Annotated in this window: 48 protein-coding genes and 1 CRISPR repeat array; of the genes, 23 read left to right on the top strand and 25 right to left on the bottom strand. The window is 40.2% G+C overall.

From position 1 onward, the window contains the following. Positions 1–459 precede the first annotated feature (459 nt). Positions 460–1,119, top strand: a complete 660-nt coding sequence (locus H6G83_RS16910) for a riboflavin synthase (protein WP_190474379.1) — start codon at positions 460–462, stop codon at positions 1,117–1,119. Between the two features lie 109 nt (positions 1,120–1,228). On the opposite strand, the gene H6G83_RS16905 is transcribed toward H6G83_RS16910, so the two are convergent. Further along, positions 1,229–2,797, bottom strand: a complete 1,569-nt coding sequence (locus tag H6G83_RS16905) for a peptidoglycan DD-metalloendopeptidase family protein (RefSeq protein ID WP_190474377.1) — start codon at positions 2,795–2,797, stop codon at positions 1,229–1,231. A gap of 83 nt (positions 2,798–2,880) precedes the next feature. After that, positions 2,881–3,702, bottom strand: a complete 822-nt coding sequence (locus H6G83_RS16900) for a biotin--[acetyl-CoA-carboxylase] ligase (RefSeq protein WP_190474375.1) — start codon at positions 3,700–3,702, stop codon at positions 2,881–2,883. 72 nt (positions 3,703–3,774) lie between these two features. Here H6G83_RS16900 and pgeF point away from each other — a divergent pair, with 72 nt between their 5' ends. Beyond that, positions 3,775–4,554, top strand: coding sequence for a peptidoglycan editing factor PgeF (pgeF, locus tag H6G83_RS16895; RefSeq protein WP_190474373.1), 780 nt, complete (start codon positions 3,775–3,777; stop codon positions 4,552–4,554). A gap of 334 nt (positions 4,555–4,888) precedes the next feature. Here the strand turns inward: pgeF and H6G83_RS16890 are convergent, their stop codons facing one another. The 3 genes from H6G83_RS16890 to uvrB all read right to left on the bottom strand — a co-directional run bounded on the left by H6G83_RS16890 (position 4,889) and on the right by uvrB (position 9,093). After that, the gene (locus H6G83_RS16890) at positions 4,889–6,130 is read right to left on the bottom strand and encodes a DUF445 domain-containing protein (protein ID WP_190474371.1); all 1,242 of its coding nucleotides are present in this window, start codon (positions 6,128–6,130) and stop codon (positions 4,889–4,891) included. Between the two features lie 111 nt (positions 6,131–6,241). After that, positions 6,242–6,931, bottom strand: coding sequence for a bifunctional demethylmenaquinone methyltransferase/2-methoxy-6-polyprenyl-1,4-benzoquinol methylase UbiE (gene ubiE / locus H6G83_RS16885; RefSeq protein WP_190474369.1), 690 nt, complete (start codon positions 6,929–6,931; stop codon positions 6,242–6,244). Between the two features lie 164 nt (positions 6,932–7,095). Continuing rightward, positions 7,096–9,093 carry an excinuclease ABC subunit UvrB gene (gene uvrB / locus H6G83_RS16880; protein WP_190474367.1) on the bottom strand — a complete coding sequence of 666 codons (1,998 nt, stop codon included), beginning with the start codon at positions 9,091–9,093 and terminating at the stop codon, positions 7,096–7,098. Positions 9,094–9,392: 299 nt separating this feature from the next. Between uvrB and H6G83_RS16875 the strand changes: the two genes are divergently transcribed. From H6G83_RS16875 to H6G83_RS16860, 4 genes are all read left to right on the top strand, one after another. Next, on the top strand, positions 9,393–9,875 hold the full coding sequence (locus tag H6G83_RS16875) for a hypothetical protein (protein ID WP_190474365.1): 483 nt from the start codon (positions 9,393–9,395) through the stop codon (positions 9,873–9,875). A gap of 451 nt (positions 9,876–10,326) precedes the next feature. Continuing rightward, complete coding sequence (locus tag H6G83_RS16870; RefSeq protein ID WP_190474363.1) at positions 10,327–10,509, top strand: CsbD family protein; 183 nt, start codon at positions 10,327–10,329, stop codon at positions 10,507–10,509. Positions 10,510–10,756: 247 nt separating this feature from the next. After that, positions 10,757–11,200, top strand: coding sequence for a hypothetical protein (locus H6G83_RS16865; protein ID WP_190474361.1), 444 nt, complete (start codon positions 10,757–10,759; stop codon positions 11,198–11,200). A 33-nt stretch (positions 11,201–11,233) separates the two neighbouring features. Next, positions 11,234–11,755: a hypothetical protein gene (locus H6G83_RS16860; protein ID WP_190474359.1), complete on the top strand. Its 522-nt coding sequence runs from the start codon at positions 11,234–11,236 to the stop codon at positions 11,753–11,755. 164 nt (positions 11,756–11,919) lie between these two features. On the opposite strand, the gene rpe is transcribed toward H6G83_RS16860, so the two are convergent. Continuing rightward, entirely contained in the window at positions 11,920–12,627 is a 708-nt protein-coding gene (gene rpe, locus H6G83_RS16855) for a ribulose-phosphate 3-epimerase (RefSeq protein WP_190474357.1), read from the bottom strand. Between the two features lie 265 nt (positions 12,628–12,892). On the opposite strand from rpe, the gene H6G83_RS16850 reads away from it, so the two are divergent. Beyond that, positions 12,893–14,485, top strand: coding sequence for a S8 family serine peptidase (locus H6G83_RS16850; RefSeq protein ID WP_390822172.1), 1,593 nt, complete (start codon positions 12,893–12,895; stop codon positions 14,483–14,485). A gap of 735 nt (positions 14,486–15,220) precedes the next feature. Then, positions 15,221–16,549 carry a serpin family protein gene (locus H6G83_RS16845; protein WP_190474353.1) on the top strand — a complete coding sequence of 443 codons (1,329 nt, stop codon included), beginning with the start codon at positions 15,221–15,223 and terminating at the stop codon, positions 16,547–16,549. Between the two features lie 66 nt (positions 16,550–16,615). Here H6G83_RS16845 and H6G83_RS16840 read toward each other — a convergent pair whose 3' ends face one another. Together H6G83_RS16840 and H6G83_RS16835 are read right to left on the bottom strand one after the other, a co-directional pair. Continuing rightward, positions 16,616–16,906: a type II toxin-antitoxin system RelE/ParE family toxin gene (locus H6G83_RS16840; RefSeq protein ID WP_190474351.1), complete on the bottom strand. Its 291-nt coding sequence runs from the start codon at positions 16,904–16,906 to the stop codon at positions 16,616–16,618. Then, positions 16,894–17,241, bottom strand: coding sequence for a hypothetical protein (locus H6G83_RS16835; protein ID WP_190474348.1), 348 nt, complete (start codon positions 17,239–17,241; stop codon positions 16,894–16,896). The genes H6G83_RS16840 and H6G83_RS16835 overlap by 13 nt, the downstream gene beginning before the upstream one ends. 255 nt (positions 17,242–17,496) lie before the next feature. Between H6G83_RS16835 and H6G83_RS16830 the strand changes: the two genes are divergently transcribed. From H6G83_RS16830 to H6G83_RS16810, 5 genes are all read left to right on the top strand, one after another. Next, positions 17,497–18,780, top strand: coding sequence for an FAD-binding oxidoreductase (locus tag H6G83_RS16830; protein ID WP_190474346.1), 1,284 nt, complete (start codon positions 17,497–17,499; stop codon positions 18,778–18,780). A 37-nt stretch (positions 18,781–18,817) separates the two neighbouring features. After that, entirely contained in the window at positions 18,818–20,167 is a 1,350-nt protein-coding gene (locus H6G83_RS16825; RefSeq protein ID WP_190474344.1) for a (Fe-S)-binding protein, read from the top strand. A 512-nt stretch (positions 20,168–20,679) separates the two neighbouring features. Further along, positions 20,680–21,927 carry a hypothetical protein gene (locus tag H6G83_RS16820; RefSeq protein WP_190474342.1) on the top strand — a complete coding sequence of 416 codons (1,248 nt, stop codon included), beginning with the start codon at positions 20,680–20,682 and terminating at the stop codon, positions 21,925–21,927. 191 nt (positions 21,928–22,118) lie between these two features. Then, complete coding sequence (locus H6G83_RS16815; protein ID WP_190474340.1) at positions 22,119–24,428, top strand: NAD(P)-binding protein; 2,310 nt, start codon at positions 22,119–22,121, stop codon at positions 24,426–24,428. Positions 24,429–24,804: 376 nt separating this feature from the next. Beyond that, the gene (locus H6G83_RS16810; RefSeq protein ID WP_190474338.1) at positions 24,805–30,147 is read left to right on the top strand and encodes an ATP-binding sensor histidine kinase; all 5,343 of its coding nucleotides are present in this window, start codon (positions 24,805–24,807) and stop codon (positions 30,145–30,147) included. Between the two features lie 88 nt (positions 30,148–30,235). Here the strand turns inward: H6G83_RS16810 and H6G83_RS16805 are convergent, their stop codons facing one another. Both H6G83_RS16805 and H6G83_RS16800 read right to left on the bottom strand, forming a co-directional pair. Then, complete coding sequence (locus tag H6G83_RS16805; protein ID WP_190474337.1) at positions 30,236–30,937, bottom strand: Uma2 family endonuclease; 702 nt, start codon at positions 30,935–30,937, stop codon at positions 30,236–30,238. Between the two features lie 64 nt (positions 30,938–31,001). Then, complete coding sequence (locus H6G83_RS16800; protein WP_190474334.1) at positions 31,002–32,639, bottom strand: tetratricopeptide repeat protein; 1,638 nt, start codon at positions 32,637–32,639, stop codon at positions 31,002–31,004. A gap of 551 nt (positions 32,640–33,190) precedes the next feature. Between H6G83_RS16800 and H6G83_RS16795 the strand changes: the two genes are divergently transcribed. Beyond that, entirely contained in the window at positions 33,191–33,673 is a 483-nt protein-coding gene (locus H6G83_RS16795; protein ID WP_190474332.1) for a hypothetical protein, read from the top strand. A 186-nt stretch (positions 33,674–33,859) separates the two neighbouring features. Here the strand turns inward: H6G83_RS16795 and H6G83_RS16790 are convergent, their stop codons facing one another. The 5 genes from H6G83_RS16790 to H6G83_RS16770 form a co-directional block, all read right to left on the bottom strand. Then, the gene (locus tag H6G83_RS16790; protein WP_190474330.1) at positions 33,860–34,426 is read right to left on the bottom strand and encodes a phycobiliprotein lyase; all 567 of its coding nucleotides are present in this window, start codon (positions 34,424–34,426) and stop codon (positions 33,860–33,862) included. Positions 34,427–34,684: 258 nt separating this feature from the next. Beyond that, entirely contained in the window at positions 34,685–35,368 is a 684-nt protein-coding gene (locus H6G83_RS16785; protein ID WP_190474328.1) for a HEAT repeat domain-containing protein, read from the bottom strand. Positions 35,369–35,703: 335 nt separating this feature from the next. Continuing rightward, positions 35,704–36,072 carry a pentapeptide repeat-containing protein gene (locus H6G83_RS16780; RefSeq protein ID WP_190474326.1) on the bottom strand — a complete coding sequence of 123 codons (369 nt, stop codon included), beginning with the start codon at positions 36,070–36,072 and terminating at the stop codon, positions 35,704–35,706. Beyond that, a complete protein-coding gene (locus tag H6G83_RS16775) occupies positions 36,062–36,376 on the bottom strand; it encodes a hypothetical protein (RefSeq protein ID WP_190474323.1) in 315 nt (104 codons plus the stop codon). Before H6G83_RS16775 ends, H6G83_RS16780 begins: the two co-directional genes overlap by 11 nt. A 274-nt stretch (positions 36,377–36,650) precedes the next feature. Further along, a complete protein-coding gene (locus H6G83_RS16770; RefSeq protein ID WP_190474321.1) occupies positions 36,651–37,187 on the bottom strand; it encodes a hypothetical protein in 537 nt (178 codons plus the stop codon). A gap of 46 nt (positions 37,188–37,233) precedes the next feature. Here H6G83_RS16770 and H6G83_RS16765 point away from each other — a divergent pair, with 46 nt between their 5' ends. Together H6G83_RS16765 and H6G83_RS16760 are read left to right on the top strand one after the other, a co-directional pair. Then, positions 37,234–37,374 carry a hypothetical protein gene (locus tag H6G83_RS16765; protein WP_190474319.1) on the top strand — a complete coding sequence of 47 codons (141 nt, stop codon included), beginning with the start codon at positions 37,234–37,236 and terminating at the stop codon, positions 37,372–37,374. A gap of 555 nt (positions 37,375–37,929) precedes the next feature. Beyond that, positions 37,930–38,331, top strand: a complete 402-nt coding sequence (locus H6G83_RS16760; protein ID WP_190474317.1) for a hypothetical protein — start codon at positions 37,930–37,932, stop codon at positions 38,329–38,331. Here the strand turns inward: H6G83_RS16760 and H6G83_RS16755 are convergent. The 6 genes from H6G83_RS16755 to H6G83_RS16730 form a co-directional block, all read right to left on the bottom strand. After that, the gene (locus H6G83_RS16755) at positions 38,321–38,926 is read right to left on the bottom strand and encodes a YdcF family protein (RefSeq protein WP_190474315.1); all 606 of its coding nucleotides are present in this window, start codon (positions 38,924–38,926) and stop codon (positions 38,321–38,323) included. The genes H6G83_RS16760 and H6G83_RS16755 overlap by 11 nt on opposite strands. A gap of 322 nt (positions 38,927–39,248) precedes the next feature. Next, the gene (locus H6G83_RS16750; RefSeq protein ID WP_190474313.1) at positions 39,249–39,950 is read right to left on the bottom strand and encodes an Npun_F0296 family exosortase-dependent surface protein; all 702 of its coding nucleotides are present in this window, start codon (positions 39,948–39,950) and stop codon (positions 39,249–39,251) included. Between the two features lie 252 nt (positions 39,951–40,202). Continuing rightward, complete coding sequence (locus tag H6G83_RS16745; protein WP_190474311.1) at positions 40,203–41,252, bottom strand: VOC family protein; 1,050 nt, start codon at positions 41,250–41,252, stop codon at positions 40,203–40,205. Between the two features lie 39 nt (positions 41,253–41,291). Then, a complete protein-coding gene (locus H6G83_RS16740; protein ID WP_190474309.1) occupies positions 41,292–43,580 on the bottom strand; it encodes a CHASE2 domain-containing protein in 2,289 nt (762 codons plus the stop codon). Between the two features lie 62 nt (positions 43,581–43,642). Then, on the bottom strand, positions 43,643–43,792 hold the full coding sequence (locus tag H6G83_RS16735; protein WP_190474308.1) for a hypothetical protein: 150 nt from the start codon (positions 43,790–43,792) through the stop codon (positions 43,643–43,645). A gap of 3 nt (positions 43,793–43,795) precedes the next feature. Beyond that, positions 43,796–44,068, bottom strand: a complete 273-nt coding sequence (locus tag H6G83_RS16730; protein WP_190474305.1) for a hypothetical protein — start codon at positions 44,066–44,068, stop codon at positions 43,796–43,798. 488 nt (positions 44,069–44,556) lie between these two features. Between H6G83_RS16730 and H6G83_RS16725 the strand changes: the two genes are divergently transcribed. Continuing rightward, positions 44,557–44,724, top strand: coding sequence for a hypothetical protein (locus tag H6G83_RS16725; RefSeq protein ID WP_190474303.1), 168 nt, complete (start codon positions 44,557–44,559; stop codon positions 44,722–44,724). Between the two features lie 206 nt (positions 44,725–44,930). Next, a complete protein-coding gene (locus H6G83_RS16720) occupies positions 44,931–46,760 on the top strand; it encodes a PAS domain-containing sensor histidine kinase (RefSeq protein WP_190474301.1) in 1,830 nt (609 codons plus the stop codon). A gap of 21 nt (positions 46,761–46,781) precedes the next feature. Here H6G83_RS16720 and H6G83_RS35945 read toward each other — a convergent pair whose 3' ends face one another. Both H6G83_RS35945 and H6G83_RS16715 read right to left on the bottom strand, forming a co-directional pair. Next, positions 46,782–46,910, bottom strand: a complete 129-nt coding sequence (locus H6G83_RS35945; RefSeq protein WP_277876358.1) for a hypothetical protein — start codon at positions 46,908–46,910, stop codon at positions 46,782–46,784. Continuing rightward, entirely contained in the window at positions 46,903–47,436 is a 534-nt protein-coding gene (locus tag H6G83_RS16715) for a TetR/AcrR family transcriptional regulator (protein WP_390822136.1), read from the bottom strand. Before H6G83_RS16715 ends, H6G83_RS35945 begins: the two co-directional genes overlap by 8 nt. Here H6G83_RS16715 and H6G83_RS16710 point away from each other — a divergent pair. Further along, a complete protein-coding gene (locus tag H6G83_RS16710; protein WP_313936322.1) occupies positions 47,404–48,219 on the top strand; it encodes an ABC transporter permease in 816 nt (271 codons plus the stop codon). The two genes, H6G83_RS16715 and H6G83_RS16710, sit on opposite strands and share 33 nt — an antisense overlap. 160 nt (positions 48,220–48,379) lie before the next feature. Next, a CRISPR array of direct repeats spans positions 48,380–51,696; the repeat unit is 37 nt; unit sequence GTTTCAGTCCCCGTGAGGGGAATTAGTTGATGGAAAC. 409 nt (positions 51,697–52,105) lie between these two features. Here H6G83_RS16710 and H6G83_RS16705 read toward each other — a convergent pair. Beyond that, positions 52,106–52,495: a DUF2795 domain-containing protein gene (locus H6G83_RS16705; protein WP_190474298.1), complete on the bottom strand. Its 390-nt coding sequence runs from the start codon at positions 52,493–52,495 to the stop codon at positions 52,106–52,108. Between the two features lie 326 nt (positions 52,496–52,821). Here H6G83_RS16705 and H6G83_RS16700 point away from each other — a divergent pair, with 326 nt between their 5' ends. From H6G83_RS16700 to H6G83_RS16685, 4 genes are all read left to right on the top strand, one after another. Continuing rightward, the gene (locus H6G83_RS16700; protein WP_190474297.1) at positions 52,822–53,298 is read left to right on the top strand and encodes a rhodanese-like domain-containing protein; all 477 of its coding nucleotides are present in this window, start codon (positions 52,822–52,824) and stop codon (positions 53,296–53,298) included. A gap of 526 nt (positions 53,299–53,824) precedes the next feature. Next, complete coding sequence (locus H6G83_RS16695) at positions 53,825–54,805, top strand: decaprenyl-phosphate phosphoribosyltransferase (RefSeq protein WP_190474295.1); 981 nt, start codon at positions 53,825–53,827, stop codon at positions 54,803–54,805. Positions 54,806–54,998: 193 nt separating this feature from the next. Continuing rightward, positions 54,999–55,583: a YqeG family HAD IIIA-type phosphatase gene (locus H6G83_RS16690; protein WP_190474293.1), complete on the top strand. Its 585-nt coding sequence runs from the start codon at positions 54,999–55,001 to the stop codon at positions 55,581–55,583. Between the two features lie 93 nt (positions 55,584–55,676). Continuing rightward, complete coding sequence (locus H6G83_RS16685; RefSeq protein WP_190474291.1) at positions 55,677–56,015, top strand: SMR family transporter; 339 nt, start codon at positions 55,677–55,679, stop codon at positions 56,013–56,015. A gap of 432 nt (positions 56,016–56,447) precedes the next feature. Here H6G83_RS16685 and H6G83_RS16680 read toward each other — a convergent pair whose 3' ends face one another. After that, positions 56,448–57,398 (bottom strand): NAD-dependent epimerase/dehydratase family protein, encoded by a 951-nt coding sequence (locus tag H6G83_RS16680; protein ID WP_190474289.1) that lies wholly within the window; start codon positions 57,396–57,398, stop codon positions 56,448–56,450. Between the last annotated feature and the right edge of the window lie 273 nt (positions 57,399–57,671).

Here is a 57,671-nt window from a genome sequence, read left to right as displayed (position 1 = left end):
TAATCAACCACGAAAAAAACCCAATTGCTGCCTCATCCGCAGACGCTGTACCTTGACAACTGAATCTTGTGGGTTCTACTTCGGAGTTCTAGTATTACCTGGAAGTAGGTAAAAGATTCACAGATACTAGACCAACAGCATTAAACTACAAACAAATTTTGCACGACAGTGGCGTAAGTGTGGGCATAGCCGCCCGACACACTGCCTCAGCAATGCAACTACGGTAGGGCATACCGAAAGTTAACGCTTGGGGAGAGAACCACCTCTGGTCTCGATACCGCAAGGGGTCGTGCGCTAAGTGGACTCGATGAACCAAGAATCCCCGCCCTAAAAGTGCGGTGAGTGTCAAAATAGATAAAGTCAGAAAATATACCCAAAATTTTTGTCATTCTTGTGAGAATTACCAGTTGATTTTCGGCCAAATTAAGTAATAAATAGAGTTAGTTTTACAAAATAGCCGTGTTTACAGGATTAATACAAGCTTTAGGAACAATCAAGCCTCTAGGGGGCGATTCTTGGCAAATTACTTGTGTGAGTCAATCATTATCAATTATGCAGGATTTGGCTTACGGTGACAGCGTGGCGGTGGATGGTGTTTGTCTGACGGTAGAAGAAATTTTAAAAGATGGGTTTATTGCTTCAGCTTCCCCGGAAACTCTTCGCCGCACCACTCTAGGCACTGAGCAAGCACAACAAGGATACGTCAATCTAGAAACTTCCTTAAGAGTTGGTGGTAAAGTCGGCGGTCACTTTGTCATGGGTCATGTAGATGGGGTGGGACAATTGCTAGGGTTAGAACAGACAGCCATTTCTTGGGAAATGACCTTCACTGCACCGGAAGCGATCGCACGTTACATTGTCCCCAAGGGTAGCATTACTGTCAATGGCATTAGTTTAACTGTAGCCGCCTACGAGCCAGAATTATCTCAGTTCACCGTCGCAGTAATTCCCCTGACATACGCTGAGACTAATCTTCGCTATCTTGTCCCCGGCGGCTTAGTCAATTTAGAAGGCGATATCTTAGGCAAATACGTCGAGAAATTCCTGCAACCCGGTCATCGACACAGCAACAATACAGATATCACACCTGGCTTTTTGGTAGAACACGGGTATATGTAGGGACAGTTATCAGTTATCAGTTATCAGTTATCAGTTATCAGTTATCAGCTTATTTCTACTGTTCACTGTTCACTGTTCACTGATAACTGATAACTGTTCACTGAAACACCTACTCCCTAACAGCCTGCGCTGTACGTGAATTCCTCAGCGATTGGCTGAGGGCAACTTGTAGCTGTACACCAGGGTCAACTGCCACCCAGCCATTTTGTGTGAGGTGACGGACTTCAAAGTGTAGGTGAGGGCCTGTCGAGTTGCCGGTGCTACCGACTCGCCCAATTACCATTCCTGGTTCTACCCATTGTCCAGGTTGGACTAGTAATTCAGACAAATGGGCGTAAAGGGTTTGTTGCGCCGAACCGTGACTAAGGATAACGGTTAAACCATAACCACCCAACCAATTGGAAGTTGTTACTTGACCTCTGGCTGCTGCTAAAACGGGTGTACCTGTGGGTGCGCCTAAGTCAATACCAGCGTGGAAGCGTTGATTACCTGTGATGGGGTGAACGCGCCAGCCGAACAAGGAGGTAATGGGAGAGGCTACAGCCAAAGGATACATTATGCCTGAACCACTATAGGCGATGGTATTAGTGTAAGGAATTTGTGGTAATACCGATGCCAGGGGAATGTCGTAAGCTACGGTGCTGACACGAGGCGCAACATTATCTTCTGCCATTGGTGGGGGTAGTGTACCACCACTGGGGGCGATGGGGGTGGCGCTGGTGGTTGTGGAGCTAATAAAATTGCTGGGGTTGGGAATAAAGCGATTAGGACGATAGGCAGTTTTGGTGACGCTACCAGTCCCAACTTCCGAATTGCGCCATGTGGTATTGTTATTGCTGCTAGCTACTAGCCGCCTTGTTGGCGTGAGGGTAGGTAACTGAGCCGTTTGGCTTCTTCTGAGCCAAGAGGGGGATGATTTGCCCGTGGAATTGGCTACACGCTGGTTATCTGAGGGTTTGGCGCAGGCGTTACCAATACCTTGCCCTGAAGACAAAACAGTGCGACAACCGCTAGAGCGTTCGGTAATAATTACAGAATTTGGGGCTTCATAAGTACCCGCAGTTTTCTCACTGTAATTGGTCGGGTCAATGTAGGCGTTGTTAAAATCCCTGGTTTTCTCGGCTGCAACACCACTGTTTGCAGGTTTGGCAAAGGCTGGGAGTTTATCTGTTGGGGAAGGTGTTGCTACTTCCGCCTCTTTGGTTGGTGTAACTTGGGGAGTTTGGGTAACTTGGGGTTTGACTTCTGGGTTTTTAGCCGGAGTAACGCGCGAAGTCTCTACCTGTGGTTTGGACTGTCTAACGCTAAAAACAGGTTCAGGAGAATCAGGTTTTGGTTGGGACTGTCTTGTTTGGGCTACTTCTGGCTTACGCAGTCTTTGTCTAAGCGTAGTTCTTCTGGAAGAGAATTTTGGCTCAGTTGGTGATGCTGCCGGTATAACAATATCTTTTTTTACAGTAGTTGTGCCTGCTGTTGGCTGGGCATTTTCAATAGTAGGAACGATGTTATCTATTGATGTTTCGGTTTGAGCAACCACGAAGCCGCCACTTAAGAGGCTAACGCTACTTAACAAACACAAACCCTGTGCTGGTAAAGTATAAGCTAGGCCTTTTGTGGTCTGACCTTGCGGCTGTGTTGGGTGTAATTGGTTACGGGCAGAGTTATTGCGCTGCGTCATTTGTGTCTCAGTTATGTTTAATTATGCTAAACAGATGATGGCAATAGTTTGTCTAGCCCAAAGAGCGGTATTTAAAACAAACTTTATAATATGCCTAAAGACTTACGATAACCCAAACTAATTGTACCGGGTTCTAGAGAAAGTTCTGATGTTTTGATGTCAGTTATGCCATCTGTTTCTAGAGACAGGCGCAAATTCCCTTGTGGTGTAACTCCCACCACAATCCCAGAAAGATCATTGACTTGTACGCGATCGCCCATATTCACCAATAATTCAGAATAGCGAGACAAAAGTATGCTAATTCCTTCCTGAAAAAGGCAAGCCATACCGGACTCTATCCCCAGTAACACCTTACTGGTTAAGGTTTCTAAACATGAGATAGGTTGATCTACTAGGTCAGCTTGCCATGATGCTAAGTTAATTCCTGTCTCCGGTACGGGATTAGCCCAGTTAATACCTACGCCAACCACGGCTTGCGAAATCTTACCTTGATTGATTTTTGTTTCTGTTAAAATCCCGCCTAGTTTTCCCCCCTCCAAAACTAAATCATTCGGCCATTTAATCCCCACATTCACACCAACTTGGCGCAATTGGTCAGCAATACCCCAAGCACTAGCCAAGGTTAATTGATAGCTAGCATTCGCTGCTAATTTGGGTGTAATGGCTACAGACACATATAATCCCCCAACTGGGGAAACCCATTGACGACCCCATTGTCCCCGTCCGGCTGTCTGTTGTGTAGCAATAACTACACAGCCTGCACCTGCGCCTTGGTCGATTAACTCCCAGAGGGTGCGGTTAGTTGAGGCGACACTAGGGAAAATATGCAGAGAAAATGGTAAGTAAGCGTTCTGCCTTCTTTCCAAGACAGATTCTAATTTTTGCTGATTAAATTCCACAGCCATTACCCGAAATCCCGTCGTTCAAGTTAGCATGAATTGGCTGATGAGTGATTTTCTGTTTAGGTTTGGTTCAAGATGCACACTTGGCACTGGCACAATTGGGAAGGACTATCTTATTTAAGTTGTAGTCTCTTGGGAGATTGGCAACACGGCTTTTTTACCCAGCAATTTTGGCCGCGATCGCCCGATGAGTTAACGCAGGTGCTGCATCCAGAAGCATCAGCATATCGCTTGAAACAGGTTCATGGCAATACTGTTCTCACCCCACAAGAGGTTGATAGTCAAACTGATGGCAATACAGAGGATGCTGTTTTAGCCTCAGCCGATGGTTTGGTGAGTCAGCAACCTTTACAAGCTGTATGGGTAGCCAGCGCTGATTGTACACCAGTTTTGATTGGGGATGTGAAAACCGGACAAGTAGCAGCCCTCCATGCGGGTTGGCGCGGTACAGCCAAGAAAATTGTTCCCCATGCGATCGCCCGGATGCAGTCCCACGGTAGTCAGTTAGCAGACTTACGCATCGCCCTGGGGCCAGCGATCGCTGGTGAGGTTTATCAAGTCTCTGTGGAAGTAGCTGCGGAAATAGGGGCTAGTATTATACCACATGATGACGCTCACAACATCATCAATTTATTACACGAGTTACCCCATTCACCTTTACTAGCCGACCCAGTACCGGGAAGAGTTAGAGTTGATGTGAGAAGAGTCAATGTTTTGCAGTTAGAAAACTTAGGTATTAGCCAAGAGCAAATAGCGATCGCTCCCTATTGTACATACCAAACCCCTGAACATTTCTTTTCTTACCGCCGTGAGCAGCAGAAAAAAGTCCAATGGTCAGGAATTGTTAGTCAATAGTCAATAGTCAATAGTCAATAGTCAATAGTCATTAGTCAATAGTCATTAGTCAATAGTCATTAGTCAATAGTCAATAGTCATTAGTCATTAGTCATTAGTCATTAGTTCTTGACAACTATCAACTGACCTGAATTTTCACGTTATGTGGAAAAGCGTTCCGTCAGACCTAACCCCCCAACCCCCTTCCCTACAAGGGAAGGGGGAGAAATCAAAGCCTCTCTCCTTGTAGGAGAGAGGTTTGGAGAGAGGTCTTCCAGATCCCGTGAAAAGTCAGGACAACTGTCAACTGTCAACTGTCAACTGTCAACTGATAACTGATAACTGATAACTGACCCTAACCTACCCGTTGGCTATAAATCAAAAATCCTGTTTGCATTAGTCCGACAACAAAGCCTAAAATTCCACCTAGAGTTACAATTGCCTGTAATTCATTTTTGACAATTCCTTCAATTCCTGCTTCTAAATCAGCCGGAGAAGTTGCTTTTACACGGTCAACAATTACTTGGTCTATTGACAAAATAGGAATTATTTGGGCAACAATAACTTCTAAATCTTTTTCTAAATATCGTTCTAAAATTAGGGCTAATTCTTGGCTGACAACTTCTAAAGAACTCATAACTACGGGTGAAGTACTCAGCCGATTTAACAGTAATTCGGCGATATGTTCCCAGTTAATCGAGTCTGTAAATCCTTGTAGTAAATCACTACCACTAGTTTGGATATAATGACGGACGGTTTCTCTTGTAGTTTTTCGTAGTTGTCTAACTGTGCCGATTGGTAAATTTTGCAATGTTAAATTTTGGAAGATTCTTTTGAAGCGATCGCGCATCTGTAAATCTTGAATTAACTCTTTTAAGCGATTATTTGTGTCTTCCTTTTCATCTAAACAAAAGGTGCGTAGCCTGGTAAGACTATTTCGCAAACCAAATAAATTTGCTACTACCCAATAAGTCCCACTGGTTTTTTCCCGAAAGCTTTCATCAATAATTTGGATTGTGCGATCGGTTAAAAAATCTATAATTGTTTGTCTGAGGACATCTGGAGGTAAAACGACTTCTAATAACCAATCAGCTAGTCTAGTCGCTTGTTCTTCGGTTAGTTGTAATTCTAATAATACTTGGTCAAAAATTTGATTAATTTGTGCTTCTAAGAAATCCTCTTTTCTCGCCAACACCTTTAGCAATCTGGGCAAAGATTCTCCCAACAAATCACGCAAAATTCCGGCAACAATTTTACTACTTTTCTGGTTAGTATCATTTTTGATTTGATCTATAGCCAGTTGTAACAACCAGTAAATTGCACCTTGTACCCGTTCGGTTTCTAATAAACGTCGGGCCAGTTTTTGCAATTCATCTGGTGTCAGTAACGACCCCATGATTGTATCGGAAATATTCTTTGCCAAACGTTCCTGGTTAGCAGGAATCAATCCAGGGGTAAATGGAACTCTTCGTCCGCCAATATAAATTGCTCGGTAGGGACGAAATAGCATTTTGATGGCTACATCATTTGTGAAATAGCCAATAATTCCACCCAGGAGTGGGGGCGATACATACAACCAAAGATGTGACCAATCCACTGTTTTTTCAGTTAGGAATGGGAATTGGGTATTGGGGACTGGGGATTGGGGATTGGGTAATAATTTATTTTATTACCAATGACCAATGACCAATGACCAATGACCAATTACCTATTTAATAATTGTCAATACTCCCATCATACCGTTCGCGATGGGATAGTGTGTGGCTGAGTTAAAACCAACTTGACGGGCTATCTCTACTTGTTCTTTACCGTTGGGGAAGCGGTCTAAGCTGGGACTGATGTAAGCATACTCTTCCTTAACCCCCAAGCGATCGGCTAATGGTACAACTATACTATCTAGATACCACTGCTGAAAGCTGCGAAATTGTTGATTATAAGGTCGATGAAAATCTAAAATTGCCGCTTTTGCACCGGGTTTGAGAACGCGATGCAATTCTTGCAGGCTACGAGGTATATCTGTAACATTTCTTAAGCCGTAGCCCATCGTCGCCGCATCAAATTGATGATCATCAAAAGGTAAATTCAGCACGTCGCCTTCTACCCAGAAAATATTGGGTTGAGGATATTGGGTTTGGGAGCGTTGTTTGGCAGTTTCTAGGAGGTTGGGTGAGAAATCCACAGCGTATACTTGGCCTTTTGCGCCTACACGCCGCGCTAAACGAAAGGCTAAGTCACCGCTTCCGCAACATAAATCTAAGCAAGTATCGCCTGGTTTAGCTTCAGACCATTTAATCGCCATCTCTTTCCAAATGCGGTGTTGTCCTAGACTTAACCAATCATTCAATTGGTCGTAGACGGGGGCGATACGGTCAAAAATGGCACGGATTTCGTTTGTCATTGGTCATTAGTCATTAGTCATTAGTCAGGAGGCAGAAGGCAGGAGGAACAGTTCTTTAATGCGCGAATTTTGCGGAAAGTTTCCAAGACGAATTTTGAATTTTGAATTGTTAATGATTAGCAAACATCTTGTTGGGTGGCGTTGTGCTTCACCCAACCAACGAATTATCGTCCTACTAATTTATCACGCAATTGTTTGATGCGATCGCGCAATTTTGCCGCCTCTTCAAATTCGAGTTTTTTCGCTGCTTCTTTCATCTGTGCTTCTAATTTTTCAATCAAGTTAGGAATCTCTTCCAATGGCAATTCATCGATATGTTCTTCAACTACTTTTAAATCTGTTGCATTCAACCTGCGAGACACTTCCAAAAAAGACAAAATCGCATTACTCGATTTTTTCACAATTGGTTGCGGTGTAATTCCATGCAGGCGATTATATGCCAATTGAATATTTCTTCGTCGTTCTGTTTCTTCAATGGCTTTAATCATGCTGTCTGTTAAATTATCAGCATATAAAATTGCTTGTCCTCTAATGTGACGCGCTGCTCTACCAATGGTTTGAATTAAAGAACGTTCAGCACGTAAGAAGCCTTCTTTATCAGCATCCATAATCGCTACTAAAGAAACTTCTGGTAAGTCTAAACCTTCCCGGAGTAAGTTCACTCCGACCAAGACATCAAAGCTTCCTTGACGCAAATCTTGTAAAATTTCAATGCGCTGAATAGAATTGATTTCTGAATGTAGATAGCGCACTTTTACATTATGTTCTTGCAGATATTCTGTTAAATCCTCTGCCATGCGCTTGGTTAATGTGGTAATCAATACTCTTTCATGCAGGTCAATCCTATCTTTGATTTCTCCTAATAAATCATCAATTTGTCCATCTGTGGGACGTACAAAAATTTCTGGGTCAACTACACCAGTGGGGCGAATTACTTGCTCAATTATGTGTTGTTCAGAAATTTCCAATTCCCAATCACCTGGAGTAGCGGAAACAAAAATACATTGGTTAACTTTCTGCCAAAATTCTTCTGCTTTTAAAGGACGGTTATCCGCAGCACTGGGTAGTCTAAATCCATGCTCAATTAATACTTTCTTCCTAGCTTGGTCGCCGTTATACATCCCCCGAATTTGTGGAACTGTGACGTGAGATTCGTCAATTACTAACAACCAATCTTTAGGAAAATAATCAATTAAACTTTCTGGTGGTTCTCCGGCTTGTCTTCCTGCTAAATGTCGCGAATAGTTTTCTACACCATTGCAATAACCGACTTCCCGCAACATTTCTAAGTCGTATCTTGTGCGTTGGTCGATGCGTTGTGCTTCTAATAATTTGCCAGCTTCTTCTAATTCGGCTTTGCGCTGTTTTAGTTCGGCGGCGATATCTTCACAAGCTATTTCTAAACGTTCTTCTGGGGTGACAAAGTGGCGTGCTGGGTAAATATTGACGGCTTCTAAACTGCTGAGAATTTCCCCGGTTACTGGGTCAATATAACGTATCGCGTCAATTTCATCGCCAAAAAATTCTACGCGAATAATTCGGTCTTCGTAAGCAGGGCCAATTTCTAATACATCACCCCGGACGCGGAAACGTCCCCTTCCCATTTCTATATCGTTACGGCTGTATTGTACAGAAGCCAAATCCCGCAAAATCTCACGCTGATTTACTTCCATGCCAATTTGTAGGGGGATAGCGGCTTTAAGATATTCTGAGGGGATACCCAAACCGTAGATACAGCTAATAGATGCAACAACAATCACATCACGACGCTCGAATAGCGATCGCGTGGCTGAATGTCGTAGCATATCTATCTCATCGTTAATCGAAGCCGTTTTTTCAATATAGGTATCGGTAACGGGAATATAGGCTTCTGGCTGATAGTAGTCGTAATAACTGACGAAATACTCAACGGCGTTTTTGGGGAAGAACTCCCGCAATTCATTACAAAGCTGCGCTGCTAAGGTTTTATTATGCGCCAAAACTAGAGTCGGCTTCCCTACCTTCTCAATGACTGCGGCGATGGAAAACGTTTTACCTGTTCCCGTAGCGCCTAGTAAGGTTTGGTAGCGGTTGCCATCTTGAATACTACCAGTTAACTGTGCGATCGCTTGTGGTTGGTCGCCTGTTGGACTAAACGGTGCTTGCAGGCAAAATTCTGTCATACATCTGTATTAAAAATACCCTATCTCATGGTAGCGATAAATCTCAGTTGACAGGTGACAGGTGACAGGTAACAGGTGACAGGTGACAGTTAACAGGTTAGGTCTACCTCCTGCGTCTTACCTTTTTGTTCAGCAATCTTTTTTTACAAATTTTAAAAATTTAAGTTTACTTATATGTCAATTTTGAAGATACTTATATATATGCAAGGTTCTTTAAGGGTAAACTCACTTATATAGGAAAGTGTCTCTTTTTTCCTTAAGTATTGTAAAGTAAAGTTAATATCTAGAGGTAGTTAATCATGACCATTAGCAGTACCGGCAAAACGGTCAGTCCTCGACAAAAACGCGCCAAGCTCAAAGGAGAATCAACTGTGGAAGTAGACAATAATCAGAGTCAAAGCTTGAATAAAGATCAAGCCGAGTCAAATGGCGGACTGTCAGTAGAAAAATCCGAGCAAAAAGAAATTGCTGGAACACTGGCTGTTTCTGGAGTGCGTCCTATTGCCGGTAGTGACTTGCAAGTAGCTGAAACAATTTCAGTTGCAGGAATACGTCCCATTAGCACTAGTAATTTGCAAATAGTTGAGACAATGAACGTGATGGGTATCAGACCCATTGCCGCTAATACAATCGATGTAGTTGATAGCATCAATCTTTCTGGAATACGTCCTATTGCTTCTAGTGCATTGGTGATTTCCAGCAGTTACTCCGTTATGGGTAATCGTCCAGTAGCATCAAACACTATTGATGATTCTGATAGTCTGATGGGTTTTATAGATTAAAGCGGAAAATAATTTCATTAATTTTTATCACAATAAAACCCAGTTACTTGATTTAACTGGGTTTTTACGTTTTTTTCTGATACCAATTCTCCATGAAGTTGCGCCGAATAAACAATGTAGAGACGTTGCATGCAACGTCTCTACAGCGCTACATCAAGAAACGGTATGAGTTGTCAGTTGATTGTAATGGGTATTGTTAAAGTTGCAGGCTAAAAAGCTAGTTCACACAAAAGGACTAAACCCTGATTTCTCCCCAAATGTTTACAAAAATTGAAGATATATGCCTCAATGCCTGATATTTAGTAATTTTTCCCTCTTTATACATAGATAACTAATATCTCTTGTGGCAGAAGGCTATAACAAAAACTTTAAGTTACTTTGTAAATGTAATAACAAATTCAAGGTTATTGCATAACTTTGAAATTAAATTATATAAGTTTAGGAGAGCAAAATGAGCTTAGAAGATAGAGCAAAAGCTACTGCTAAAAATATCGAAGGTAAAGCACAAGAAGCTTTGGGTAATGTAACTGGTGATCCTGAAGATAAAACTGAAGGTAAAGCCAAACAAGCTGAAGGCGAAGTACGCCACGGTGTTGAAGATGTTAAAGACAAGGTGAAAAAGAATATTGACTAATTCTCATCCAGTCATAGTCTCAGGTGATTGTTGAGTGTGAGAATTAACTTCTTAATTACCTGATAGTAAAGGTTCTAGTTTGGGAGATGGAGGTTTATTTGCAAGGTTATTGTAGAGATATGATTACTCATATCTCTACATTTCTTAAGTTTATTTCTGCAAATTAATTGACTTAATAATCAAAATTAAAACTCTATCTACTAAATAAAGAAGCAGTTATTAAATTTATCGTCATGGGAGGTAGACAATGGTTTGGATTCAGCAGGGTCGAAAAATCTTGACTACTGTTGTCTTGGTTTTATTGTTGATGATCACTACCGCTTGTAGTGGTGGTGGAAATGTGGCTCAACTAGACCGTACTAGCGCCCCATCAGATATTGGTAGAGATGCAGCTTATTCTCAATTAGAAAGAGGTAATTCCCCATCTGGGCAAACCTTCGGTAACTGGGTTGTACAAACCTCTCAAGGATTAATTAAGGATGCTTACGTCCGCGATAACAACAAATTAGGTGTTGTCATTTCGCCCCAAGTACGCCCCAATGAAGTAAAACCTTTAGTAAAATCTTTAGCCCAAGGTTTCCACAAAAATTTTCCTAATCAGGATTTAACTGTTCTCGTATATGGCCCCGATAAAAAATTAATTTTGACCGCTAAATACGATGTTCAGTCTAACCAAATTCAGTACACCTAATAACTGAATTGGCATTAATAAGGAGAGACAAAAGTGACAAGTAGCGAAGAATATAGACGGCAAGTTATGAGAGATTTGGCAGAGGGAAATGTCGAATCTTTAGATGCACCAACAGGTGAACCTGCGGCTGAATACGAAACTTTTGACGATTTCGCACAACGCACAACTACAGATCAGCGTCGTCAATTGTTCGGTCGTTCTTTGAGTCCAGAACGCATTCCTAGCAGCCAAATGGAACCGGAATTGCAAAAAGCGATCGCCCAAATCAAGCCCAACGAACGCGATGATGTCGCCCGCGCCTTTTTCAAACACCTCAAGGAACGGGGATTGGATGAACGCCACCTAGAACAACAACTAGGTCTTAGCACCCACCATGCAGGCCGGATGAATGCTGATGATGTCAGCAAACTTGCATCCTTCGCCTATCACAACCACCCCGACATTTTCCGCGAAGTCCTAGCCGAACAACCAGGAATTATTAAATTCCTCAGCAACCCCGTAGTTGCAGGTATTATCGGGATTGCAGCCGCTAAATGGTTAGGTGGACGTAAGTAGGTTTAATGTTTAACTACCCATCATAAAAAAAGCGATCGCTATTAGCGATCGCTTTTTTATTAACTGTTGATACATTGCTGAATCAAGTAGTAACTATTGTGGGGTAGGCATCTTGCCTGCCCCATTGTATATGAGGACGGGCAAGATGCCCATCCTACAACAAACTAAACCTTAGCTAATTCTGGTGTAGGACGCTTACTGTTGCGAATATTGGTAATTGCTTCGGCATAATCCTTAGCATTAAATACCGCAGAACCAGCCACAATTGCATTAGCGCCTGCTTCTAGAACTTGCCAAGTATTATTAGCCTTGAGTCCGCCATCTACCTCAATCCAAGGATCTAAACCGCGTTCATCACACATTTGACGCAGCTTGCGGATTTTTGGTAATACACCAGGAATAAAGCTTTGACCACCAAAACCGGGGTTAACACTCATGATTAGCACTAGGTCAGCTAATTCTAGTACGTATTCAATCAACTCTAAAGGAGTACCAGGATTGAGAACTACTCCCGCTTTTTTACCTAATTCTTTGATTTGTCCCAGAGTGCGGTGCAGGTGTGGCGAAGCATTATGTTCAGCGTGAACAGAAATAATATCAGCGCCTGCTTTAGCAAAGTCTTCTACATACTTCTCTGGTTCCACAATCATCAAGTGGACATCCAGAGGTTTTGTTGTCACTGGACGAATCGCCTCCACTACCAGAGGGCCTATCGTTATATTAGGTACAAAACGACCGTCCATTACATCAACATGAATCCAATCGGCTCCAGCCGCGTCCACGGCGCGAATTTCCTCGCCTAAGCGGCTAAAATCGGCTGATAGGATAGATGGAGCAATTACTATGGGTTTTTCAGATCGGTTTTGGGTCATGGCTAGTGGGTTTTTAAGCGTCCTCGTCTGTAAGCATTGTAACAAAATACTGTAACAAAATATTGAGAATTTTAGAAATTGGGGATCGGGGATCGGGGACTGGGGACTGGGGACTGGGGGAAGATGAGGAAGTGGGGGAGCAGAGGAGCAGAGGAGCAGAGGAGCAGAGGAGCAGAGGAGCAGAGGAGAAAAACTATTGACTATTGACTATTGACTATTGACTATTGACTATTGACTGTTGACTAATGACTATTGACCAATGACTATGAAAAAATTAACTTGGATAATTTGCGGATTTAGTGCTTCTTGTTTGACTGTGCCTGTGTTGGCTGTGGTTTTACCAAGTTCTTTAGGAACTAATGGTATTGATGCTTTGAAGTTACACCAGTCTCCTTATAATTTGCTCGGTCGTAAGATTGCTATCGGTCAGGTAGAAATCGGTCGCCCTGGGATGTTTGGTTGGGATAAGGCTGTGTCGAAAAATCGTGCTGTGTCACTGGCGGCTGTCTTTTTACGCAACGCCCCTGCTAAGTCTAATAATGGTGTTGACCCCCATGCTTATAATGTTGCTGGTGTGATGGTGAGTAGGGACAAAGCTTTAAGAGGGGTTGCGCCGGAAGCGAAGTTATATTCTTCGGCGGTGGGTTCTACAAAAAGTATGGGTCAACCAGAGGAGTGTTTATCAGCCCAGCACATAGCTGTACAAAATGGTGGTGATGTGCGGGCGATTAACTTTAGTTTTGGTGAACCCCTCAACCGTGACCCTCGACCAGAGGCGATTTTAGATGGGAATGCTTTACTGACTTTGTGTGTTGATTGGTCGAGTCGCGTCCACGATGTTTTGTATGCGATCGCAGGCAATCAAGGTAAAGGGGGTATACCCATACCTACAGACAATTATAACGCCATCAACGTGGCTTTTTCATCCCGACGAGGCGGCATTTTTAATAAAGTAGACGTTTCTAATCTGGCTGGTGTGAACCAGGGTGTAAGCGGTCGCTTGGCTGGTAGAGAATTTAATATTGATGGTCGTCGTTCGGTGGGTATAGTCGCGCCTGGTAGTAATATCGCCATGCTCAATCCCGATGGCAAATTAAACAAGGTGACAGGGACAAGTTTTGCTGCGCCTCACCTGACAGCTACCGTCGCGTTATTACAAGAGTTTGGCGATAGACAGCTACGCACAAAACAACCGAACTGGAGCATAGATAGTCGCCGTCAGCAAGTGATGAAAGCTGTACTACTCAATTCAGCAGATAAAGTTCAAGATAGTGGTGATGGGTTAAAGCTGGGCATGACTCGCACCCTGATTGATAAACAAAATCAAGACTGGTTAAGTTCTGATGCTTACCAAAACCCAAAGATTCCCTTAGATGCCCAAATGGGAACAGGTCATTTGAATGCGTTCCGCGCCTATCAGCAGTTTAGCGCAGGTGAATGGCAGCCAAACGCACCAATTCCGGCGATAGGTTGGGATTATCGACAAGTTGATGTAGGTAAATCTGTTGATTATGAGTTAGCCAAACCGTTAAAGCAAAATAGTTTTGTCGCGATTACTTTAAGTTGGAATAGATTGGTTGAGTTAAATGATACTAATAAGAATCAACAATTTGATGTAGGTGAAAATTTCCGCGATCGCGGTTTAAATAACCTCGACCTTTATTTAGTAAAAGCTGATGCTAAAAGCACAGAACCCGGTGTTATTTGTTCTTCAATTAGTGAAATCGATAGTGTAGAACATCTTTTTTGTCCAGTTCCTGCTAACGGTAATTACAAAATCCGTGTTCAATTCAAAAAACAGGTCAACGAAGCAACTCAGCCCTATGCTTTAGCTTGGTGGACTGTTCCTACTAATTAAGTGGAGAGGATACTGATATATGTATCCCACCAAAAACCTCATACATTAGTAAATGTAGGGTGCGTCAGCCCCAATAATGTCTTACACATTCAAGGATTTTCTACATCTGACGCACCCTACCCCTGTTCCTACTAATTAAGTGGCGAGGATACTGATATATGTAGCTGACTTTTCACGGGATCTGGAAGACCTCTCTCCAAACCTCTCTCCTACAAGGAGAGAGGCTTTGATTTCTCCCCCTTCCCTTGTAGGGAAGGGGGCTGGGGGGTTAGGTCTGACGGAGCGCTTTTCCACATAACGTGAAAAGTCAGATATATGTAGGGTGGGCAGTGCATCGGCAAAACCCTTAAACTCTAGCCGCAAATCAGTATTAGATTTATGATTAAATTAGTATTTAGTAGTTTAAAATACAATATCCAACTCTATAGTAGTTGTCAGATGTATTAGTACATAAATAAATATTAAAATCTGTATAATAAGCAGCTTTTGTCTCTGTTACCTATCCCTTCATCTAAAATAAACATCCATAATTAACCGATAAAAAATAAATCCGTAATGCCATATTTATAAAAATTTGGCAATAGTTACATTTACTTCTCTCATAAAGTTCATTGTTACCAAAATTGTAACCGTCGATTGTTTCGCTTGTATTAATGCAATAGTAAATAATCAATACAACATTAACGATGTCAAGTTCGATAGATAGTTAAAAACTTTGGCGTGAGAGGTAGTAAAATGAATCGTCAGAAATTCAGTGGTGTGAAAAACAGTTTCTTGCAAAGACGTTATGGTGTTAGCCTGGGAAGACGTTATGTTTTAGCCGCAGCTAGTGTTGTTTTGTTTAGTGTATTAGGCTGTTCCCAAGTTGATACCAAGACAAGAGCAGTAGCTGAGACTGGAATACCTAAACCGGAGCCTTCCTTGCAAAAAAAAACAGTAATTCCTAATACTAAAGTTGTCAATGCGAATAATAAGTTTGGCTTTAAACTGTTCTCGGAAGTGGCGAAACGAGAAAGTAACGCCAAGAATATTTCTGTTTCACCGACGAGTGTAGCGATCGCCCTAGCTATGACTTACAATGGCGCTAGCGGCTTGACTCAGAAAGCAATGGCTAAAACCCTAGAGTTACAGGGTATCACTCTACCAGAACTTAACTCTGCTTACACGGAGTTAAACCAGTTGCTACAAAACCCTGAACAAAATGTCCAATTAACTATTGCTAACTCTCTTTGGGTAAATCAAGATATTAGCTTGCGTCCTGATTTCTTGCAGAGAACCCGCGATTTTTATCAAGCTAAGGTGGCAAATTTAGATTTTCAAAATCCCAGCGCTCCAAGTACAATTAACAATTGGGTGAAAGAAAATACTAAAGGTAAAATTAACAATATTGTTGACAAAATTGAACCAGATCAAGCTCTATTTTTGATTAATGCCATATATTTTAAAGGTCAATGGAGCGAAAAATTTGATAAATCCCAGACGCAACCACAGACTTTTTACACTGCATCAGGACAACAGAAACAACACCCAATGATGTCGCAAAAGGGTGAGTATAGATATTATGAAAATCCACAATTTCAGGCTGTAAGTTTACCTTACGGACAAAATAAAAAGGTAAGTTTATATGTATTTTTACCCAAGCAAAATTCTAACCTCAAAGCCTTCTATCAAAACTTGAATGCTGAAAACTGGGAAAAATGGATGTCTCAATTTGATAGTCGTGAGGGTTCTATTCGTTTGCCACGTTTTCAAACAGATTACGATATCACACTTAATGATACACTGAAAGCTTTAGGCATGGGAGAAGCTTTCACTAATAAAGCTAATTTTTCAGGTATGGCAGATCAATTAGCTATTAGTCAGGTGAGACATAAAACTGTTATCGAGGTGAATGAAGAAGGTACAGAAGCTAGTGCAGCCACATCTGTAGGGATGGTTCCTACATCTTTGAGACAGCCACAAGAACCGTTTGAAATGATTGTTAATCGTCCCTTCTTCTACGCAATTCGTGATAATCAAAGTAAGAATATCTTGTTTATGGGCGCGATTTCTGAACCGGGATAAATGTGATATAGTCAGATGCCAATTGGCTTATTTTAAAATTTAAACACCAGCGTTTAAAAATTAATATTAACGAGGTCGATTTTCTCGCCCGTGATAGACACGTAAAATAACAACATCATCCTCAAGAATAACGTAGTGAATTATAAAACCGTACTTACCAAAAGAAACTAAAAGTTTTCGTAGTCCTGCTATTTCATCTACAATTGCACCTCGACGGGGGTTCTGCTGTAAACTCTCCCCTGAAGAGACAATTGCTGGTACTGCGCGGGAAGCTGCATCAGGATTATTAAGTTTGATAAAATCATAATGACGATTTAAGTCATCAACTGCACTCAGAGTCCAAACTATCTCGGACATGGACGTTCTTCCTCAGTTCCCAAACTGTCTGCCCATTCGCGCACAGAGCTATGCGCTATTCCTGAACCTGTGCTACGGTAGACTTCGAGAGCAGATAGACTCTGTTGAAGCATTTGGGCTTCAGTAAGAGGTTGAAAATTTAATGCTGTGTCTATTTCACCTACCTCAAATGATTCTTCTGTCGTTTGAGTAGCTTGATTTACAAGTAACTGCTCAAAATCTGCTAAATCTCCAGATGAAGTAGTCAGCCATGTTAACAGGAGGGTTTTTACCTGTTCTCCTGGTAATGTTTCCAGATGTTCTAAAAGTTGCTGTCTAAGATTGCTTGCTGTCATAAACTTTTAATTTCCATAATAGCTCTAGATTAAGTAAAAAATCTCTGATTTAACTCTTATCTAATTTTAGCTAAAACACCGTCATTTCCCAATTTTAGTAGCTTTCGTTAGCGCATCACCAAAAATATTGACAATCAAGAATTATGTTCATCTATTTATTTAAAAAATATGGTTAGTTAGGTGAATGCTTGTCAATTTTGTGTCATCATCACAGAAAATGAGATGTAGGAACTCAAAAATAAACTGATAACAGCGATGTCTAACGACAAGCCGACAAGCGTCTACGCCACTACTATTGCATCTATCGTTGGTGAAGAAAATACCGTTTCCGTTGAAAACAATCTTAAATTCACTCCAGCAATAGCTGCGGGGAAACTCCCCAGTTGTATCGTTTATCCTCAAACTCAAGCACAACTAGCCGCAGTTATCGCCACAGCACACCAAAATAACTGGCGTGTTTTACCCTGTGGAAGTGGGAGTAAACTTGGTTGGGGTGGTTTAACCAAAGATATTGATGTGGTTGTGAGTACAGAACGCATCAACCGACTAATTGAACACGCTGTTGGTGATTTGACTGTCACCGTCGAAGCTGGGATGAAGTTTTCCCATCTCCAGAATATTTTGGCACAAGCGCGACAATTTCTCGCCCTTGACCCCTCCACAGCAGAAGCAACCATTGGCGGTATCGTGGCTACGGCTGATACCAATTCCCTACGACAACGTTATGGTAGTGTACGCGACCAACTTTTAGGTATTACCTTTATACGTGCTGATGGTCAAATTGCTAAAGCTGGGGGACGGGTAGTAAAAAATGTGGCTGGTTACGACTTGATGAAGTTATTTACTGGCGCATACGGTACATTAGGAATTATTAGCCAAGTAACTTTTCGGGTGTATCCTATTCAGGAAGCATCGGGGACGGTGGTATTGACTGGTGCAGCAGAGGATATATCCCAAGCGGCTACAACTTTGCGGGGTTCGGCATTAACACCGACGCAAGCTGATTTAATTTCTACTGGATTGGTATCTAGTTTAGAATTGGGTCAGGGAATAGGGTTAATTGCCCGTTTTCAAAGTATTGGTGAAAGTGTGAAGGAACAATCCAATCGTTTGTTAGAAGTAGGAGAGAAATTAGGTTTAGCGGGGGTAGTATTTTCTGGTACAGATGAAAGTCATCTATGGGAGAGATTGCAACAACAAATACATCCTCCTAGCACAGAATCTACAATTACCTGCAAAATAGGATTGTTACCTAGTGCGGCTGTAGAGGTATTGTGTCAAGTACAAGTGGGTTTGATTCATATTGGTAGCGGTTTGGGTGTGTTACAAGTAGAGGATGGAAAGCAGGTTTTGCGAGTGCGATCGCATTGTCAATCTCACAACGGTTTTTTAACAGTTCTCCAAGCACCTGTACCAGTTAAACAACAAATCGATGTCTGGGGATATACTGGTAATGCTTTGCCGTTGATGCGTCGGATTAAAGAACAGTTTGATAGTAAAAATATTTTAAGTCCGGGTAAATTTGTGGGTGGAATTTAAGCAACTCACTAGATATATACAGGGAAGCAGAATAAATATGCAAATTTCCGAAGATTCTACTAATAATACTGCTAGTATAAAAAATTTACAGGGGTTTGATGCTAACCATCCACCCGATCCAAAGTTGATTGATAGTTGTGTACATTGTGGCTTTTGTCTTTCTACTTGTCCTAGTTATCGCGTGATAGGGAAAGAAATGGACTCACCTAGAGGACGCATCTATTTAATGGATGCTTTAAATGAGGGCGAAATTGCTCTTAATACAGCTACAGTCCAACATTTTGATTCTTGTTTGGGATGTCTAGCTTGTGTGACAACTTGTCCTTCTGGTGTGCAGTATGACAAGTTAATTTCTGCTACTCGTCATCAAGTAGAACGTAATTATCCCCGCAGTTTGTCTGATAAATTAGTTCGTCAATTAATATTTTCTTTATTTCCCAACCCAGATATTTTACGGATTTTCTTAATACCCTTATTCTTTTATCAAAAATTGGGTATTTCTCAAGCCATTCGCGCTACAGGATTGCTGAAAATAATATCGCCTCGCTTGGCAGCAATGGAATCAATTCTGCCAAAAATTACTCTAAAAACTTTTCAAGATAATCTCCCTACAATTATTTCCGCACAAGGCGAGAAACGCTATCGAGTCGGGGTAATTTTGGGATGTGTGCAGAGGTTATTTTTCTCTCCAGTTAATGAAGCGACGGTGCGAGTATTAACTGCAAATGGCTGTGAAGTTGTAATTCCCAAATCGCAAGGATGTTGTGCGGCGCTTCCCGAACACCAAGGACAAACAGAACAAGCCAAAGCTTTAGCTAGGCAGATGATTGATAGCTTTGCTGATACTAATGTTGATTATGTCATTATCAATGCGGCTGGTTGTGGTCATACTTTAAAAGAATATGGTCACATATTAGCAGATGACCCAGAATATCGGGAGAAAGCGAAAAATTTTGCTGCTAAAGTCAGAGACGCTCAAGAGTTTTTAGCAACTGTAGGGTTAACAGCCAAACTTTCACCTTTGACAGATAAACCTTTGAATTTAGTTTATCAAGATGCTTGTCATTTATTACATGGACAAAAAATTAGTTTGCAACCTCGTCAATTATTGCAGCAAATTCCAGGGGTGAAGCTGAAAGAACCCTTAGATGCAGCTTTATGTTGTGGTAGTGCTGGTGTTTATAATATGTTGCAACCGGATGTGGCTGATGAATTAGGTCAGCAAAAAGTGACGAATTTATTAAATACTGGTGCGGAATTAATTGCTTCTGCTAATCCTGGTTGTGCTTTGCAAATTACAAAACATTTGCAATTGCAAGGTAAGGAAATTTCAGTCATGCACCCGATGGAGTTGTTAGATTATTCTATTCGCGGTGTGAAGTTATAGGCTAGGGAGTGTTTTCGCAAGTCTTTAGATCCCCCCAACCCCCCTTAAAAAGGGGGGCTAAGAAACTCTCAAAGTCCCCCTTAAAAAGGGCAGGGCTGTTTCATTCACTCAGAACAGGATTTTGTCAAGAGTATCAGGCATAAATTTTAGGGACTAGTTAAAATAATCTCACCCTACCAGAAAATTTCCAATTAATGTTAGCTTTTATACTCAAAAATTAAGCTACATCTAGTTTGATGTTTTTGCTGACAGTTATAGTTGATACAAGATTTAAATGCTATCATGGAGCCGAATTGATGGGCAACACCATGATTACTCATAGCTTAACTTTGTCACATTAGAGCTAATAACACCTTTATAGAAATATTTTTCTAAAATTTTTCAATTTAGCAGGACAAAATAAAACTCCTTTGACACAATAGTATAGAAACTATGAAGTATCTAATATTTGGGTATTTCTGTGTATATTTTTCAGTATTTTTACTGTTACAAAATTGATTACATTCAATCCCATGAACATCAATAATCCTTTGCAGACGATGCAAACAAGCTTCCATACAGCTTTAGGTGCTATCAGTGAATTTACTACTTTTGTGCAAGAACCCCAAAAACTTCCCAATTACCTGACCCAAATTCAACAAAAGCCGGAGGAATTGTTCCAAGATTTAGCAAATAAAGGCAAAAGTATAGAACAAGACGCAGCAAGTTTTTTCCAAAAATACTTTTGTGGGGATAGAAATAAATCACCATACGCCAAATATATAGAACGAGCGGATGGACAAGCATTTAATCAACCCTATAAAATCAAAGGAACAAAAATGTATGGCTTTGTCGTTGAAGGTTCAATGGCAAAGTTACAACAGGTGTGTGATAAATATCTCAACGCTCCCAGTAACGGAGAGATTGAATATCGCCCAGCGATGAACTATCTCATCCTGACATTCAACAAAATAGATTCCTTAAGTTCTATATATCCACCAGACTTTAACAAAGGAACTGTATTTGAAGAAGAAGCTATTTTTTGGATGTTAACAGTGGTAGGAAAAAGAGTCGGCCCTTTATTTATAGCCGAACGCCTAGCTTGGTTTATGCCTTACCTGTACGTGAATAATTCTCCCATCCTGGTTTCTGGTAGGGAAGTCTATGGTTTCTTTAAGCAGCTTGGCACATTTCAGATTCCTGACTTAAATCAACAACCAGATTTATTCACAGTAGACACCTTAGTATTTAAAGACTTTGCTCCTACATCCCGATCTATAGATGCTCGGCTGTTGGAAGTTAAACGTATCAGTACAGGAGATCAACATCAAGCAATCAAAACATGGGACAGTTTTGAAGAAGCAGTAAGAGCGATCGCTAACTTACTCTTTGAAAATAACGAAATTATCATTCCTGGCTTACAATTACCCTTCAATCTCCTCGAATATCAACTAGCCAAAATTGTCCCCCTCGTTACTCTCAAACAAATCCGCGATGTAGAAGATAGCAAAAAAGCCTGCTATCAAGCACTCATCGAATCGCCAATGCAACTCCAAAATTTCTACGGTGGAAAACTCTTTGGTTTCAAAGGCTTTGGCGATCAATTCCAATTAAAAATCAATAATTTCGCTAGCCAACCAATTGTCCAAGACTTAGGACTACATACAGGTTATTCCCCAGGTAGCGAATCAGTAGATATTCCCGTAAAGCTTGGTTTTGTCCTGCATTTCGACTTCACCCTCAAAGATGGCAAAATCGTTTGGCAAGCATCACAGAAATAGATATTTAGTTTTGTTAGGCGTAGCGGGACATTGAGCCAGTACTGAGTAAGAGATAATCACCATCTCAACTGAAAGTGGATATACGGGAAAAACCGCTTTTATCTTTGACAATAAAACTCATCTCATTGCAACCGCCTGCTGCTACCTACCACTTACCTCCTTTCACTCATACCAAGCAAAGAAAAACAACCATGTCTGAAACTTTTAAACCAAAAAAAATAGCTATATTAGGCGGTGGGATGGCATCCTTAACCACTGCATATGAATTGACAAGTCAACCAGGATGGGAAAGCCTTTACGAAATTACTATTTATCAAACCGGTTGGCGTTTAGGTGGTAAATGTGCAACTGGACGCAATCTTAAACCCCAAACACCTAATTGCGAACCAGACTACCGCATCGAAGAACACGGACTACACATTTTTTTTGGATTCTATGAAAATGCCTTTCGTCTACTTAAGGAATGTTACGACGAACTTGGTGGTAACGGGCCTTTTCAAACTATAGAAGATGCCTTCAAACCCCACAGTCTTATTGTCTTAGAAGAGTACATTAATCGAAATTGGATAACTGTACCATTTAACTTTCCTACTAATTCTCTAGTTCCCTGGAAAGGAGGCGGTATTTCTTCTCTTTGGGAACACATTCGCACCACTCTCAAAGTCATTATCCAGACTTACACGGAAATTAATAATTACGACAAGTCCTATTCATCTTTAAGTTCAGCAGCATCTCTTGCTAAACAAATAGAGTTAGGCAAAGAGATAACGGAATTTTTATTAGATAGCAGTCTCTTGCACTTTCCTAGCCAATTGATTGAGTTATTTCTCCAAGCACCTAGCTTTTGGGGAGGATGGTTCAAAGATATCAACCAATATGTTGGCAATATCCTTCAAGACCTAGACTTAACCTCTGAAAAAGTATTCTTAAATCTTGCCCATAACCTAGCTCAATCACTACCTAATAATACCAAAACTCATAGACGCGAACATCATCAGTTAATTCTTAAGCTAATAGACCGTTTTCAAAAACACTTGAATTGTCAAATAGAATCCAAAATCGCACAAAATCCTAACATCTTTTGGCGGTTAACACTCATCGACTTGGCGTTAGCCAACATCCGGGGCTTATTTGCAGATGAGGTAATTAATTTTCGTTCCTTAAATAGTTTAGATGAATATAACTACATAGACTGGCTCCGAAAACATGGAGCTAAGGAATCAAGTGTTAAATCAGCATTTATTCGCGTCTTATACGATTTAGTCTATGCTTTTCCCGAAGGTAACATCAATAAACCACAACTAGCAGCAGGAGTAGCTATCCGTATCCTCACCACCATTTTGTTTAGATATAATGGTGCGATCATGTGGAAGATGCAATCAGGAATGGCAGATGTAGTCATCACCCCACTATATGAAGTACTCAAACGTCGCGGTGTGAAATTCAAGTTTTTCCATACTGTTAAACAGTTGCACTTGGATAAAGATCAGCAATCAATCACAAGTATCACTTTGGCTCGCCAAGTTAACTTAAAAAACCCAGAGCAAGAGTATCAACCACTCATCACAGTTAAAGACATTCGTTGCTGGCCTAATGAACCTCTTTATGATCAAATTGTCGATGAAGAATCTCAAAAGCTTCAGGAGAAACAAATTAACCTTGAGTCACATTGGACACCTTGGCCTAATGTAGATCAAATTACTCTCACCAAAGGTAATGATTTTGATATTGTGTTGTTGGGAATTTCTATAGCCGCCTTACCTTTTATTTGTAGTGAATTGCTTCACGCCAAAAAAAATCCAGCTCATCAAAAATGGATAAATATGTTGAGTCAAGTGAAGACAGTCACCACTCAAGGTGGACAAATATGGCTCAAGCCTGCCTTATCCCAATTGGGATGGCAGAAATCTAGTCCTGTACTAGGAGCTTATGTTGAACCGCTTGATGTCTATGCAGATATGAGTGAAGTATTACCGAGGGAAAATTGGCCTTGTGAGCATTATCCTTATAATCTAGCCTATTTCACAGGTGTAATCGCAGATCCAGGGATTCCTCCCCAGACAGAATATGATTTTCCCGCTCAAGCTCAAAAAGAAGTAGAGCAACAAGCAATTAATTTCCTTAACAATCACATCGGACATCTTTGGCCTGATGCTACTCATCCCAAAAATCCTAGAGGTTTGAATTGGGATTTACTAGTAGACATTCAAAACCGTCAAGGTGTAGAACGCTTTAAAGCTCAATATTGGCGAATTAACATCGACCCATCAGAACGATACGTATTATCTGTACCAGGAAGTACCAAATTTCGACTCAAAACTGATGAATCTGGTTTTGATAATCTTTACCTCATCGGTGACTGGATTAACAACGGTTACAATTCCGGTTGTGTGGAAGCCACAGTAATGTCTGCAATGCAAGCTACCCGTGCTATTTTAAAAAATTGTTTCGATATAAAATATACCACAGAAATTATTGGTGAAAGGGATTCTTGGTTCTGAGAGTTTATTTAAATTAATGAATGGGGTGTATTTTGGCGGACTCAACAATATTCAGCGTTGTTTAGCTTATAGTTGTCTATCTCACTTAGAGACTGTTGGAAAAGTATTTGATTGTGATTTTAGGCAGTTCTTATCCCCCCTAGCCCCCCTTAAAAAGGGGGGAAACGGAATCAAAGTCCCCTTTTTAAAGGGTATTTAGGAGGATTTGAAATGTTTTGTTACCGACGAGAAGGCTTTTTAGACATCCTTTCCCTGTAATAAAACATTTTTAAAGTGATTAAATAAATTAATCACTTTAAAAATGTGTTTAGTATTAAATAAATTATAGAATAATTATTGTAAATATTCCTACCTACTTCAATTACTAAAAGAAAAAATGATTACTTTGCCTAATTACAAAATTATAGAAATAATTGCCACAGGAGTAAAAAGTAGTGTTTATCGAGCTAGGAGTTTTAAAGATGATAGAATAGTAGTCATTAAAGTTTTAAATGCAGAATATCCTGATTTAAAAGATATAGCAATCTTAAAACATGAGTATGAGCTAATTAAAAATTTAAATATCCCAGGGGTAATTAAAGCTCATAGTTTAGAAAAATATAATAATAGTTTAGCTATTGTTTTAGAAAATTTTGAAGGTAAAACTTTACACGAAATCATTAAAGAAAAAAAAATTGAGTTACTTGATTTCTGCAAACTTGGTATTCAAATTACTCAGGCACTAGGCGAATTGCACCAAAATTGTATTATTCATAAAGATATTAAACCAGAGAATATTATCGTAAATTTAGAGAAATTTCAAGTTAAAATAATCGATTTTTCTATTTCATCATTGCTATTTCAAGAAAAAGCGAGACTCAGTAATCCTAATGTTCTAGAAGGCACTTTAGCCTATATGTCTCCAGAGCAGACAGGAAGAATGAACAGGTCAATTGATTACCGTACAGACTTCTATTCATTGGGTGTAACTTTTTATGAAATGCTCACAGGTCAACTACCATTTATAGTAACTGACCCAATGGAATTAGTTCATTGCCATATTGCTAAACAACCTATAACAGTAAGCCAGTTAATTCCAGAAGTACCTAAAGTAGTTTCTGATATAATCATGAAATTACTCAGCAAAACTGCTGAAGAAAGATATCAAAGTGCTTTTGGTATTAAAGCTGATTTAGAAAGATGTCTTACTGAGTTAACAGAATATAATGCGATCGTTCAATTTCCCATAGCTCAACAAGATCAGTCTAGCAAATTACAAATTTCTGAAAAATTATATGGACGAAAGGCAGAAATAAATACTTTGATGAGTGCTTTTAAAAATGTCACTCAAGGTAGTAAGGAATTAGTATTAGTTGCAGGTTATTCAGGTATTGGTAAATCAGCATTAGTTAATGAAATCCATAAACCTGTGATCAGAAATAGAGGCTATTTCATTGTAGGTAAATTTGAACAATTTCAGCGCAATATTCCTTATGCTTCACTAATTCAAGCATTTCAAGAACTAATACGACAATTGCTGACAGAAAGCGAAGAACAATTAAACATTTGGCGAGAGAAGCTTTTGGAGGCTTTAGTTCCCAACGCTCAAATTATTATTGATGTCATTCCTGAATTAGAACTAATTATTGGTAAACAACCAGAAGTACCGCAATTAGCTTCTGCCAAGGCACAAAACCGCTTTAATTTAGTTATGAAAAAATTTATTAATGTGTTTGCTCGAAAAGAGCATCCATTAGTATTATTTTTAGATGATTTACAATGGGCTGATCAAGCTTCATTAAAATTAATAAAATTGTTAGCTGTAGATAGTGACATTCAATATTTATTCTTCATTGGAGCTTATCGAGATAATGAAGTTGATAGCAGTCATCATTTAATTTTAGTTTTGCAGGAAATTGAAAAGAATAATGTTCCTATCAAAATCATTCACTGCCAAAATCTTAAAGTAACTGATGTTTGTCAGTTAATTAGTGATACTCTAAAATCTAATTTAGAAGAAACTAAAGAATTAGCTAAACTAATTTATAGTAAAACTGCTGGTAATCCATTTTTTATCAATCAATTACTTAAATTTATTCATCAAGAAAATATACTTGTATTTAATTTTATTGATGGTCAATGGCAATGGGATATTCAGCGCATTCAGTCGCTAGGTATTACTGATAATGTTGTTGACTTAATGATAGGTAAGATTCAAAAATTTCCAGATAATACACAAAATATTTTAAAAATAGCTGCTTCTATTGGGAATAGGTTTAATTTAAATACACTCTCTTATATTAATGGAAAATCTCAAAATGATACAGCATTAGACATTTGGGACGCACTACAATCTGGCTTGATCATCCCTTTAAATGATAGCTACAAACTACCACAGCTATTAGATAAGGTTGATATTTTTGTCATTGATTATAAATTTCTTCACGATCGCGTGCAACAAGCAGCATATTCGTTAATTGGTGATGAGCATAAAAAAGGGATTCACTTAAATATTGGCAGGTTGCTATTAAAGAATATAGATGAGAGTTTACTAGAAGAAAAAATATTTGATATTGTTTATCATTTAAACATTAGTGCCGAACTCATTACTGATTCAGCAGAAAGGTACAAATTAGCTAAACTAAACCTAATTGCTGGACGTAAAGCTAAAGATTCTACAGCTTACGAATCTGCTGTAAGCTTTCTGAAGCAAGGTTTAAGTTTACTAGCTGTTGACTCTTGGCAAAATCATTATGAATTAACTCTTGACCTTCATGTAGAAACTGTAGAATTAGAATACTTAAATACAAACTTTGAGCAAGCAGAGCCATTATTTACTCGTGTTATAAGTAATAGTAGAAACATTCTTGATACCGTTAAGGTATATGAGAGAAAAATTCAGTTTTATGTTGCTCAAAATCGAATGCGAGAAGCATTGGATTTAGATTTGCAGGTACTAGGAATGCTAGGAGTTTCTTTGTCTCAAACTCCACCAGCAGAGTTAAGAATTGAAGAATTAATCAATCTTCCAGAAATGATTGATCCTCACAAGCTGGCCGCAATGAGGATGCTGATGACAGCTATGCCTCCTGCTTATTTAGCAGATCCTGCGCTTTTACCATTAATTGCTTTTACGATGGTTGATTTATGCTTGCAATATGGCAATTCATCTTTTGCAGCTTACGCCTATGGTTTTTATGGGTTAATTTTGTGCGGCATTCTCAAAGATATTGAATCAGGATACAGATTTGGTAAATTATCACTGCAAATTTTAGATCAATTTAATGCTAGAGAAATAAAATCTAAAGTTTATGGTTTATTTAATATTTTTGTAAGACATTGGAAGGAGCATATTCAAACAACTATAGAACCTTTACAAGAGGGTGTTCAGAGTGGTTTAGATACAGGAGATATTGAATATGTAGGTTATAATGGCATATTAGTTTGTTGGCATCAATTCTGGGTTGGAGAAAATTTAGTAATTGTTGAACAGGTATTAGCTCAGTATATTAAATTAGCACAGAAGATACAGCAAGAACACTTCACTGTTTGTTTACTAATTTTAAAACAAGTATTAGTTGAACTAGTTGAGGGACAGGAAAATGGAATTTATTTAGATGGTGCTAGTTTTAATGAGTCAGTAATGCAGAGAATGGCAGGGAACATTACAGCTATATTTTATGTTTTTATTGCCAAGAGCATTTTAAGTTATTTCTTTAAGGATTATAGTCAGGCTGTAAAAAACGCTCAATTAGCACAGCAGTATGAAGTTGCTGTTGGGGGAACTGTTTATTTAAGTGAATATAAGTTTTACTACTCTTTAGGACTACTAGGTTTCTGTAGAAACACATCTTCTGACGTAGATATAAAAGCTGCTTTAGAAAAAGTAGAAGAAAATCAGCAGCAATTAAAAGAATGGACAAGTCATGCACCTGTAAATTATCAACATAAATATGAACTAGTTGAAGCAGAAAAAGCACGATTACTAGGAGAAGTATTAATATCAATGGAGTACTATGAGCGTGCAATTAAAGGCGCTCATAACTCTGGATACATCCATGAAGAAGCACTAGCTTATGAATGTGCAGCAGAGTTTTATGACAGCTTAGGAATAAATGAATTTGCTTCTTTATACATGACAAAGGCACACTATGGTTATCGTCATTGGGGAGCAAAGGCTAAAGTTAAAAATTTAGAATTGAAATATCCCGAATTAATTGCTAAGGTATCCACTCAAAATAAAGTAGGCTTTACAAGTACTAATATTACTGCTTCTAACGCTAATGAAAAATCAATTAGGCTAGATTTAATCACCGTTATTAAAGCATCACAGGCTTTATCAGAAATAACTTCTTTGGATAAATTGCTAGAAATGTTAATGAAAATTGTCATTGAAAATGCAGGTGCCCAAACTGGTATTCTCCTTTTGAACAAAGCAGGGAAGTTATTTATTGAGGCGAAAGCGAATGTAGATGAAAAGGATGTAATTGTTGGTCAATCGATCCAATTAAAAGATAGTCAGCAAGTGCCGTTATCTGTAATTAATTTTGTCACAAGAACAAAGCAAGATGTGATTTTAGCTGATGCAAGTAATGAAGGAACTTTTACTCTAGATCCGTATATTGTTGAGAAGCGGACTAAATCTATCATGTGTACTTCCATTGTTAAACAAGGTAAATTAATTGGTTTACTTTATTTAGAAAATAACTTAACATTAGGAGCATTTACCGCAGATAGAATACAAATTTTAAAAATTCTGTCTTCACAAGCTGCTATTTCTATAGAAAATGCCCAACTATACGCTGATTTAGAAGACAAGATAGAGGAAAGAACAAGAGAATTAAACGAAAATAATATGCGTTTAAAGCAAACATTAAATGAATTAAAACTAACTCAATCTCAGCTTATTCAAACGGAAAAAATGTCTGGTTTAGGGCAAATGGTTGCTGGTATTGCTCATGAAATTAATAATCCTATAAATTTTGTTCATGGCAATTTAAATCACATTAATGATTACGCAAATGGTTTGCTTGGATTAATTGATATCTATCAAAATATTTATCCCGAATTAGCGCCAGAAATTGAGGATTTTTTAGAAAATATTGATATTAGCTTTATCAAAGAAGATATGCCTAGAATTTTATCTTCTATGAGAAGTGGTACACAGCGTATTCGGGAAATTGTGTTGACTTTACGTAACTTTTCTCGGTTAGATGAGGCTGATATGAAGCCTGTTAACATTCACGACGGAATTGAAAGTACTTTACTAATTCTGCAAAGCCGTCTTCAATTTAAACTAGGTAAGCCAGCAATCGAAATTATCAAAAATTACGATGAATTGCCACAAGTCGAATGTTATGCTAGGCAATTAAATCAAGTGTTTATGAATATCTTGAATAATGCTATTGATTCTTTAGAAAGGAGAAATCAAGAAGGAAATTTAGAGGATATTAATACTAATCCTAGTATCATCACTATTCGTACCCAAGTAGTCAATTCTGAATTAATCGCTATTTCCATCAAGGATAATGGATTAGGAATGAATGATAGTGTTAGACAAAGAATATTTGACCCTTTCTTTACGACTAAACCTGTAGGACAAGGAACTGGTTTAGGATTATCAATCAGTTATCAAATTGTAGTAGATAAACATCAAGGTAGTATAGAGTGCATTTCTGCACTCGGACAAGGTGCAGAGTTTATTATTCAAATTCCTTGTCGGCAAAAGCGGCTAATTTAGAGAATTAGGATCAATGTCATCTATAATATTGTGTAGGTAAATCAGAGGTGTTATCAGAACCTACATGAAAACTGCTCTATAAGAGTTTTCATATGGTTTTTGCGATCGCTTCTACAAATAGTTGATGTTCGGCTGAAGTTAAACCTTGCTGTAACACTGTCAAAACCTGCTGCATATTTCCTGCTACTAATGCCGCCACATCTAACCACAAACCAGGAAAAACTTGACTTTTAATGATGCCTGCCTCATCTGTTGTCAGTGTTTGATATTCATCATCCTGCAAACTAAACCAACTCACGGTTTTTTCGTAAACCTGCCAAACAAAATATTCGGGAATGCCGTTGCGACGGTAGGCTCGTTTTTTATCATACAGGTCTTTAGCCGCACTACTGGCAGCAACTTCTACCACTAATTCTGGTGCGCCTTCGACGTAACCCTCGGCACTCAGACGAGATGAACCGCCACAGGCAGCATCAATTAATAAAATGGCATCGGGTTGGGGTTCATTATCTAAATCTAACCGTAAAGTTGGGTTATCGCCGAGTCTAGTGCCGGGTGTGGCTACTTTATAAGACCATAACCAGCCGATTAAATTAGCATGAGGTTCGGCATGGGGTTCAAAGCGTAAGGGAGATGCCACGTAAACTGTTCCTTCGATTAATTCAGCTTTTTTGAGATTGGGCATAGCGTTGTAGCGCCGTTCAAATTCGGCACGAGTCAGGCGATCGCCACTTTCCAACGGGGGCAGGGAGTTGCTATCATTACCGTATTCTGGAAAAACTTTAACCATAACCGCAGGCATTTGAAGGAAGTAGATTCATTTTATCTCAGGTTATTGATGACATTAATATGATTCAAAAATTTAAAGTATCAATTGATGCTTCTATTTCTAATTCTAAAATTCTTTCTCGCGTATCTTTGAGCGCTTCTAATTTACCTTCTTTGCGATATATATCTGCTGCTTTTTGAAAGTCGCCAATTGCTGCTTGTTTATCTTTGATTCCTACAAGCACATTTCCCCGATTATAATAAGCATCAGCGTAATTGGAATTAATTTGTATTGCTTGAGTATAATCTTCTATGGCTCCTGCTTCATCCCCTAAATCATAACGCACGTTACCACGGTTATAATAAGCATCAGCCGCATTGGGATTAATCTGTATTGCTTGGGTGTAATCTTCAATTGCGCCTACATAATCACCAATATCGGCTCTTGCATTACCTCGATTTTTGTAGGCGTTGGCATCGTTGGGATTAATCTTTATTGCTTGAGTAAATCCTGTCTGGGTTCCTAATAAATAACGAGAAATTCCCCGATTTTTATATATATCTGCATATTGAGGATTAATTTTAATCGCCTGGGTATAATCTTCAATTGCTCCTTGATTATCTCCTAAATGAGAACGTGCTTCTGCGCGATTTCTATAAGCCATAGCAGCATGGGGATTAATTTTTATTGCTTGAGTATAATCTGCAATTGCCGCTTCATAAGCGGCAATTTGAGATAAAGCTAAACCCCGTTTATGGTATGATTTAGCATCGTGAGGATTCATATTTATTGCTTGAGAATAATCTGCGATCGCCGCCTCATAATCACCCAATTGATAATATGCTAAACCCCGTTTATAATAAAGTTCCGCATCACTCGAATTTAGCTGTAAGGCTTGAGTGTAATTTTTAACAGATGTAGTATACTCTCCTTGAGCAAAACAAGCATCACCAATTTTTGTATAATCTAAATTTACCTCTTCTTCTCTTTTATAAGGTAGAATCTCTTTCGTATGAGTAAAAGCTGTTTTAGTAGAGTTATTTGTATTTATCTTATTGAAGAATTGTGGCTGAGATTCGTACTGATATATAGGTGGTGCTTGCCTAAAAGCATAATGCGCTGAAGTTTGTAATTGTTCCAAATAGCCCCATAAACCGCCACCATAAAGTAATTGTTCTATCCCAAATGATATTTTACCAGTCTTTAATTTAATCATTTGAGTTGGTAAAAATCCAGCTAATAATAAGTGATATGCTGATTGTGCTTCGTTAACATCTTCTTGAATAAAAATGCAAACTACGACTGCATTTTTTTCCACTTCTTCAGCACTAATTGACCATTTCACCCTATCAATACTGCCGTGACGCGATTTAACTTCAATACCAATAGCAGGGTTAGCAGTTAACGTAAAATCTATCTTGCCATCGCCACCAAGTCGTTTCTCATAATCGACTTCTGTAATTAAATCAGCTAAACGTTCTTTAACAACTTCCTCCCCTAATTTCCCCTTGAGGTAGCTAATAAAAACATCCCGGACTGGCGAAACCCGCTTGTATTTCTCAGCCATCTGCCAGCAAAAGTCCCGCAGAGTCTTTAATCTTTCGCCAGAGATAATCGTTAACTCACTATATTGACCTTCTATTTCGCAATGGAGCAGACAACCAGATGATAACCTCTTAATAAAATCAGACTGTAGCGATCGCAGTAGCGTAATCCAGTCCATTTATAGTTGTGCGAATTGATTGATGAGATTACCTTATTTTATACCGATTTGTCTTGTCTATTCACCAAATTTAATAAAAAATAGATAAAATAAATTAATCTAAGAAGTTATTTATAAAATAAATATTAAGTAGGGGAGGCAAAAAGCAGTGTGGATATTCCTCCTGCTTTATTGCCGTTGTGTTACGGCTATGTCAGGATTTGAGCATTGGCGAAATTAAGAATTAGCCGTAACGCACCAGCAAATACGGTGCGTTAAGCGCTGCTTTAACGCAGCCGACAATTTAAGGTTTACTTTATAAATCATCTCTAACTCTTGGGCGCACCCTACCCCAAGTGCCAGTTGAGTAAGTCCTGATAAAAAAATTATGTTTGAGAAAGTAGAGTAATATGAAATCTATCAGGTGAAGATATGACTTTTTTTGAAGTTGTCGTCTTTATGTCTGCTAATGCACCCTATACTTTGAATTTGAATAATACTAAGTTTTCCTGCTTAAAGCTTCCGAAAAAAACATCAAATTAATAGTCAGTAATATTAGGAGTTTTGCTAAAATGACATCTTTGTCTTCCACTTTCAGCCAGCACTTAGATATTGCTTCTACTCAATTAGAAACTATCCTGTCGCAACCACTTGATGAATTTCTTGATTCCCCAAAGTTAAAACAAGAATTAGATAGTTTGGATATCAATTTACTCAAGGAAACCTTACCAACAGCCGGAGCAGTTTTAGCTAAAGAACTACCACCTTTTTACAATTGGTTGAAAAATGAGTTAGCAGTGAAGCGGGTTCCTGATAGTCCAGACCATACAACAAAATGGGTAATTGGTTTTGTGAATAATCAAAAAAGTTTAACTAATTTGGTTGAGTTACACCGTCCAGTTCCTCGTGCAGCTTTAGAAGCTTCTGTACCTCGCTTAGTAGAAACATTTGCAGAAGTGAAAGACCAGCACATTAGGGAAGAATGGCAAAAAGCTGTTGCAGCTTTATGTTTAGTTCTAGTTGTCGCAGCTCGTGAACAAGATAGGCTAATCTAAAAGATTCAGGACTGGCGCAAATGGCACATTAGGAGGGTGCGTCAGATGTGGAAAACCTGTTCATTTTTACGTAAGTTCTAAGATTGTCAAAACGGCGAAAGAGCATGAACTTAAGCTGATCGCCATTAGTGATGCGTAGGAAGGGGAATAAGGACTGCTGTTAATTTCCTCTTCCCCTTGTGTTTCCTAACTCGACGCAGAATTAGCCGCCTCCGCAGCTTTCGCCGCCGCCGGACTACCGCCCATACGAATTTCTGAGGTAAAGGAAGCCATACTAAAGCCGCCGAACCGCTTTAGAACACTGACACGCATCCGTAAATTGGGGCTAGCAAACCATAAGCGTTCTTCAGACCACATGGTTTCATACTCGGTGGTGAGAGTCAAAGCGCCATCGTCACCCATCTTATAACGTCCAGCCACCGGGGCTTTCTCTGCATAACCCATCTCCCGCAGTAATCTACCTTCCTGGGGATTATCTGCATCTGGTACAGTAACTAACACTGTAGAACCTGTGTGTTTTTCTTCATCCCATTCCATTGTGCCGTTCCAACTAACTCTCGCACCACAGGAAGCAGCACTAGCAGGTACTTCGTACAATTCGCACAGTTTAATCACCTCTGGGTGATCTGCTGGTAGTGTTTCAATTACCAGATCAGACTTGCCATCTTCAGATTGCTTAAAGGCCAAATGATGACTAGTACGATGAGAAAACCACTTACCTGCACTCAATTCAAAAAATTCTTCAATATTCATGAAATTACCTGAGCCTAAATTCTAAAAATCCCACTTATTATTATTAAAAGCTAGCACGGGACTTGACACAGAACTTTTCTTGAAGGGAACTGCAAACAATAAATTATCCGAACTTGATATTAGTAGGGTGCATCAGTATGAGATAATCTAGCTATACCCAGAAATTATTTATGCTGACGCACCTAGATTTTGGATATTTTTTATCTGCAAGTCCCTTAGATGAGAACATCCAACCTCTAATCCCTAGCTTCAGCGCCTCTATTCAGCTTGAGTCCCTACTTCCTCCAGTTTTTTGACACCAATCCTGGCTGCTTCCGCAACATTAGGATGATTGTCTTTCTCTAAATATTTCAACGCTGAGAGACTCTTAGCCGTGGGAAGATTACTTAACGACTCTGCCAGCCGTTGTCTAACTAACCAATCCTCTGATTGAGCAAAACGCAGGATACTATCAACAGACTCGATCGCGCCAATTTCGCCCAAAGCAGAGATGGCTGCTTGTTGTATGACTTCTTCCTTGCTGTCTAATGCTTGCAGCAAAACTTGGCGGGCGCGTGGATCTTTGAGATTGCCAAGGGAAACGGCAGCGCTAAAGCGGACTAGCCAATCGGTATCTTCATAAAATGCTCGTGATAGTACCTCTAAGGCTCTATTATCGCCCAAATAACCTAAAGCACCAGCAGCATCAGCGCGAATCCCATAGTCTGGATCATTTCGCAAAATTTCTGTCAAAATCTCATAACATTCATCTGTCTGCTTGATACCCAGCGCAAATATTGCCATCGATCGCAGCTGCAAAGACTCGTCTTCCAGCACCTTTTTAATTAAAGGTACAGCATCCTCAGCAGGTATATTCCGTAAATTGGCGAGAGCTACCATGCGATCGCGCAAATTTGGACTTTCTAACTGAGCAGAAATTTCTTGCAATTGTGAAACAGTCATGTGTTAGCACATTATTAAGCTATCTTTACTTTACTTTACCTGATGTCTCATGTGCCTTTGTAAGGAGTTCAAGAATTAGGGTAGAGGGTTTACCGTCTAAGTAGAGGTTATAGTTAACAGGTTATAGGTAACAGGCTATTGACAATAAATTAATGGTTTGAAACCAGCGCAGGCGAGTTTTGTCTGTGTAGATGCGGTTTCTAACCGCCCATTTCACGTTAAGTTGACACCAATGACAGCTGTGCGCCCCTACAGATAATCTATGTGTTGCAAATGCACCCGACAATTTAAGGTTTACTTTATAAATAATTTCTGATATATTTAATTACCTATTATTAAAACTTCTGCATATTTCTACTTACAGGGTCAAAACCTCTAGCAAATCTAGTGCTTTCGTCATAATAAGCACCTGTTAAATCTGCTCCATATAACTTAGCAAAGTTAAGTTTGGCTCCCCGTAAATTTGCTTCGTTGAGCTTCACACCAGACAAGTTAGCTCTAGTTAAATTAGCATTGGCTAAGTTGGCTCTACTCAAGTCTGCTCCCCACAGTTTAGCTCTGGCTAGGTTAGCACCGCTTAAGTCTGCTCCCCATAAATTTATCCCCGGTAAATAGGCTCCAATTAATTTGGCTCTAATTAGGTTGGCGGCGGGAAAATATCTTTCTCCTGCGGCGTAACGTCGTTTGATAGTCTCAGCATCCATGAGTTGCATTCGCCTTGTTGAGTAAGAAAGAAGTTATCTGTTCCCATTCTCGATTTAACTCACCGCTAAACTCTGGCTGACTGCTGCGCTGATACCAATAATGAGCGTTATTCAAGTCGCCTTCTTTGCGATGTAAGTAAGCATGAACCCAAGCGCTATCCACGTCTTTGGCATTCTGGACGATTTCATGGGCTTGGTTCCAGTCTCCTTGTTTGTCATACCACAAGGCTTGCAGAGCTTTGGGTAGGGTTGGAGGACATGAGCGCTGTCTTTCCATCAAGCGGAGAAATTCTTCTGTATTCATAATCGCTAATTGAGCAATTATTAGGCTTCTATCTCCAAGATACTCCGCAGGTTGAGGATTGGGGGATGTTTTTTCAACGCAGAGGGACGCGGAGATGAGGGAGATGAGGGAGATGAGGGAGATGAGGGAGATGAGGGAGAATAATATTGTTTTATGACTAGACTTCTTAGTAATCCTTCTTCCCCATCTCCCCCACTCCCTTTTCCCCTCCTGGGAGGGGTTAGGGGTGGGTTACTCCCCCAGTCCCCAGTCCCCAGTCCCCAGTCCCCAGTCCCTAAATCTTACCTTTGGGAATGATTTCAAACTCGAAGTTACCGACGAGGCGTTCGTCCACATATACATTTATTGTATGTTTGCCTGGTGGGTCTCCGGGGGCGATCGTCCAAAAGTTCTCAATTACACCATTTTTCGGTAACTGGGTGCGCTTGGTGACTGCTTCTGTACCGTCGGCTGATAATGTGAGGTTTTCACCGTCATCTGTAGCCCAGGTTTGTGGGGGTTTGGGGAGGCGCAGAACTTCTCGCCATGTTACTTCGCCTTTAACACCTTGCAGTTGAATCCGCCAACCGTATTTGTTCCCCTCTACAAGTGGTACTTTGATTGTGGGGGTGAAGTTCAATTTTCCTTGAGCGTCACGGGTTGCTACTCCAAACTCAGCTTTACTAATATTTAGCGGTTGAGTTTTGTTTGGCTGAGACTGAGAGCTTGACTGAGCAAGTTTTATAGCATTATTGGCTAAGGCTGAGGTATGAATAAACCCAGTCATTAGCAAAGAAGAAGTGATTACTACTGTCGCAGCCCGAATTGTCATGCTTCTCAATTTTTCGGTCAGTTACTAGTACATATTCAACTACTTTTTGTGCATCTCCGGTAGGGGTGGTGCGGGAATTTTGGCGGTGACAGATTTATCAGGTTTGTTTGAGTTGATTTTAACGGCTGTGCTTAAAAGGATAACTCTAATTGTGGCGATCGCTACTCTATTCACTTTGGCTTTATGATCATTATTCGCTAGTGGTATTTTCTTGATTCTTAGAAAAACCTGCGATCGCCAAAATCAGCTACTTATTTTTCATGCTTCAGGACTTACGCAACTTGCACTTGGGTTAGGGTACGTCAGATGTAGAAAATCCTTGAATATCTACGACATTCTTGGGGCTGACGCACCCTACAGTTAGTTTGATTATCACACTTGCGTAAGTCCTATGTTTATTTGTATTTTTACAGTCAATCTAAATTGAGAAATACCTGATAAAACATAAGATTATAACATTTGCTAATTATTAACAGGACTTACGCACCAAGGTTATCTGTTGAGACAGGGTGTAGGGGGGTAAGGGTGTAAGGGTGTAAGGGTTTTAAAGATTTACACCCCTATACCCCTACACCCTTGCCCAAACCCTTGATTTTTCGTTTTTCTGCGTAAGTCCTAATTAAGATTCTGTTTAATTCCTTAACAAGGCAAATTTACCAAAATCTGAAGATTAAAACTATAATGATTGGGGATAGCTGCAAGGTATGAATTTAAGTTAAATTTATTGTTGTGTGATGTAATTATGAAAACATTTTTCATTTTAGTCTTAGCTGGAGTTGCGGCGATAAATTACGTCCCGTTAAAAGCGATCGCTCAAGACAGAACTTCACCCAAGAATCTGCAAGAAGCTACCAGCGAACGCCATGAGGCTGCGGCTTTGACAACGCAACCTGCAACAATAAATGGTCAATGGAATAGCGTCACAGGTCAATCTCAAAACCTCCAAGGCAATTCTATTCCTCTGGAGCAAAAAAAAGGCTGTGAAAGCCTCAGCCCATTTGATATAATCAACAATCCCAACGCTCTTTTTAAGGAATGTGTTAATCCCACAGATAACCGTTCACCGCAAAATGTGGAACCGATAGAGTATTTCAAAGTCCCTGGACTAGATTCTGGTGTGAAGGTCAACGTTACTAAATTTTAAATACAAGGTACACAAAATAAAAATAAGTTTCTCGCCCTAAAAATTCCATCTGACTTGAAAAACTGCGGTAGCGAGTGGTAGGTGTAGGCGAAGGATAGGCATCCATACCTAAATTTCTTGCCATTAACACGGCTCGTTTTAGATGCAATGGATCACTCACAATCAGGAATTTAGTTAATTTTTGATTAGTACCTACCACTGCTAACGCATTTTGAAGATTTTCGGACGTTGTGCGAGACTGAGTTTCTATAAGAATATCGCTGGCTTTGACTCCTCTAGCTATAGCGTAACGTTGACCAACAACCGCCTCAGCAGGTTCGTTAATTTCTCCTACTCCCCCAGTAAAAATAATTTTTTTGACATTACCATTTTTATATAAATTAATCGCGTGATTGATTCGTTCTCGAAATACAGGTGATGGTTTTTCCCCCCAGACGGCTGCACCTAGAACAATGGCCGCATCCGCTTTGTAATTGTAGCTATTATTGCCATACAAATAAATACTTATTGCTGTCGATGAGATAGTAAATAACACAGCCGATATGATAGTTACTGATATCCACAATTTCCATTGTTTAGCAATTTTATTGTTCATAAATATAGTAAATTTCAGGTAAATGAGGTACGTTCTAATCATCATGGCAATAGTTATATAGCAATCTTAAATCATTCGTGACTAACAAGATACCCGACTTCTTTAAGAAGTCGGGTATCTGAAGCTCACTAATTTTCACAAATCAAATAGGATTGCTATAGCATTAGCCACATGGGTTAGTACATGGATGAATTGTAAAATATTTACAGCAGCTTTTGATTCTGTCCTCTGCTATATATCAAAATAAAAACCCAGTATCTTGACTGGGTTAGACATATGAAAACGACATTTTAATTGTTTAATATTGTCTAAATAGATGATTTTATGCCATCTTCGATTTGCGCTTAATAAACGACCCTGCACTAACAGCACCAAAGGCTAGTAAACCCAACAGAGAAGTTGGTTCAGGAACAATAGCATTAGCTAATCTATAGGTGTGGTTATCGGTTTCAAACGCACGACCAGTTGATCGTAAAACTATCTTGTCAAAAGTTTCTCCTGAATCTGCCAATAGGTTTACGAACACATTATCTGCATTGCTAGTCCAGCTACCAGTAGCTTGTGCGCCGGGAACATCTGTACCGCTAAATGTTTTTAGTAAAGTACCTTTACTATAGACATCGACAAAGTTATATGCGTCTATTGATCCCCAATAGAAACCAAAGTAATCAATAGCCTTAGCAAAGGTCAGAGTCACAGAACCAGTTGCACCTGGAATATTATCCCCTGCTGGAGAAATCGTTAGATATTTACTAGTATCACCAAAGGGTGTAGCATACTCATTTGCTTGACTACCTTGAACAATTCCATTGGTTGCAGAATAGGTGACAAATCCGTTGGGATCAATTGCTTGGCCTGAATTAAAGTCAACAACTAGAGATCCTGGAATAGTAGATTTTGAACCTTCTCCTGTTACAGGTACACTACCGCCTTTTGTTAAGGTGACAGCGCCTGCTGGACTAGCACTCATGAAAATGACGACTGTTCCGGCTAAGGCTAATGATAGTTTCTGTAAAATAGACATTGATTTACTTTTGAACTCTGATCACTCATAGCGTGGCACGTCAATTAGTGATTGAGATTTCATAACTTAAATTTTTTACTAAAATTTCTTAATTTACGTAGATGAATTTAAAGTTAGAGAAAAGTTAGATAAGATAATGCTTACAATAGTTTTTTTGTAAAAATCTAAGTGATTATATGTAAGTATTAATATGGATAAAATATTTTTATAAAACGCGATCGCACCTAATAAAAATCTGCCGTAGCCTAATTCCTACTCCACCAAATTCCAAAAGTAACCATCTGGTGCGACGAAAGAGAAACTTTTTTCCCGAAACTCATTTTCCACAATGCTAGTAAACTTTTGTGCTGGACTGGACTTGATGCGATCGCAATATGTTTCCAATCCTCGCACGCGGTAGGTGTAGAGAGACATCCCTAAGCAACCTGGCCCTGAAGCTTCAAAGCGCGACTCTAACTCAATCGCATCGGGAAAGCGGATAATATAAAGTCTGCCACTACGCGCCGCCATCAAGTCAGTCTTAGAAGAACGAGGATCATCAAAAGCGGTGACGATAAACTTTTCCCCTGGTTTGAGGTCAAACAAATCTCGACCAGCTGGTGAAGATTCGTAGCTAGTTTCCACATCATCACGGACACGCAACAAACCTAAAACTTCTTCATAGAATTTCAGGCTTTCTTTGCTATCATCCTGAACAATCATGCCAATATGGGTAAACTGGCTAGTCTTAAAAGTGCTGGCTTGATTAATCTCGCCGTAATGCGGTAAGGTATAACCGAATCTTTGAAATAACACCTGTCGAGTCAAGGGTTGCAACAGTAACATCTCGCGCACACCCACAGCCTCATCGACGAAAGGACGGCTTTTTCTTTCTTTGTTGTAGATGACTTCCCAATAAGGATAACTATATCTCACCGCCCAGCCTGAAGCTTTGGCATCCTCAGCGTGATTTAAAATAGTTAATACATCAGCAGTTAAGGTAGTTGCCCAACGATTACCCTTAACTTTCATTGATGTTAACCCCAAACCGGGATTTGTGGGGGTTTGCCATACCATCAACCGAATTAAACCGTGGTCTGCGTTTTGGTGATACAGGCGAATGGAGCGCAAAGCCGAGTCTACCCCATACAATTGATATGCGGCGGTTGGGGGTAATTGACCGACTTGACCGACACGATAGCCAAATTGCTCCCAATATTGAATTGCAAAAATGGGATCGGGAACGCCAATACAGACTTCATATATACCTGCGATCGCCAAAGGCGGGGCGTAGCCCATCGCTGTTTCTTGTCCCTGATTCATGCTAAAATCAAACTAATATTGCCTAGACTAGTTTACACTCTAGGAAATAGATGATGTCTGTATCAAGTTAGATATCCGATGCAAATCTTGTAAGACAGCCGTCGCTGATTGATAGCGATCGCTAAAATGATACCGCACCATCTTATCCAAAATCACAGCCAATTCTTCGCTAACTCTAGCGTTGCTGCGCCATATCACATTTCCCGTTTCCGGGTCTGGTGTCAGTTCTTGTGGTAGTATCCCTGTCAGTGCTTGAATACCCATCATCCCCACAGCATAAATATCACTAGCCAAGCGGGGATGTCCAGCAAATTGTTCTGGTGGTGCATAGCCTCGCGTCCCGATAGCCACTGTCGCCAATTCTGTTTTCTCATCACTTGGCGGCTGCATCAACTTGACTGCACCAAAATCAATTAATACTAGCCGATTATCTTCCGCCGACCTAATAATATTAGTAGGCTTGACATCGCGATGAATCACTCGATGTTCGTGTACAAATGCTAAAACTTCTAAAACCCCTTTTAGCATTTCTACCACAAAACCTTCACTCTGTAAACCTGTTACAGGTGGTAATTCCTCATTTAAAGTATGTCCGGCAATGTATTCTTCTATTAAATAAAACTCTTCCTCAACTTCAAAATAAGCCAGCAGTGCGGGAATTTGCCGATGTTTACCCAAAGACTCTAAAATTTCCGCTTCTGTAGTAAACAACCGCCGCGCCACTTGCAAAAACCTTGTATCCCGGCGTGCAGGCATTAATTTTTTTACCACACAAGTAGGACTTCCAGGTCTGTGAGTATCCTGTGCTAAATAAGTTTGCCCAAATCCCCCCGCACCCAACACACTGGAGATATAATAACGACCACCCAATAACAAATCACCAGTACGTTTTTCTGCCGTAGTTATAGCAGAATTATTGTGAGAATGTTGGTCATAAATTGCTGTAGTATCTCTTGTTCCCGTAGTTTCTTGCAAGAGGATATTTAACTGTTCAATTACCTCCTGTTGTTTCTCAACTTGCAACATAATTACCTGAGTTTGTTGCTGAGTGCGATAAGTTGTGTAAGTCATCACAGTCGCACCACTAAGAATTAAACTTAAAGCTGGGGGAATCAAAGGTATCCATCCAGCTTGTAAGAAAAAACCAGCACAAATTAACCATAAACCAACTAAGACCGTACCCCCAACTACAATCAATAGCAAAGGATGTCTTACTCGCCATCCCAAAACACCACCTACCAATGACCAACCCCAAAGCCAAACTAACTCAACCGAGTTAGGCCAGTACCAAATTAGGGGTCGTCCATCTAAAACTGTACTGAGTAGCTGACTAGCTATTTGTGCGTGGATGAAAACAGCAGGTGTTCTAGTTGGTTGTTCTGATGCTGGACTGTAGGGTGTGTATAAGCCGGGATGAATACTAGTAGCAGTTGTACCAATAATTACCAAACGGTCTTTGACCAAGTTAGGATTAACTTGATTGTTGAGAACTTGTGTCAGGGTAACTGTTGTTGCTAAATGATCGGGATGGCGGTAATTGAGTAATATTTGATAACCGTTTGCGTCCACACCTTGATAGCTACCAGAATCAGATGTGAGAATGGGAAAGGCTTTTTTACCAAGATAAAACTTATCTTTGGCGAAATCTGGATGAATACCCATTTGTTCTAAATAGGCGATCGCAGCTAAAGCCGCAAATGAGAATTGTGTATGACATTTACTATCATTAGGTTGAGAAAATAGTAAAGCACGGCGAACAATTTGGTCTTCTTCCACATCCGAAACTAAATCGTTATAGCCGATGTTCGCTTCAGGAAAATTTGGCGGTGGAGGTATTTCTGACCTACCCATACTGCTAGATAAGCAAGCCACAATAATGTTGTAGGGATTTTTTATTCCCGATGCTAAATTTTTCTGCTCTGGTCGATAAATATTCAGCGCAATAACACGCGCTTGATAGGATTTTAATTTGATTAAAACTTGATTGATGGTATTATCTGATAAATTTCCACCCTGTTTTGCTAAATCCTCTTCAGTAATTGTGACTACTAATAACCGTGGATCGGGTGATTCTGCTGGATGCGATGAGCCTCGCTTTGTGAATGGCGATGGCGTTCCGCCCAGCGTAGCTGATCGCATCATTTGGTCATAAGCCTTTAACTCCCAAGCCTGCAACCACTTAAGTTCTCTCACCCCCCACACCAAAGCCGTGACACCCAAACTAGTAGCCACAATTATCTGCCACCAGTGCTGATTAAAACCAGTGTCACGATAACTCTTGTCCTTAATGAACGCAGCTTGCAGTTTGTTTAATATTCCATTAGTCATTAGTCATTAGTCATTAGTCCATAGTCAACAGTCCATAGTCAACAGTCCATAGTCCATAGTCATTAGTTTTTCCCCACTCCCTCATCTCCCTCATCTCCCCCCTCTCCCTCATCTCCCCCCACTCCCTCATCTCCCCCATCTTCCCCCACTCCCTCATCTCCCTCATCTCCCCCCACTCCCTCATCTCCCCCCACTCCCTCATCTCCCCTCACTCTCTACTCTCCCTGAACCTCTTCAACCTTACTAGCAGCAGTTAAAGGAATTGAACTAGAAGATGCGGAGAATAAATCTAACTTGGGTTCTTCAAGTGATGCGTCAATAGTTGTATCGGTGAAATAATAGCCAAAAATTTTGTCATAATTGGAAGCAACAGCCAAGAAAGCCCCGCCTAATATATAAATAGGTAATGGCAAGGAAAACTCTTTTAACCAATCAAATAATTCTGCTATAGCAAATAAAAGCAAAAAACAAACAAGCCAGACCCTCATTCTTATATCTCCTGTGCAAACCCCTATTAATAGGGTAAACAGCTTGCATAATAATTGATGTTATATTTAACCACAATTATTGAAAATTACTAGGTTGACAGTTATCAGTTATCAGTTATCAGTTATCAGTTACCAGTTTTTTTCCTCATCTCCCTCATCTCCCCCATCTTCCCATTCCCCTCCTCTTAGGGGCTATTCATTACCCACATCTTTCTTTACAATCTTAAAACCCTTGCTTAGTAAGCATCTTGTCAACTCAGTTTTTCATGGGGCTTGACAAATTCGCACCTTGTCTTCTCGCTAAAACCATGTTTTTATTGAGAATCAACAACGAACAAATCAGGGTTAGAAAAAACGTGAGTGAATACTCTCACAAATGTTGAGATAGATCCGGGTAATGGATAGGCTACTAGGGGGCTGGGGGGTCTCACAAGTGTAGGTTTTTAATATAGCAGTGAGTTGTAGGGGCGGGTTGATAAATACCTTTGATGATTAATGATGATCTTGGTAAACCCGCCCCTACTAACGAGAAAATCATTGTTTCATCCACACGCCAGTTCGCTCAAGTCGGGGAACCCGCCCACGCGACTGGCTCCCCTACACCCCTACACCCTACACCCTTACACCCCAAACCAAGGTTTTTGGAACACCAATAAAAAACCTACACCTGTCAGGGCTGGGGGGTTAGGTCTGGCGGCGAGCTTTTCCACATGAGGTGAAAAGTCAGATCTAATCTCTAGGCTCTAACTTTGTTAATTACGAGTTACGGATTACGCATTACTAATTACCAATTGGTATCATTACAGTTTGGCAACAGGAAGCATCTGCAACAAACGGTATGGGTGAGGTTTGTAAAACTCTAATGGCTACCTTATTAAGAAAGTTGCAAACGCGGTGGAGAGAAGTGATTTCTGCACCGAGTATAGATGAATTTAATGTCGGTTCCCAAAATCGCTCTCAACAACAGGAGTGGTGGGTAATTAGGCAACGTTTTTTATGGCAGAGGTTACATCTATGGCTATGGCTAGTGCTAGGCTGTCTACTGTCATTTACATTCAAAGATATCTACCACCTGTTTTTCTCTCTGCAAGAACCGAAGATACTACCCCAGGTAATCAGAACTCAAGGGCTGGTGATCAATGCGGCAATGTTGTTGAGCCTGCTAGTTTGTATTGCATTGCATCAAACAAGATTTGGTCATCGTCATCCAGGTGTAATATTTTTAGGCTCATCTTGGTCGCTGAGTTTAGCAGTACAATTATTTGCCACTCTCAAAGGTTTTGCCCTACCCGATACCGCAGGCTGGTCGTTACTATTTTTGAGCCAAGCTACATTAATGCCTATGCGCTGGAGTCTTCATTTAATATGCCAGCTAGGAATTTTAGCTTACTATTTTGGTGTAAACACAGCTCTCAGGCTTAGTACCCCAATACCTCAAAATCCAGAAATATACAATGTCACATTTATTCTTTACATCTTTTGGTTTTGTATTATATGTGACCTTGGTGTTTACCTATACGATCGCCTGCAACGCTCAGAGTTTTACGCTCGCAAAGAACTAGAATCATCTAATGATAAGTTAAGGCTAGCCGAAGCTAAATACCGTAGCATCTTTGAAAATGCCATTGAAGGTATCTTCCAAAGTAGCCCCGATGGACGTTACATTACAGCTAACCCCGCATTAGCACGGATATATGGTTACGCTTCTCCCGAAGAAGTGACAGCTTTTACAGATATTGAACATAAATTATATGTTGACCCTAAGCGCCGAGCCGAGTTTGTCCGCTTGATGGAAGAGTCTGGACTAGTACCGGAATTTGAGTCACAGATTTATCGTCAAGATGGTAGCGTTGTTTGGATTTCTGAGAAAGCCTACGCTGTCTGTGACGAACAAGGCAAAGTGCTTTACTACGAAGGTTTAGTTGAAGATATCACCCAACGCAAACAAGCCCAGGAAGCACTAAGGATATTTTTCCACGCCGTGTCCCACGATTTACGCAACCCTGTGTTGGGGACTGTGATGGTGTTGAGGAATTTATTGAATGGGGTGGGGAGTAGGGGAGTGGGGGGAGATGGGGAGAAGATGGCCTCAGTCCCCAGTTCCCAGTCCCCAATCCCTGTTCCTCGCTTTATTCTAGAAATGATGCTTCAAAGTAGCGATCGCCAGTTAAATCTGATTAACTCTTTACTAGAAGCCCATATTGGGGAAGTGCAAGGTTTGCGTTTACAATGTCAGCCTGTACAGTTACGGGGAATTGTGGAAGCGGCGATCGCTGATTTGCAACCAATGTTGGTAGATAATCAAGTCACGCTGATAAATTTTGTCACAGCAGATTTACCGTTAGTCAATGCTGATTCTACGCAACTATGGCGTGTATTTTCTAACTTAATTGTCAATGCTATTAAACATAACGCCCCAGGTTTACATATAACTATCAACGCTGTCCCCCAAGAGGATATGATTTACTGCACCGTTGAAGATAATGGTATCGGAATTAGTCAACAACAAGGCGATCGCTTATTCGACCTTTACTTCCAAGGTGGTAGTATTCGCAATTCATTAAGTTTAGGGCTGGGTTTATATCTATGTAAGCAAATTATCACCGCTCACGGTGGTGAAATCGGTGTCCAGAGTGATTTAAACAAAGGAGCAACATTTTGGTTTACTTTGCCAATAGTCAATAGTCAATAGTCAATAGTCAATAGTCAATAGTCAATAGTCAATAGTTTTCCCCTCATCTCCCTCATCTCCCTCATCTCCCCCATCTCCCTCATCTCCCTCATCTCCCTCATCTCCCTCATCTCCCTCATCTCCCCCCACTCCCTCATCTGTTTTAAGCAAGAGACTGACTCATGACTACGTTGATTAAAGTGTTTAACAAGCGATCGCGTGATAGAAACATAACTTCGTTTCCATACAAAATTTCTTGTACAATTACGTAGGAATTCAGGGAACCAAAAAATATATGAGCCATTGCTTCTGGATCGGCTATGCTCAATTCTGGATGGCATTCAAAATACTTAACCAGTATTTGCCGACCACGCTGCACAACGGTTTGTGTATAAAGTTTAGCTAGTTCAGGAAAACTTTGTGATTCAGTGATAATTAAGCGCAACAGCCCTACATAATCGGGATTTTCTGCCACTTTCGTTAAGTAAAATTCGCCAACTTGACGCAACAAAATCGCTGGTTCACCTGGCAAATTTTCCAGATTGAAAACACTCTCAAAACAAGCAATTGTCAACCTTTCTATCAACGCTTTAAATAAACCTTCTTTATCCCGAAAGTGGCTGTATATCGTTTGCTTTGATACTCCAGCTTCTGCACTCACACGATCCATACTTGTTCTAGCATAACCTTCCTGCAAAAATACCCTTCAAAAAACTCAGCAGAAATTCAAGTATTTATCGATGCTGTGAATGCTAACACAGCCGGAATTGCCGGAAATTACATGAACCAGATTATTCAACAGTATAATCTGCAATTAGCTCAAGGTAAAGTAAATCTTCCTGTTTCACCGGAGGTTGTATTTCTTTACAATCCTGGGTTAATAAGTAGTTGGTTTTTTGTCCCCGGAGTGATGGGTTTAGTTTTAACATTAATTGGCACATTAGTATCAGCAGTTACTGTTGTGCGAGAAAAAGATACAGGTACTTTAGAACAATTATTAATGACTCCGGCTGCTAACTGGCAAATATTACTATCAAAAATTGTCCCCTTAGCATTTTTATTGATAGGAGATGTTTTCTTGGCTATTATATTAGCAACAGTAGTATTTAACATCCCATTTCGAGGTAGTTTTCTGCTATTTTTTGCTTTATCTAGTATGTATTTATTTGTGGGTATTAGCTTGGGAATTATGCTAGCAACTGTCAGCAGTTCCCAACAACAGGTAGTTTTAACATCTTTCTTTATCAATTTACCAATGGTACAAACTTCTGGAGCGATCGCACCAATTGAATCTATGCCTCCTTTGTTTCAATTCTTATCTCTATTTAATCCCCTGTGCCATTATGTTGCGATCGTTCGGGGTATTTTGCTCAAAGGCGTTGGTTTAGATGTTCTTTGGATGAATGCTTTAGCTTTAGTCGCCTTTGCTGTTGTTTTATTAACTATTAGTATTAATAAATTTCGTAATCAGTTAAGTTAAAATTTCCGACTCCCCAATACTCAACGCCTTTGGTGTCACAACCATCACTCTTATTGACAAAATAACAGCTTGGAAAACCGATTATTTCGTAGGGTGGGGAGTGCATCGCCATCTGCTTATTGAGAAGGTGCAGGATATAAAATCAACTAATTCCTCAAACTTTTCAGTCCCCGCGAGGGGAATTGGTTGATGGAAATAGATGTGTATCCAAACGCTACAACAATTGACCCAGAGTTTCAGTCCCCGTGAGGGGAATTGGTTGATGGAAACACGATGATGATGACTATGTTTCAGTCCCCATGAGGGGAATTGGTTAATGGAAACCTTAGAGGAAAAGGTAATGGTTGCTGCAATGCGGTGTTTCAGCCCCCGTGAGGGGAATTGGTTGATGGAAACTAGTTAGAGAATATGGTGAATATGTAGATATTGAATGTTTCAGTCCCCGTGAGGGGAATTAGTTGGTGGAAACTTGGTGCAGGGAAGCGACGGCAGAATTTACAAAGCTTCGTTTCAGTCCCCGTGAGGGGAATTAGTTGGTGGAAACGAAAAAATTCTCAATAAGCAGATCCAAGTCTATGTGAGTTTCAGTCCCCTTGAGGGGAATTAGTTGGTGGAAACTGGCACTTATCTTTGTACGCAAGCAGAGTATCAAGTTTCAGTCCCCGTGAGGGGAATTAGTTGGTGGAAACAACAGAGTTAATCAGCGAAATAAGTCTTACAAGTATGTTTCAGTCCCCGTGAGGGGAATTAGTTGGTGGAAACTCTCCAACAAATTGCCATCAACTCAATGAACGACTTGTTTCAGTCCCCGTGAGGGGAATTAGTTGGTGGAAACTTGCACTTTATAGCGGATAGGCTGAAAATATAGCGGTTTCGGTCCCCGTGAGGGGAATTAGTTGGTGGAAACTAATCCTTAAAACCAATGGTGCAAAATTTTGCCTGCTGTTTCAGTCCCCGTGAGGGGAATTAGTTGGTGGAAACCAGCTTTTATTGGCTGGGTTTCTGTGACGGGATCTGGTTTCAGTCCCCGTGAGGGGAATTAGTTGATGGAAACGTTGTATTATGCAGAGTTTTCTGCTCAATGCTTGCAGTTTCAGTCCCCGTGAGGGGAATTAGTTGATGGAAACTTGAGTTCATTTGGCAGTTTGCTCAGGATGAAATGTTTCAGTCCCCGTGAGGGGAATTAGTTGATGGAAACTTCTTCGTCAGAGCCAAGTCTAGCTAAAGCTTCAAGTTGTTTCAGTCCCCGTGAGGGGAATTAGTTGATGGAAACTACAGGATAGAAATGTACTTCTTGCCGTAAACTCTAACCTGTTTCAGTCCCCGTGAGGGGAATTAGTTGATGGAAACAAGGGTGGGGCAAGAAAAGAACATTGGTATGATTGCGTTTCAGTCCCCGTGAGGGGAATTAGTTGATGGAAACTACGATTATTTCTCTATTACATCGTATTAAGAAAAGGTTTCAGTCCCCGTGAGGGGAATTAGTTGATGGAAACTTCTGTCTCGTTCCAAGTCGTAGATCGCTTTCTGGATGGTTTCAGTCCCCGTGAGGGGAATTAGTTGATGGAAACTCCAGTGGGTAGCTTGTTAATCGCTCGGAGTTTCATGTTTCAGTCCCCGTGAGGGGAATTAGTTGATGGAAACTGAAAATCTGATTAATGAACTTCAGGATTGGTTGTTTCAGTCCCCGTGAGGGGAATTAGTTGATGGAAACTCAATCCGCTCAAGCTTTGCCCATAGTGTTGGCCACGTTTCAGTCCCCGTGAGGGGAATTAGTTGATGGAAACTCGTTAAGATGTTTAGAGAAGCGGAAAAGCTGAATGTTTCAGTCCCCGTGAGGGGAATTAGTTGATGGAAACTCCTGGTTGTCCAGGTACTTGTACTACTACAGTAGTAGTGTTTCAGTCCCCGTGAGGGGAATTAGTTGATGGAAACTCGATGGGAATATTTTTAGGAATATTAGTTAGTATTATGTTTCAGTCCCCGTGAGGGGAATTAGTTGATGGAAACCTGAGGATGGAAGAGACAGCGATCGCTTGTAAATCCGGCCGTTTCAGTCCCCGTGAGGGGAATTAGTTGATGGAAACCCTGCATATCCTTAGCGAACAGTACGACTACGATGGTACTCTGTTTCAGTCCCCGTGAGGGGAATTAGTTGATGGAAACGCAAAACGCTCATGGTCAAAATTGGTATGTAGCTGTTTCAGTCCCCGTGAGGGGAATTAGTTGATGGAAACTTTCCAGCCTCAAACAGATACAGAGGCGAAATACTGGTTTCAGTCCCCGTGAGGGGAATTAGTTGATGGAAACGAAAAATCCGTCTGACGTTTGACGTTTACTTTTTTGTTTCAGTCCCCGTGAGGGGAATTAGTTGATGGAAACTCATCAACAGGCTTTCGCTTTGCTATTTGTTCCCTTGTTTCAGTCCCCGTGAGGGGAATTAGTTGATGGAAACAATCAGAGCTTGAGCGACTAAAGGAAGGACTAGAAAGTTTCAGTCCCCGTGAGGGGAATTAGTTGATGGAAACCGACATTAACAGCGTCCTCGCCAAACAACTTGGCATGTTTCAGTCCCCGTGAGGGGAATTAGTTGATGGAAACCTCCTTATCGCCGCTACTAAACTCATCCTTAGCCAGTTTCAGTCCCCGTGAGGGGAATTAGTTGATGGAAACAAAGATGTATCTAATTTGATTATCAAATCCAAAAATGGTTTCAGTCCCCGTGAGGGGAATTAGTTGATGGAAACCTGCATGGGAGTGCAGCCCATCACTATCGGTGGAGGTTTCAGTCCCCGTGAGGGGAATTAGTTGATGGAAACCTGATAATGGGATAGATATTGTCAAAGATGAATGCAAGTTTCAGTCCCCGTGAGGGGAATTAGTTGATGGAAACTTCAAAGCCGTGAAAAAGCAATTGGCAGGAAAAGAATTGTTTCAGTCCCCGTGAGGGGAATTAGTTGATGGAAACCAAATTGATCCAACCTTGCAACGCAAGTTGGATCAGTTTCAGTCCCCGTGAGGGGAATTAGTTGATGGAAACTTATGAGTGCGATCCTCTTTAATTCCTGATTTAATGTTTCAGTCCCCGTGAGGGGAATTAGTTGATGGAAACTTATTCTGAAGCAGAAGTAGCTTTATTTATGTACTTAGGTTTCAGTCCCCGTGAGGGGAATTAGTTGATGGAAACTAATTGAGTAGTCATAATAAAATTCACGTTATTTTGTTTCAGTCCCCGTGAGGGGAATTAGTTGATGGAAACTCTGCAGCATCTGAGCGCGCAGGAATTGTAACTGCTCGTTTCAGTCCCCGTGAGGGGAATTAGTTGATGGAAACTGTCATCGTTGCTGCTGTCGTTGTGAACTTCTTCGTTTCAGTCCCCGTGAGGGGAATTAGTTGATGGAAACTCTATAATCAGCTATGGCGACCAGAAGAATGCGGCAGTTTCAGTCCCCGTGAGGGGAATTAGTTGATGGAAACTGCTCAGTGCTGAAACATAACTAGAGCAAGCTTCCTGGGAAGCGATTTGGCGGGTGGAAAATAAAGGTCATTTTCAGCCGCTCTTATTGCCAGTAATTTGCAACTTCCCTGACTTGTGAAACGCTGTAATTATTATGTTGTCAAGGTTCTGGCGATTTTGGCGTATCCCCAGGGTTTTTGACCCTGCTTTGACCTGCCAAACATCAAGCTAACACCTTAATCATAAAATAAGTGTTTACTATTGTCTAGTAGTTTGGTAAGTTCAATTTATCACACCGAGCCATTTGTTAAACTCAGTGCTGAGAACTGGCGCAGGCTGATGGAGTCTGAGGCGAACAGTAGACTCGACCTAGTTCTAGTTTAAGCGATCGCTCCTCTCAATGCTCCACAAGCGATCGCCTCATCACTATTAACCAGCGCTTGCGTTGATAGCCTTGTTTACCTCATCTAATGTTTGATACTCTTTCGAGGGTAAACATCTTAAGGCTCTTAAGACTTGCTCATCAACACCTTTTTCTTCAGCATACATCACCAACTCTTTTTTGCTCAGGGGATAACTGAGTTGTTTCAAATTCTTTTGTAACTGCGCTGGATTAATTTTAGGTCTATTCACTTCATCAATGCAATTACTGACATCAACTAAAGATTCATACTCTCTTGAAGGCAACAATTTTAAAAATCTCAGGACTTGTTCATCAACGCCTTTTTCCTCAGCATACTTAATCAATGATTTCTTACTGAGTGGATACATAAGACTTTTTAAATTGTTTTTCAGTTTATTTAAACTTATATTTAACATAATTCCTCCTCATGAACCGGGCTATACATAGACTAAAAAACACTTAAATCAAATTTGGGTTGTAAATTTCGTATTAATTAAAGAAACGTAGAAAAAATTGGTTTTTTACTTAAAAATGGAAAATTTAACCATATTTAATTCATCTCAAGCCTTTATCTAGATAAGTTTTGTTGGCAACATGATAGCCTCTTACACTTAATTTTTGCGTAAGACTTAAGATATTACGCTTATAGCTTGAGGCATACATAACATATAAGTCATGCAACTTAAGGATGATTTTTTAAATTAATAGCAAAAAGATAATAAGAGTTTTGGAGAAAGAGCAAATGGTGCTAAATTTAATTAAATACTTGATTAGTCAGAAATTTGGCAATATTAATCAAATTACAACAGCAGAATTTGCTGATTGGCTGTTAGATGGAACAAAACCACAGCCGTTAATATTAGATGCAAGAAGTCAAGTAGAATATAATATCAGCCATATCAAAGCAGCAGTACCTATTGACCCCATTGCACCAGATTTCACAGCATTATTATCAAGTAATAACAATAAGCCTATAGTAGTATATTGTTCAGTTGGCTATCGTAGTGCCAAGATAACCCAGCAACTACAAAATCAAGGATTTTCCCAAGTTTTTAATTTGAGTGGTGGTATTTTCCAATGGGCAAATGAAGAGCGACCCATTTTTAAAGATGATACATCCCCAGCAAGCTTTGTGCATCCATATGATGCAATGTGGGGAAACCTGCTAAAAGCTAAATACCGTTGGCGTAGCGATCGCTCATCTTTATCAGATATATAACCATATTCGGAAGACCGTCATTAGTCAACAGTCCATAGTTATTCTCCTCATCGCCCCCACTCAGCTATACAGTTAGGTAGCGCGGTTCCAACTTATGTAATGAACAGGACTTACGCAACTGACACTTGGGGTAAGGTGCGTCAGATGTGGAAAATCCTTGAATCTGTACGACATTATTGTGGCTGACGCACCCTACAGTTAGTTTGATTATGACAATATTGTTACAAGTATTTACTTGCTTTGATACATCCCTTTTATTTAAGCTTCGGTAAAAACTATTAAAGATTGGGTAAATTAGTTGATTTTTTCAGTAAAAATAATTCAAAAATAGTAATATAGGATTCTTACTTGATTTTTGAAACATACGTAGGGTGGGCAATGCCCACCAAAAAGATGATGTGGTGGGCATTGCCCACCCTACAGGTACGGAAATTTGTTCAAAATTCAAATAGGACTACTATATCTTGTTAGTAAAAAAATACGTAGTTAAATTAACTGCATATTTTAGTAAAAAATACAATATCTTATGAATACTGGACGCGATTCCTTGTCAGCAGGCTCTTTGTTAATCAATAGCTACCAGAAATTGAGACACCATACAGCTGCTCTGCGTCCAAGACAATGGACAAAGAACCTAGTAGTATTTGCCGCACCGTTGTTCGCCTTCAGTATAAATCTGCAATCTTTCCTGGGTACATTGTTTGCATTTATACTATTTTGTTCTGCATCCAGTAGCTTTTATCTCATCAACGATATTGCAGATGTCGCCGCCGATCGCCAGCATCCAGTCAAGTGCAAGCGACCAATTGCAGCAGGACTTGTGAGTATTCCAGTAGCCATAGGGATGGCGTTGATTTTGTTGGGTGGCGCATTGAGTATTAGTTGGTGGCGATCGCCACAACTAGGTGCAGCGATTACAGGCTATGCCATATTACAAGTAGCTTATAACCTCAAACTCAAACGTTTGGTGATATTAGATATAATTGCGATCGCATCTGGCTTTGTACTACGCGCCTTTGGGGGAGCAGCAGCCACCAACATTGTGCTATCAGCTTGGTTTCTACTTTGTACAGCCATGTTGGCGCTATTTTTAGGTATCGAAAAACGTAAAGCCGAATTACGCCTAGCACAAATCCAAGGTACAAAACTCCGTGCTGTACTTAAACGCTATTCCTTACCCCTATTAGGACGCATGGAAAGCGTAGTTACCACAGGTACAGTCCTTGCATACGCACTCTGGAGTGCAGGCCCAGCCTTGCGTGGTGCATCTACTCCTTGGATGCTACTCACCCTACCATTCGTACTGTACGGTATCTTCCGCTATCAACTTCTCAGCGATCCTCAAGAAATTTCCCATGAAGAAGATGACAATTTAGAAAAAGGTGGACGCACTGAAAGACCAGAAGAAGTTTTGTTGAAAGATAAAGGAATCCTCTTCACAGTCATTGGTTGGATTTGCACTTGCTTTGTGATTTTGTGGTTGAAAAATCAGGGAATTATCCAATAATTTACTGCATTGTGTTTGTCAGTTGTGAGTTATTTTTCCCTGAAATTCAGCACAATATTAGGGTGCGTCAGCGCCAATAATTTCGTACAGATTCAAGGATTTTCCACAGATGACGCACCCTACAGTTGTAAATTAAGTCTAACAATATTTTTACGACTAACTACTGACCACTGACAAAATAAAAATTGGCTCAATGAGACATATCAAAACATGGTGGAGTAAACAGCATCACTTAAGCTTTACTCAACAACTGGATCAATTACCAAAAAAAACTGTCACCCTAGCAGAAATTAAAATCGATTCGCTCAAAGCTGCGGGTATTCGAGGCATTATCCTCGACCTAGACAACACCATTGTTTCAGAAGACGATCGCTACCTTTCCCCTTGGGCAGAAGATTGGATTGCTGAAGCTAAGTTAGCAGGTTTAAAATTGTTCATCCTGTCCAATGGCAAACGTAGCTACCGCGTCAAATATTGGTCACATCGCCTCGATATTACCGCCATCAGTCCAGCCAAAAAACCTTTCCCCCCCGCATTCCGTAAAGCCATCAATCAGATGCGTTTATCACCAAAAAACGTAGTAGTCATTGGTGATAGCCTACATACCGACGTTATGGGCGCAAAGCTGTGCGGATGTCCTTGCATTCAAGTAGCCAGCTTACCCCATCCCCCCAGATGGTGGGAAAAACTAGCAGGTAAATGGGTGCAAATACCTTACCCTAGCGGCAAAGAATTGTGGTATTTTAATGATGATTTTGGTTATAAAATGTTTTTGTAGATAAGAAGGGGAATTTTTGTAAATTTGCCTATTTGAAAAATTCAAAGGTTGTATTGATATAGTTTATCTAAAAACTTGAATAAATTAGTATTTATGAGTAATCCCATTGTTTTTGCTTTACTAATTTTAATTACAGTAAGTTTAAATACAATAGCGCAAACTTTATTAAAACTAGGTGCAGGGCAAAATCCCTTAAATTTTTATCTATTAGGTGGGATATGTTGCTACGGCTTAAGTACAATTTTTTATATATTGGTTTTAGGGAAGTTAAACTTATCGATTGCTTATCCAGTAGTTATTGGATTAACAATTGTGGTAACTACAATAGTTGGCGCTGTAGTATTAAGAGAAAAAGTATTGATTACCCAGTGGGTAGGAATAGGTTTGCTCCTGAGTGGAATTAGTGCGATCGCCCTAGCTAAACCTTCTTAAAACCCCAAAATTAAACTTTCATAAAAAATATTAGGGGTAGGGTGCGTCAGATGTGGAAAATCCTTGAATATGTACAAAATTATTGGGGCTGACGCACCCTATAGTTAGTTTGATTATGACACTTGCGTAAGTCCTAGATATTTCTGAGTAAATACAGTTCATTAAAAACTAGATTATCTAGCAACATTGAATAAATATATAGGATTCCTACTTGATTTTTGAAACATACTTAGACCGATGCACTGCCCACCGTATCATCGTTTTGGTGGGTAGTGCATCAACCTACAGGTACGGAAATTTGTTCACTATATAGCAGTAGCCACATAGGTTAGGACATTGATGAATCACAAAATCTTTAGAGTAAACAGGTTTTGAACCTATCACCTGTCCCCTATCACCTGTCCCCTGCTATAAGTCCCTAATTTGAATAATTTAAGTGTACAAAGACTTCACCCATTGCCATTCTTGAACCAAACCCTCCTGCAAAGAAACATTTGGCGCATATCCTAAAATTCTCCTGGCCTTAGACACATCAGCAGCAGTATGACGTGCATCACCCATCGCCTTTTCGATGTGGTTCCGCTTAATTGGTTGACCAACGATTTGTTCCATTGTGTCTAAAACCTCAGCTAAAACCACCCTACTACCACCACCAATATTAAAAATCTCCCCTACAGCCGCCAATTCCTTAGCAGCAGCTAAATTCGCCGCTACAGCATCACTGACAAAAGTAAAATCACGAGTTTGCTGTCCATCACCGTAAACAGGAATCGCCTCATCCTGCAAAACTGATTTAAAAAACTTATGAAAAGCCATATCAGGGCGTTGTCTGGGGCCATAAACAGTGAAATAACGTAGAGCCACAAAAGGCACACCAAAATTTTTGTGATACAGTCCACACAAACGTTCGGCAGCTAACTTAGTGATGCCATAAGGAGAAACTGGTAGGGGAGGAATCCCTTCATGAGTAGGTAATGTTTCCGCATCGCCATATACACTAGAGGTAGATGCAAATACCAATCGAGTTAATTGTTTAGCATCCTTAGCCGCTTCCAACAAAACCTGTGTTGCATTAATGTTGCGTTCCGTATAAGCACGGAACCCCTGACCCCAACTCGCCCTCACACCTGCCTGCGCCGCCTGATGATATACCACAGTCACATCTTGTAGGAGTTTCTGCCAATCTAAAAACTGAATATCTCCCTCAATAAACGTAAAGTTAGGCGACGATTGTAAATGTGCAATATTCTTACGTTTTAACAAAGGGTCGTAGTAATCGTTTACTTCATCAATGCCGATGACATCTTCACCTTGTTTTAGCAAGGCTTCTGCCAAGTGCGAACCGATAAACCCTGCTGCGCCAGTAACTATAATTTTTGCCATGTTATTTATTTTATTGTTGTGTCCTAAGTCTTTATATCAACAGGTTAATAGCGACAATGATACAAAGTCATTATTTCCTAGTTATTTTTAAAACAACTCTCCCTACCTTGGCAAATCAATTATAGGGCTGGTGATGGGAAATGGGGGGATGAGGGGGATGCTTTCAAGGGCAGGTTTTTTGTTTAAGCAGAAGAGAAAGCGGTGGGGCTTCTCCAAGATTCAGGGAAGAAGCTACCAACAGGCAAAGGTTGACCAAGTAACAAGGCGACAATG

The sequence above is a fragment of the Anabaena azotica FACHB-119 genome, from assembly GCF_014697625.1.
In the GTDB taxonomy this organism is placed as follows: Bacteria; Cyanobacteriota; Cyanobacteriia; order Cyanobacteriales; family Nostocaceae; genus Trichormus; species Trichormus azoticus_A.
This window is presented reverse-complemented; position numbering and strand designations above follow the sequence as displayed.

Excerpts from the sequence above, each read along its gene's own strand:
- H6G83_RS16745 (WP_190474311.1), bottom strand. The coding sequence starts at position 41,252 with ATGAATCAGGGACAAGAAACAGCGATGGGCTACGCCCCGCCTTTGGCG.
- H6G83_RS16900 (WP_190474375.1), bottom strand. The coding sequence starts at position 3,702 with ATGGCTGTGGAATTTAATCAGCAAAAATTAGAATCTGTCTTGGAAAGA.
- H6G83_RS16760 (WP_190474317.1), top strand. The coding sequence starts at position 37,930 with ATGAAAACATTTTTCATTTTAGTCTTAGCTGGAGTTGCGGCGATAAAT.
- H6G83_RS16685 (WP_190474291.1), top strand. The coding sequence starts at position 55,677 with ATGAGTAATCCCATTGTTTTTGCTTTACTAATTTTAATTACAGTAAGT.
- H6G83_RS16865 (WP_190474361.1), top strand. The coding sequence starts at position 10,757 with ATGGTTTGGATTCAGCAGGGTCGAAAAATCTTGACTACTGTTGTCTTG.
- H6G83_RS16815 (WP_190474340.1), top strand. The coding sequence starts at position 22,119 with ATGTCTGAAACTTTTAAACCAAAAAAAATAGCTATATTAGGCGGTGGG.
- H6G83_RS16700 (WP_190474297.1), top strand. The coding sequence starts at position 52,822 with ATGGTGCTAAATTTAATTAAATACTTGATTAGTCAGAAATTTGGCAAT.
- H6G83_RS16755 (WP_190474315.1), bottom strand. The coding sequence starts at position 38,926 with ATGAACAATAAAATTGCTAAACAATGGAAATTGTGGATATCAGTAACT.
- H6G83_RS16780 (WP_190474326.1), bottom strand. The coding sequence starts at position 36,072 with ATGGATGCTGAGACTATCAAACGACGTTACGCCGCAGGAGAAAGATAT.
- H6G83_RS16695 (WP_190474295.1), top strand. The coding sequence starts at position 53,825 with ATGAATACTGGACGCGATTCCTTGTCAGCAGGCTCTTTGTTAATCAAT.
- uvrB (WP_190474367.1), bottom strand. The coding sequence starts at position 9,093 with ATGACAGAATTTTGCCTGCAAGCACCGTTTAGTCCAACAGGCGACCAA.
- H6G83_RS16875 (WP_190474365.1), top strand. The coding sequence starts at position 9,393 with ATGACCATTAGCAGTACCGGCAAAACGGTCAGTCCTCGACAAAAACGC.
- H6G83_RS16795 (WP_190474332.1), top strand. The coding sequence starts at position 33,191 with ATGACATCTTTGTCTTCCACTTTCAGCCAGCACTTAGATATTGCTTCT.
- H6G83_RS16775 (WP_190474323.1), bottom strand. The coding sequence starts at position 36,376 with ATGAATACAGAAGAATTTCTCCGCTTGATGGAAAGACAGCGCTCATGT.
- H6G83_RS16850 (WP_390822172.1), top strand. The coding sequence starts at position 12,893 with ATGAAAAAATTAACTTGGATAATTTGCGGATTTAGTGCTTCTTGTTTG.
- H6G83_RS16845 (WP_190474353.1), top strand. The coding sequence starts at position 15,221 with ATGAATCGTCAGAAATTCAGTGGTGTGAAAAACAGTTTCTTGCAAAGA.
- ubiE (WP_190474369.1), bottom strand. The coding sequence starts at position 6,931 with ATGACAAACGAAATCCGTGCCATTTTTGACCGTATCGCCCCCGTCTAC.
- H6G83_RS16690 (WP_190474293.1), top strand. The coding sequence starts at position 54,999 with ATGAGACATATCAAAACATGGTGGAGTAAACAGCATCACTTAAGCTTT.
- H6G83_RS16835 (WP_190474348.1), bottom strand. The coding sequence starts at position 17,241 with ATGACAGCAAGCAATCTTAGACAGCAACTTTTAGAACATCTGGAAACA.
- H6G83_RS16905 (WP_190474377.1), bottom strand. The coding sequence starts at position 2,797 with ATGACGCAGCGCAATAACTCTGCCCGTAACCAATTACACCCAACACAG.
- H6G83_RS16825 (WP_190474344.1), top strand. The coding sequence starts at position 18,818 with ATGCAAATTTCCGAAGATTCTACTAATAATACTGCTAGTATAAAAAAT.
- H6G83_RS16740 (WP_190474309.1), bottom strand. The coding sequence starts at position 43,580 with ATGACTAATGGAATATTAAACAAACTGCAAGCTGCGTTCATTAAGGAC.
- rpe (WP_190474357.1), bottom strand. The coding sequence starts at position 12,627 with ATGACCCAAAACCGATCTGAAAAACCCATAGTAATTGCTCCATCTATC.
- H6G83_RS16680 (WP_190474289.1), bottom strand. The coding sequence starts at position 57,398 with ATGGCAAAAATTATAGTTACTGGCGCAGCAGGGTTTATCGGTTCGCAC.
- H6G83_RS16705 (WP_190474298.1), bottom strand. The coding sequence starts at position 52,495 with ATGTTAAATATAAGTTTAAATAAACTGAAAAACAATTTAAAAAGTCTT.
- H6G83_RS16725 (WP_190474303.1), top strand. The coding sequence starts at position 44,557 with ATGATTAATGATGATCTTGGTAAACCCGCCCCTACTAACGAGAAAATC.
- H6G83_RS16770 (WP_190474321.1), bottom strand. The coding sequence starts at position 37,187 with ATGACAATTCGGGCTGCGACAGTAGTAATCACTTCTTCTTTGCTAATG.
- H6G83_RS16785 (WP_190474328.1), bottom strand. The coding sequence starts at position 35,368 with ATGACTGTTTCACAATTGCAAGAAATTTCTGCTCAGTTAGAAAGTCCA.
- H6G83_RS16805 (WP_190474337.1), bottom strand. The coding sequence starts at position 30,937 with ATGGTTAAAGTTTTTCCAGAATACGGTAATGATAGCAACTCCCTGCCC.
- H6G83_RS16750 (WP_190474313.1), bottom strand. The coding sequence starts at position 39,950 with ATGTCTATTTTACAGAAACTATCATTAGCCTTAGCCGGAACAGTCGTC.
- H6G83_RS16870 (WP_190474363.1), top strand. The coding sequence starts at position 10,327 with ATGAGCTTAGAAGATAGAGCAAAAGCTACTGCTAAAAATATCGAAGGT.
- H6G83_RS16790 (WP_190474330.1), bottom strand. The coding sequence starts at position 34,426 with ATGAATATTGAAGAATTTTTTGAATTGAGTGCAGGTAAGTGGTTTTCT.
- H6G83_RS16810 (WP_190474338.1), top strand. The coding sequence starts at position 24,805 with ATGATTACTTTGCCTAATTACAAAATTATAGAAATAATTGCCACAGGA.
- H6G83_RS16720 (WP_190474301.1), top strand. The coding sequence starts at position 44,931 with ATGGCTACCTTATTAAGAAAGTTGCAAACGCGGTGGAGAGAAGTGATT.
- H6G83_RS16800 (WP_190474334.1), bottom strand. The coding sequence starts at position 32,639 with ATGGACTGGATTACGCTACTGCGATCGCTACAGTCTGATTTTATTAAG.
- pgeF (WP_190474373.1), top strand. The coding sequence starts at position 3,775 with ATGCACACTTGGCACTGGCACAATTGGGAAGGACTATCTTATTTAAGT.
- H6G83_RS16820 (WP_190474342.1), top strand. The coding sequence starts at position 20,680 with ATGAACATCAATAATCCTTTGCAGACGATGCAAACAAGCTTCCATACA.
- H6G83_RS16840 (WP_190474351.1), bottom strand. The coding sequence starts at position 16,906 with ATGTCCGAGATAGTTTGGACTCTGAGTGCAGTTGATGACTTAAATCGT.
- H6G83_RS16730 (WP_190474305.1), bottom strand. The coding sequence starts at position 44,068 with ATGAGGGTCTGGCTTGTTTGTTTTTTGCTTTTATTTGCTATAGCAGAA.
- H6G83_RS16830 (WP_190474346.1), top strand. The coding sequence starts at position 17,497 with ATGTCTAACGACAAGCCGACAAGCGTCTACGCCACTACTATTGCATCT.